Source organism: Paraburkholderia sp. BL21I4N1 (genome assembly GCF_002973525.1).
Taxonomy (GTDB): Bacteria; Pseudomonadota; Gammaproteobacteria; order Burkholderiales; family Burkholderiaceae; genus Paraburkholderia.
Genome location: NZ_PVEN01000001.1, coordinates 402267 through 459937, shown reverse-complemented (window position 1 = coordinate 459937; position 57671 = coordinate 402267). Strand labels below are relative to the sequence as shown.

Annotated in this window: 38 protein-coding genes (2 of these 38 cut by a window edge); 23 read left to right on the top strand and 15 right to left on the bottom strand. The window is 65.2% G+C overall.

Features of this window, described 5'->3' with window-relative positions:
- The 6 genes from B0G83_RS02005 to B0G83_RS01980 form a co-directional block, all read right to left on the bottom strand.
- Positions 1–1594: the start of a non-ribosomal peptide synthetase gene (locus B0G83_RS02005; RefSeq protein ID WP_105505749.1), read on the bottom strand. It extends 6443 nt beyond the left edge of the window; only the first 1594 of its 8037 coding nucleotides appear in the window; it begins with the start codon at positions 1592–1594; the stop codon falls past the left edge of the window.
- A gap of 36 nt (positions 1595–1630) precedes the next feature.
- On the bottom strand, positions 1631–13795 hold the full coding sequence (locus B0G83_RS02000; RefSeq protein ID WP_181156663.1) for a non-ribosomal peptide synthetase: 12165 nt from the start codon (positions 13793–13795) through the stop codon (positions 1631–1633).
- Between the two features lie 310 nt (positions 13796–14105).
- Entirely contained in the window at positions 14106–15536 is a 1431-nt protein-coding gene (locus B0G83_RS01995; RefSeq protein WP_105505747.1) for a peptide synthetase, read from the bottom strand.
- A gap of 79 nt (positions 15537–15615) precedes the next feature.
- Complete coding sequence (locus B0G83_RS01990) at positions 15616–16374, bottom strand: thioesterase II family protein (RefSeq protein ID WP_258167644.1); 759 nt, start codon at positions 16372–16374, stop codon at positions 15616–15618.
- 16 nt (positions 16375–16390) lie between these two features.
- Complete coding sequence (locus tag B0G83_RS01985; protein ID WP_105505745.1) at positions 16391–16624, bottom strand: MbtH family NRPS accessory protein; 234 nt, start codon at positions 16622–16624, stop codon at positions 16391–16393.
- 550 nt (positions 16625–17174) lie between these two features.
- The gene (locus B0G83_RS01980) at positions 17175–19676 is read right to left on the bottom strand and encodes a penicillin acylase family protein (RefSeq protein ID WP_258167643.1); all 2502 of its coding nucleotides are present in this window, start codon (positions 19674–19676) and stop codon (positions 17175–17177) included.
- 1039 nt (positions 19677–20715) lie between these two features.
- Between B0G83_RS01980 and B0G83_RS01975 the strand changes: the two genes are divergently transcribed.
- The 5 genes from B0G83_RS01975 (at position 20716) to B0G83_RS01955 (ending at position 27734) form a co-directional block, all read left to right on the top strand.
- Positions 20716–21717, top strand: a complete 1002-nt coding sequence (locus B0G83_RS01975) for a UDP-glucuronic acid decarboxylase family protein (RefSeq protein ID WP_105505744.1) — start codon at positions 20716–20718, stop codon at positions 21715–21717.
- Positions 21714–22796 (top strand): UDP-glucose 4-epimerase GalE, encoded by a 1083-nt coding sequence (gene galE / locus B0G83_RS01970; RefSeq protein ID WP_105505743.1) that lies wholly within the window; start codon positions 21714–21716, stop codon positions 22794–22796. Before B0G83_RS01975 ends, galE begins: the two co-directional genes overlap by 4 nt.
- Before the next feature lies 1 nt (position 22797).
- The gene (locus tag B0G83_RS01965) at positions 22798–24309 is read left to right on the top strand and encodes a UDP-glucose/GDP-mannose dehydrogenase family protein (RefSeq protein ID WP_105505742.1); all 1512 of its coding nucleotides are present in this window, start codon (positions 22798–22800) and stop codon (positions 24307–24309) included.
- Positions 24306–26978, top strand: a complete 2673-nt coding sequence (locus B0G83_RS01960) for a glycosyltransferase family 2 protein (RefSeq protein WP_105505741.1) — start codon at positions 24306–24308, stop codon at positions 26976–26978. The genes B0G83_RS01965 and B0G83_RS01960 overlap by 4 nt, the downstream gene beginning before the upstream one ends.
- A 207-nt stretch (positions 26979–27185) precedes the next feature.
- A complete protein-coding gene (locus B0G83_RS01955; RefSeq protein WP_105505740.1) occupies positions 27186–27734 on the top strand; it encodes a hypothetical protein in 549 nt (182 codons plus the stop codon).
- Positions 27735–27747: 13 nt separating this feature from the next.
- Here B0G83_RS01955 and B0G83_RS01950 read toward each other — a convergent pair whose 3' ends face one another.
- Complete coding sequence (locus tag B0G83_RS01950; RefSeq protein WP_105505739.1) at positions 27748–29157, bottom strand: carotenoid oxygenase family protein; 1410 nt, start codon at positions 29155–29157, stop codon at positions 27748–27750.
- A gap of 104 nt (positions 29158–29261) precedes the next feature.
- On the opposite strand from B0G83_RS01950, the gene B0G83_RS01945 reads away from it, so the two are divergent.
- Positions 29262–30029 (top strand): TetR/AcrR family transcriptional regulator, encoded by a 768-nt coding sequence (locus B0G83_RS01945; protein WP_105505738.1) that lies wholly within the window; start codon positions 29262–29264, stop codon positions 30027–30029.
- A 58-nt stretch (positions 30030–30087) separates the two neighbouring features.
- A complete protein-coding gene (locus B0G83_RS01940; RefSeq protein WP_105505737.1) occupies positions 30088–31503 on the top strand; it encodes a PLP-dependent aminotransferase family protein in 1416 nt (471 codons plus the stop codon).
- A 9-nt stretch (positions 31504–31512) separates the two neighbouring features.
- On the opposite strand, the gene B0G83_RS01935 is transcribed toward B0G83_RS01940, so the two are convergent.
- Complete coding sequence (locus B0G83_RS01935) at positions 31513–31701, bottom strand: DUF2970 domain-containing protein (RefSeq protein WP_105505736.1); 189 nt, start codon at positions 31699–31701, stop codon at positions 31513–31515.
- A 302-nt stretch (positions 31702–32003) separates the two neighbouring features.
- Between B0G83_RS01935 and B0G83_RS01930 the strand changes: the two genes are divergently transcribed.
- The 4 genes from B0G83_RS01930 (at position 32004) to B0G83_RS01915 (ending at position 36587) form a co-directional block, all read left to right on the top strand.
- Positions 32004–33794, top strand: a complete 1791-nt coding sequence (locus B0G83_RS01930; RefSeq protein ID WP_105506537.1) for a nitrite/sulfite reductase — start codon at positions 32004–32006, stop codon at positions 33792–33794.
- Positions 33791–34186, top strand: a complete 396-nt coding sequence (locus B0G83_RS01925) for a DUF934 domain-containing protein (RefSeq protein ID WP_105505735.1) — start codon at positions 33791–33793, stop codon at positions 34184–34186. Before B0G83_RS01930 ends, B0G83_RS01925 begins: the two co-directional genes overlap by 4 nt.
- Before the next feature lie 21 nt (positions 34187–34207).
- Entirely contained in the window at positions 34208–34588 is a 381-nt protein-coding gene (locus tag B0G83_RS01920) for a helix-turn-helix domain-containing protein (RefSeq protein WP_105505734.1), read from the top strand.
- 163 nt (positions 34589–34751) lie between these two features.
- Positions 34752–36587: an ABC transporter ATP-binding protein gene (locus B0G83_RS01915; protein ID WP_105505733.1), complete on the top strand. Its 1836-nt coding sequence runs from the start codon at positions 34752–34754 to the stop codon at positions 36585–36587.
- A 65-nt stretch (positions 36588–36652) separates the two neighbouring features.
- Here the strand turns inward: B0G83_RS01915 and B0G83_RS01910 are convergent, their stop codons facing one another.
- Positions 36653–37246 carry a flavin reductase family protein gene (locus B0G83_RS01910; RefSeq protein WP_105505732.1) on the bottom strand — a complete coding sequence of 198 codons (594 nt, stop codon included), beginning with the start codon at positions 37244–37246 and terminating at the stop codon, positions 36653–36655.
- Between the two features lie 183 nt (positions 37247–37429).
- On the opposite strand from B0G83_RS01910, the gene B0G83_RS01905 reads away from it, so the two are divergent.
- The 5 genes from B0G83_RS01905 to B0G83_RS01885 all read left to right on the top strand — a co-directional run bounded on the left by B0G83_RS01905 (position 37430) and on the right by B0G83_RS01885 (position 43577).
- On the top strand, positions 37430–38056 hold the full coding sequence (locus B0G83_RS01905; protein WP_105505731.1) for a hypothetical protein: 627 nt from the start codon (positions 37430–37432) through the stop codon (positions 38054–38056).
- A 215-nt stretch (positions 38057–38271) separates the two neighbouring features.
- The gene (locus tag B0G83_RS01900) at positions 38272–39168 is read left to right on the top strand and encodes a LysR family transcriptional regulator (protein ID WP_105505730.1); all 897 of its coding nucleotides are present in this window, start codon (positions 38272–38274) and stop codon (positions 39166–39168) included.
- Between the two features lie 195 nt (positions 39169–39363).
- Positions 39364–41010 (top strand): MFS transporter, encoded by a 1647-nt coding sequence (locus tag B0G83_RS01895; RefSeq protein ID WP_258167642.1) that lies wholly within the window; start codon positions 39364–39366, stop codon positions 41008–41010.
- 42 nt (positions 41011–41052) lie between these two features.
- Positions 41053–42126 (top strand): HlyD family secretion protein, encoded by a 1074-nt coding sequence (locus B0G83_RS01890; protein ID WP_105505729.1) that lies wholly within the window; start codon positions 41053–41055, stop codon positions 42124–42126.
- Complete coding sequence (locus B0G83_RS01885) at positions 42123–43577, top strand: efflux transporter outer membrane subunit (RefSeq protein ID WP_105505728.1); 1455 nt, start codon at positions 42123–42125, stop codon at positions 43575–43577. The genes B0G83_RS01890 and B0G83_RS01885 overlap by 4 nt, the downstream gene beginning before the upstream one ends.
- A 33-nt stretch (positions 43578–43610) precedes the next feature.
- Here the strand turns inward: B0G83_RS01885 and B0G83_RS01880 are convergent, their stop codons facing one another.
- Complete coding sequence (locus B0G83_RS01880; RefSeq protein ID WP_181156662.1) at positions 43611–44819, bottom strand: ROK family transcriptional regulator; 1209 nt, start codon at positions 44817–44819, stop codon at positions 43611–43613.
- A gap of 197 nt (positions 44820–45016) precedes the next feature.
- On the opposite strand from B0G83_RS01880, the gene B0G83_RS01875 reads away from it, so the two are divergent.
- The 3 genes from B0G83_RS01875 to B0G83_RS01865 all read left to right on the top strand — a co-directional run bounded on the left by B0G83_RS01875 (position 45017) and on the right by B0G83_RS01865 (position 48028).
- Positions 45017–46495, top strand: coding sequence for an APC family permease (locus B0G83_RS01875; protein WP_105506535.1), 1479 nt, complete (start codon positions 45017–45019; stop codon positions 46493–46495).
- The gene (locus tag B0G83_RS01870; protein WP_105505726.1) at positions 46485–47498 is read left to right on the top strand and encodes an ROK family protein; all 1014 of its coding nucleotides are present in this window, start codon (positions 46485–46487) and stop codon (positions 47496–47498) included. Before B0G83_RS01875 ends, B0G83_RS01870 begins: the two co-directional genes overlap by 11 nt.
- A 98-nt stretch (positions 47499–47596) precedes the next feature.
- The gene (locus B0G83_RS01865; protein ID WP_105505725.1) at positions 47597–48028 is read left to right on the top strand and encodes a PRC-barrel domain-containing protein; all 432 of its coding nucleotides are present in this window, start codon (positions 47597–47599) and stop codon (positions 48026–48028) included.
- A gap of 73 nt (positions 48029–48101) precedes the next feature.
- Here the strand turns inward: B0G83_RS01865 and B0G83_RS01860 are convergent, their stop codons facing one another.
- Positions 48102–49052 (bottom strand): substrate-binding domain-containing protein, encoded by a 951-nt coding sequence (locus B0G83_RS01860; protein ID WP_105505724.1) that lies wholly within the window; start codon positions 49050–49052, stop codon positions 48102–48104.
- A gap of 160 nt (positions 49053–49212) precedes the next feature.
- Entirely contained in the window at positions 49213–50550 is a 1338-nt protein-coding gene (locus tag B0G83_RS01855) for a leucine-rich repeat-containing protein kinase family protein (protein WP_105505723.1), read from the bottom strand.
- A gap of 284 nt (positions 50551–50834) precedes the next feature.
- Here B0G83_RS01855 and B0G83_RS01850 point away from each other — a divergent pair, with 284 nt between their 5' ends.
- Positions 50835–51461, top strand: coding sequence for a methylated-DNA--[protein]-cysteine S-methyltransferase (locus B0G83_RS01850; protein ID WP_105506534.1), 627 nt, complete (start codon positions 50835–50837; stop codon positions 51459–51461).
- 35 nt (positions 51462–51496) lie between these two features.
- Here the strand turns inward: B0G83_RS01850 and B0G83_RS01845 are convergent, their stop codons facing one another.
- Together B0G83_RS01845 and B0G83_RS01840 are read right to left on the bottom strand one after the other, a co-directional pair.
- On the bottom strand, positions 51497–53092 hold the full coding sequence (locus tag B0G83_RS01845) for a S9 family peptidase (protein ID WP_105505722.1): 1596 nt from the start codon (positions 53090–53092) through the stop codon (positions 51497–51499).
- Between the two features lie 135 nt (positions 53093–53227).
- Entirely contained in the window at positions 53228–54127 is a 900-nt protein-coding gene (locus B0G83_RS01840; RefSeq protein ID WP_105505721.1) for a LysR family transcriptional regulator, read from the bottom strand.
- Between the two features lie 160 nt (positions 54128–54287).
- Between B0G83_RS01840 and B0G83_RS01835 the strand changes: the two genes are divergently transcribed.
- Positions 54288–55151: an alpha/beta fold hydrolase gene (locus B0G83_RS01835; RefSeq protein ID WP_105506533.1), complete on the top strand. Its 864-nt coding sequence runs from the start codon at positions 54288–54290 to the stop codon at positions 55149–55151.
- Between the two features lie 63 nt (positions 55152–55214).
- Positions 55215–55961, top strand: coding sequence for an SDR family NAD(P)-dependent oxidoreductase (locus B0G83_RS01830; RefSeq protein WP_105505720.1), 747 nt, complete (start codon positions 55215–55217; stop codon positions 55959–55961).
- 37 nt (positions 55962–55998) lie between these two features.
- On the opposite strand, the gene B0G83_RS01825 is transcribed toward B0G83_RS01830, so the two are convergent.
- Positions 55999–56706: a dienelactone hydrolase family protein gene (locus B0G83_RS01825; RefSeq protein ID WP_105505719.1), complete on the bottom strand. Its 708-nt coding sequence runs from the start codon at positions 56704–56706 to the stop codon at positions 55999–56001.
- 217 nt (positions 56707–56923) lie between these two features.
- On the opposite strand from B0G83_RS01825, the gene B0G83_RS01820 reads away from it, so the two are divergent.
- Positions 56924–57671 carry the 5' portion of an amino acid ABC transporter substrate-binding protein gene (locus B0G83_RS01820; RefSeq protein ID WP_105505718.1) on the top strand. Its footprint extends 230 nt past the window's final position, so only the first 748 of its 978 coding nucleotides appear in the window; its start codon is at positions 56924–56926; its stop codon lies off the right edge, out of view.

The following is a 57671-nucleotide window of genomic DNA, read 5'->3' as shown; positions in this document are numbered from 1 at the left end:
CCCACAACTCGGCCCATGAAAGCGTCAGTGCATTTCCCGCTGCGTCTTCTTCGACACAGGCAATCGCGTCGCGTTGCGGCGAGCCATTCGCCGCCCGCGCGGCAACGCGCGAAAGCACGCTGGCCGGACTCTCCTGCGCGATCGATTGCACAGGCGCCGCGGGGACGTCGAGCGAGAGTTCGCCCACACGCTGCAGCGGATCGGCGGCGAATGCGTCGAGTACAGCGGCGAGCGTGTCGATCAGCCCGCGCACATCGCGATGCGTGAATCGCGCGCAGCGGTACGAGAGGACAAGCCGCAGCGTTTCACCCGGCACCGCGATCAGGCTGAGCGGATAGTGGTTGCGTCCGCTGCTGTAGACGGCGCCATGGGTTTGCGCATCGATGTCCATTTCCGCATCGGGTACGGCCTGAGTCTCAGCATCCTGATCCAGCCGACTAATCATGAGCCCATCATCACGCGCCGCCGAACTCACATGCTGCGGAAAATTTTCGAACACGACGATGCTGTCGAACAGCGTCGCGTCCGCGTCGAGCCCGGCGCGGGCGCGCAGTTTCGCAAGCGGCACGTGTTCGAGCGGTCGCAGTGCGTGGTTCGCCTGTTGCACCTCGTCGAGCCATGCGCCGACGCTCGCCTGCGGCGCTACGCGCAACGCGAGCGGCAACGTGTTCACGAACATGCCGACCATGCGCGCGACGTCTGGCGCTTCGGCGGGACGGCCCGATACGGTCACCCCGAAGCACACCTCGCGCGTCCTCGCGTGACGCGACAGCAGCCAGGCCCAGGCCGCCTGCACCAGCGTGTTCAGTGTCAGGCGACGCTCGCGCGCAAAGCGCTCCAGCGTCGCGGTGCGCGTTGCGTCGAGCACCACGGTTTGCTCGGCAAACGGCGCGCGAGCGGCGGCATCGGGAGCGGCGTGGGCAGCGGCGGCAGCATGCGCCCGGCTCGCCGGCAACGGCGTCGGCCAGCCATCGTGCGCGAGCAGCGGCGGCAACGCGGTGTCGTCGAACGTGCGCTTTTTCAGCCATTCCACGTACTGATGAAACGGCGGCTCGGCCGTTTCGTCGGCGACGCTCGCGCTGCCCGAGCGATGCCGGTCGTAAGCGGCGATGCAATCCGCCAGCACCGCCGCCAGACTCCAGCCGTCGATCTGGATGTGATGCAGCCGCCACACGAACCAGTATCGCGCGTCGCCGACTCGCAGCAGTTGCAGTTCGAGACTCGCCGCGTGTTCGAAGTCGAAACCGCGCGTACGCGCAGCCTGCCACTGCGCCGCCAGTTTCGCGTGCTGTTCGGCGGCCGGGAGTGCCCGCCAGTCGTCGAGCGCGAGAGTGGCGTCGCTCGTGCGATACACCACCTGCAACGGCGACTTCAGCCCGTTCCAGCGGAAGTCCGTGCGCAGCATCGCATGCTTCGCGACCACCGTGCGCCACGCGCGACCCAGTGCATCGACGTCGAGCGGACCCGCGAATTCCAGCACCTTCTGTGCGTAATACGGGTCCGCGTCGCCGCGCAATGCAAGCGCGAGCATGCCGGCCTGAATGTCGGTGAGCGGCGCGATCTTCTCGATGTTGTCTTTGAGGCGAAACGTCATGGCGCGAGCCCTGCAATGGAACGGCACAAAATAATTTCACGCATCGAAGCTCTCCAGCAGATTGTCCAGATCGTCCTGATCGATCTGACTGCCGAAATCGGACGGCGTGTACTGCGGCGCGGCCCGATCGCACTGCGCGACCAGCAGGTCGAGCCGCGCGGCGAACCCGTCGACCAGCGCCTGCACACGCGGCGCGGCCAGTTGCTCGCCGGCGAAGCGCCAGCTGATCGCGAGCTTGCCGCGCGCGATCTTGGCGTTGATGTCGAGCGCCCACGTGAACGGCGCATCGGCCGCGACCGGCCAGCCCGCGTGTTCGGTCGCGAAGCGCCAGCGGCTCGCGGCATCGAGACTCGGATCGAACTGGCCGAGGTAGTTGAAGCTGATTCGCGGCGCCGGTAGCGCGGCGAGCGTCGCGCGTACCGCCTCGCTGCCGTGCGCGTTGAGCAAGCCCCAATGCAGGCCGTTGTGCGGAACCGCGCGGCGGCGCTCCTTGGCATCGATCAGCGCGCGATGCGCGTCGTCGTGCGCATCGAGCCACAGCGGATAGCGCGTCGTGAACCAGCCGACAGTGCGGCTCAGATCGAGTTCCGCGTCGCCGAGCGCCTCGCGGCCATGTCCTTCGAGCGACACCAGAGCGCCACGCGTGTCGCACCATTCATGCAGCGCTTGTGCGAGCGCGGCCAGCAACACTTCCTCGACGCTCGCGCGATAGGCCTTCGGCGCTGACTGCACCAGCCGGCGAGTCGCCGCTTCGTCGAGTTCGAGCGAGACCGCCTCGGTGTCGGCCATGCGCGGCAGCCGCGACGGCACCACGAACGACGCGCTCGCGGTATCCGGACTCTCCGCGTTGGCAAGCGCCTCGCGCCACCAGCCGGCTTCGTTGGCCACCTCGTCGTGCCGAGCATGCGCGATCGCGCGCTGCACCCATGCGCTCCACGGCAGATTCGCCGGCAACGTCGGCGTGCGCCGGGCGAGCGCCTGTTCATAGGCGGATTGCAATTCGTCGAGCAGCACGCGCCACGACACGCCATCCACGGCGAGGTGATGAATCGCGATCAGCAAACGCCCTTCGCCACGCAGACGGAAATAGCCCGCGCGCAGCAGCGGTCCGTGAGCGATGTCGAGTGTCGATTGCAAATGTTCGCCAGCCTGCGCGAGCGCGTCGTGCCAGGCTTCGTGCTCGCGCCAGTCGAACACCTGCAGCGCGCAGGCCGACGCTTCGCCCACCTGCTGCTGCCATGCGCCTTCGCTGCGGAAGAACCGCAGACGCAATGCGTCGTGCGCCGCGATCAGCGCGTCGAGCGCCGCACGCAAGGCCGTTTCGTCGAGTTCGCCTCGAACCGCGAGCAGTGTCGACTGATTCCAGTGGTTCTCGCCGTGCGGGAACTGGTCGAAGAAAGCACGCTGAATCGGCGTGAGACCAAGCGGCTCATGCGTCACGGCAAGCGCCGCGTGCGGCTCGGCGCTTTGCACGAGCGGAACGAGCGCGGCCACCGTGGGATGCTCGAACACCTGGCGCGTGCTGATCTTCAAGCCGGCCTGCCGGGCTCGCGCGACGATCTGCAAGCTCAGGATCGAATCGCCGCCCGCTTCGAAGAAGTTGTCGGCGACACCGAGGTCCTCGCGACCGAGTACCGCGCGCCAGATGTCGAGCAGGCTGCGTTCCGCCTCGCTCGACGCGTCCACGCGCTCGCCCGACAAAACCGGAGCGGGCAACGCGGCCCGGTCGAGTTTGCCGTTGCCCGTGAGTGGCAACGCGTCGAGCGGCACCAGCACGTGCGGCACCATGTGCGCGGGCAGACGCGTGGCGAGACGCTCGCGCAACGCGGCGGCGTCGAACGTGGCGCCCGGCGCGCCGACCACATAGGCGACCAGTTGCGCGCTGTCGTCGCGTACCAGCGCGACGGCGTCGCTGACGTCCCGATCGGCCAGCAGCGCGTGACGCACTTCACCCAGCTCGATGCGGAAGCCGCGCAACTTCACCTGCGCGTCGTCCCGGCCAAGGTAGTCGAAGGTGCCGTCGGCGAGCACGCGGGCGCGATCGCCGGAGCGATACAGACGCGAGCCCGGCGCGCCGAACGGATCGGGCACGAAGCGCTCGGCCGTCAGCGAGGGGCGTCCCACGTAGCCGCGCGCCACACCGGCGCCGCCGACACACAATTCGCCCGCGGCCGACAATTCGCCGGTTGCGTTGCGCACTGCAAGACCCAGATCGGGCAACGGCGCACCGATCGGCGACTGCGCGTGCGAGCCCGTTTTTGCGCTGGACGTATCCTCGAGATCGCTCGCCGCGAGCAGATACGTGGTCACGTGAACGGTGGTTTCGGTAATGCCGTACATGTTGACCAGTTGCAGGCCGCCCGGCGCACGCATGCGATGCCAACGCGCCAGCGCCGCCGGTTCGAGTTTCTCGCCGCCAAAAATCACGAGGCGCAGCGAAGCGAGCGGCGTCGCGTCGACTTCCGGCGCGAGATCGTGTTGCATCAACGCGCCGAACGCGGAGGGCGTCTGATTCAGCACGCTCACCTGTTCATTGCGCAGCAACGCGTGAAACGCGGGGGTGTCGCGCGTGATCCAGTAAGGCACGACGACGAGCCGCGCACCCGTGCACAGCGCACCGAACAGTTCCCAAACGGAGAAATCGAACGCGCTCGAATGGAACAGCGTCCAGACGTCGTCCGCGTGAACGGGGTGACGTTGCGCCGCCGCGTCCAGCAGACGCGCGACGTTGCCGTGCGTGATGCCGACGCCCTTCGGCTGGCCCGTGGAGCCGGACGTGTAGATGATGTACGCCAGCTGTTCCCGGTGTAGCTGCGAAGAGTGCCCGGCGCGCGACGGCGTATTCGCGGTCCGATCCGCCGGGCCTGAATTCAGCAGCGACACCACGTTGAGATCGCGCAATAGCGCTGCGTGACGCGCGGCGCTGTCGTCGTCGGCCAGTACGGTTTCGATTCCCGCGTCGGCGAGCAGATAGCTCAGGCGTTCATGCGGATAATCGGGATCGAGCGGCACATAGGCGGCGCCCGCTTTCAGCACACCGAGCACACCCGCAACCAGTGCGTTGCCGCGTTGCGCGCAGAGACCCACACGCGTTTCCGCGCGCGCGCCTTGCGCCACCAGACGGGCGGCCACCGCGTCGGACCAGCGGTCGAGTTCGCCATACGTGAGTTGCTCTGTGCCGCAGGTGAGCGCGCGAGCGTCCGGCCGGCTGCGAACCTGTTCCGCGAAACGGGCGAGCACGCTTTCAAACGCGAAGGTCGCGCGCGGTTCGGCCCACGTCGAAGCCGCCGCTGGCGCCGGCAACGCGAAGTTGCGCAATCGCCCTTGCGCCCGCGCGGCGACGATCTGTGAAAGCAGCGCGACGTAGCCTTCGGCGACTGTGTCGAGTGTCGAACGGTCGAGGCGTGTGGCGTCCGCGGTCCAGCCGAGTTCGAGCGCGTCGCCGACCAGCGCCGTCACCGTCAGCGGATAGTGGCTGCGCTCGCTAGCTTCCACCGCCGTGATGCGCAGCGGTGCATCGCCGGCACGCAGTGCGGGACTCACCGGATAGTTTTCGAAGACGAGCACGCTGTCGAATAACGTGTCGCCACTGCGTCCCGACCACTGCTGCACGCGCGCTAGCGGTGTGGCCTCGTGTTCGCGCAGCGCGGCATTCGCGCCTTGCAACGCGCGCGCCCAATCGCCGAATTCCATCGCGGACGGCACATCCGTTTCGAGCGGCAATGTGTTGATGAAAAGGCCCACTGTGCGGCTGATTCCTTCGGGTGCAACACCGCGGCCCGATACGGTCACGCCGAACGCGGCGCGTGCGCGATCGGCGCGGCGCGCGAGCAGCAACGCCCAGGCAGCCTGCAACACGGTGTTGACGGTGACGCGCGCGGCGCGTGCGGTCTGCGCGAGTTGCGCGGTGAACGAGGCGTCGAGCACGCGATGCAGGCGCAGCGCGGGCGCGGCGGCGGCAGCGTTTGCGTCCGCCTCGGTGTCTGCGTCCGAATCCGCATGGCTCAGCGGAGACAGCAACGCGGGCGCACCATCCAGCAGCAAGGCGGGCGGCTTCGTGTCGTCGCTCGCGAGATGCGCGCGCCACCATGCCTCGTCGCCATGACGACCCTGCAGCCACGCGACGTAATCGCGCCATGCGGGTGCGCCGTTCCGCGGCGTCGTGTCCAATGCGGCACGTCCCTCGGCGCGTACGGCGTGATAGTCCGCGAGCACCTCGTCGAGCAATTGCGCGGCGCTCCAGCCGTCGGTCAGCAAATGGTGGGTGGTCCACACCAGATCGTGCGCACCGTCAGGGCGTGCAAACAGTGCGAGGCGCCAGAGCGGCGCGTGCGCGAGATCGAAAGGACGCGCGCGATCGGCGGCGAGCCAGGCGTCGAGGCGTGCGTCGTAGCCAGCTCCTTGTGTGTGCCAATCGTGGCGCTGCCAGTCCAACGCCAGCGTGCGATGCACCACCTGCAACGGCATCCCGCCATGTGCCCATTCGAACGACACGCGCAACACCTCGTGACGCGCGAGCGCCGCTTCCCAGGCCGTGCGCAACGCGTCGCCGTCGAGCGCGCCGGCCAGCGTGAGACGCTTCTGATTCACGTAGACGCCCTGCGCCGCGCCTTCGAGTGCGTGGAACAACAGGCCTTGCTGCACCGGCGTCGCCGGGTAAAGATCGGCCACGTTCTGGAACGGCAACGCGAGGCGTGCCAGCGCGGCACTGTCGAGTCCGGCAAGCGGGAAGTCTTCAGGCGTCGCACCCGGCGCGGCTTGCGCGCAATGCGCGATCAGCTCGCGCAGGGCCGCATTGAAGCGATCGGCGAGCGCCTGAGCGCTGTCGTCGTCGAGCAGACCGCCGGCGTAGCGCCACTGCACCCGCAATTCACCGGCTACGACCATTGCGTTCAGATCCAGCGCGTAGTGCAGCGCGCTGGCCGGATCCGTGCTGTCGTCGACCAGTTCCGGACGCAACGCGATGCCCGCCGCGCCGGGCGTGCCGTCGAACTGCCCGAGATAGTTGAAGCTGACCTGCGGCGCGCTCAGGTTTTGTAACGCGGCGGCCGCGCGTTCCCAGCCGGCCGCGTGAGCGGCGGCGGCGCGCAACAAGGTTTTGGTGGTGCGCAGCGTCGCCAGGCGAGTTTCCGCGGCGTCCGCTTTCTCAGTTGCGTTTCCGGTTGCGTTTCCGGTCGCCTTGTCGGTCGCGTTCAGCCACAGCGGATAGCGCTGCGTGAACCAGCCGACCGTTTGAGACACGTCCACATCGTCGCGACGCAGCGCGCGGCCGTGGCCTTCCAACGACACCAGCACACCGCCCCACGCGTCGCAGGAAAGCGCGAGCGCGGCGAGCAACATGTCCTCCACGCCGGTGCGCAACGCGTGCGACGTGCCTTGCAGCAGGACGCGCGTCGCATCGACATCCAACGTACTGGTCAGCGTACGCGCGTCGCACACGCGCTGGCCTTGCAAAGCCTCGGCGGGCCACAGCGGGCGCGAAGCCTGCAAGGTCTCGCGCCACCACGCTATGTCGCCATCGGCCTCCGTCACGTGCGAAGACGGCGCCGACACGCGGGCGCTGTCCACCCACACGCTCCACGGCATCGACACGCGTGCGGCAAACGGCGCTTCCCCACGCGCCAGACGCTCGCACGCGAGACCGAGTTCGGCGATCAGCACACGCCATGACACGGCGTCCACAATCAGGTGATGCGCGGCCAGCAGCAAACGATTCGTCGTCGACGCGCCGCGCCGCACGAGCAAGGCGCCGAACAACGGCCCCTGCGCGAGATCGAAACCGCGTTGCAGGCGCGCGGCGGCTTCGGCCTGCTTCTGCTCCTGCGCGCTGTCATCGCCTGCCTCGACGACATCGAAACGCACATCGCCCGCGCCTTGCACCTGCTGATGCCAGGCGTGCGCCTCGTCGCGCACGAAGCGCAAGCGCAGCGCATCGTGACGTTCGACCAGCGCGCGCAACGCCGCGTGCAATACGTTGGCGTCGAGCGTAGCGGGCACGTCCAGCCACACCGCCTGGTTCCAGTGCGCCGGCGCCTGCGGATGACGCTCGAAGAAATGCCGCTGCGCCGCCGTCAGCGGCAGCGGCGCGCGACGCTCGTTCCATTCGCGCGCGCTGCCCGTTTGCTCGCGCATCAACGCCGCGAGTCGCGCCACGCTCGGCGCGTCGAACACTTCGCGCGGGGTGACCGCATAGCCGGCATCGCGCAGACGCGCCACCACTTGCAGCGTGAGAATTGAATCGCCGCCTGCTTCGAAGAAATCGTCGGTGACGCCGAGGTCGTCGCGCTGCAGCACCTTGCGCCACACGTCCAGCACGATGCGTTCGCGCGCGTCGCGCGGCGCGATGCTGGCGGCCGGCGCGACCGGCGCGGCCGGCAGCGCGGCGCGGTCGAGCTTGCCGTTCGGCATCAACGGCAACGCGTCGAGGCGCATGAACGCAGAGGGAATCATATGCGCCGGCAGTCTGGCTTCGAGCGCCGCGCGCAACGTAGCAGCCTCGTCCTGCGGGTTGCCGTGTGCCGACCCGCCCGTTTTCATATTCAGTTCGCCGACCCAGTACGCGACAAGGCGCTTATGGCCGGCGTCGTCGCGTGCCATTACGAGCGCATCGCGCACGCCCTCGCAACTGCGCAGCGCCGCTTCGATCTCACCGGGTTCGATACGGAAACCGCGCAGCTTGATCTGTTCGTCCAGACGCCCCAGAAAATGCGCCTCACCCTGCGTGCCGATGCGTCCCAGGTCGCCGCTGCGATACACGCGGCTACCCGGCGCACCGTGCGGATCGGGCACGAAGCGCTCGGCGGTCAATGCCGGACGGCCGAGATAACCGCGCGCGAGCGTGGTGCCGCCAATGCACAACTCGCCCTGGCCGCCTTGCGGCAGCGAACCGCCATCGGCATCGATCACGGAAAGCGTGCGCGACGCGAACGGCACGCCGATCGGCGCGGTGGCGTACGCCGCATCCGCCGCGACGGTCGCGCGATGCAAACAGGCCACCGTGGTTTCGGTCGGGCCGTACAGGTTGTCGACGCGGATCGACGCGAGCGGCGAGCGTTGCCATGCGGCGAGCGCATCGCCCGGCAACGCCTCGCCGCCAACCGTGATTTGCCGCAGCGATTCGAAACGACGCTTCTCCGGCTCGCGCAACCATTGCTGCCAGAACGCGGTCGGAATACGCGCGAAGCTCACATGCTCGTCTTCGAGCGCGGCGTTGAGCGTCGCGAGGTCCCATTGCGCGGCGCCACGCATCAGCACGCGGCCGCCCTGCATCAGCGCGGGCAGCATCTCGTGCAAGGCGACGTCGAAGTTGATCGTCGAGATCTGCAACTGCGTGTCCGTGTCGCGGATACCGTACGCGCGCACGAAGTCGCTCAGGTGACGGCCAAGCGCTGCATGCGACACCGCCACGCCTTTCGGACGGCCGGTCGAACCCGACGTGTAGATCACGTACGCCAGCGCCTCGGGATGCACGGCGGTGACGAGCGGCGCGGCGTCTTCGGCGCGCACGTCTTCCACTTGCAGAATGCGGCGGCCGTCGAGCAAGCTGCCCACGCGTTCGGCACTCGCCCGGTCGACGAGAACGATTTCGATGCCGGCGTCGTCGAGCATCGTGGCGAGGCGCGCGGCCGGATAATCGGCGTCGAGCGGCACGAAGGCAGCGCCGGCCTTGAGGATGCCGAGCAACGCGCACGGCAGGGCCACCGAGCGCGAGACACACAGGCCCACGCGAACGTCGGCGAGCGGCGCGGCATACTCGCGCTGCAAACGGCGCGCGATCTGATTCGACCATCGTTCGAGCGAGCGGTAGTCGATCGCGTTGCCGTCGCACTTCACCGCCACGGCGGTAGGCCGCGTGCGGGCCTGCGCGGCAATCGCCTTCCAGACCGGTTCGAACGTCGAGGTGCCGGTTTGTGCCGAGGCGGCGAGAGCCGTGAGTACCGTTTGCCCCGTACCGCGCGACAAACGCAGGCCGGCGAGCGGCGTCGCGCCGGCGTCGGCGAATTGTTCGAGCACTTCGAGGTAATGCGCGGCCAGACGTTCCACCGTGGATTCGTCGAAGACGTCGCAGGCGTAGTCGAATGCAAGCTCGAGTGCGCCGTTCTGTTCGGCCACGTTGAGCGCCAGATCGAACTGCGCGCCGCGCGTGAGGTTTTCGATGTCACGCAATTGCAGATGGCGCGAATGCGCGAGCGCCGCGCGATCGATGCCTTCGTAATTGAAGAGCGTCTGGAACAGTCCGCCGTGCGAGCCGTCGCGCGGTCCGCCCAGTGCGGCCACCACACGCGCTAGCGGCGCCTGCTGATTGGCGAGCGCTTCGAGCAACACGGCGCGCGTTTGATCGAGCCACCCGGAGCACGTCAGGCGACCGGAGATCGACACCGGCAGCGCCAGCGTGTTGACGAAGTAGCCGAGCGCGCCGCGGCTTGCCGCACTCTCGCGACCGGCCACCGGCACGCCGACGCGAAATTCACGCTGGCCGCTATAGCGATGCAGCAACGCCGTCCAGGCCGCGTACTGCACCATGAAGGGCGTGGCACGCGCCGCCTGGGCGAGTGCGTTGAGGCGTTTCACGAGACCTGCGGGCACGTGCAGCGAGACCCGTTCGCCCACGTCGCTGCGTTGCGCTGCGCGCGGGCGGTCCAGCGGCAACGCGAGTTCCGCCACCGGCGACGCGAGCCGCGCACGCCACCACGCGAGTTGTGTATCGAGCGCCGCGCGATGGGCGGCGTCGTTCTCGCCGCGTGCGTAGGTCGCGTATTGCAGCGGCGCGGCGGCGAGCGCCGCCGACGGCACGCCGTCGACGCGCGCGTCGTAAGCGGCACACCACTCGTTGAGCAGCAACGCGAGCGACTGTGCATCGGCAACGATGTGATGCACGTGCAGATGCACCACGTGCTCTTCGTCGCTCATGCGGCAAAGGGCGACGCGCAACAACGGATCGTGCGCGAGATCGAAAGGTTGCTCGGCCAGATCGCCGAGCAACGCATAGAGGCGCGCGTCGCGCACGCCGCTGTCGAACCTCGAAAAGTCCTCGCGCCGCCATTGCGCGGCGCGCACGTCGTCGACGATCTGAGCCGGCACGCCGTCTGTCTCGACAAAGCGGGTACGCAGGATCGCGTGACGCCGCACGATATCGCCGAGCGCCGCTTCGAAGACCGCTTCGTCCAGTTTGCCGCCGATCCGTACGCTCGCCGAAATCGAATTCGCCGTGCCTTGCGGGTCGAGTTGCCAGAGCAGATAGAGGCTCGTCTGACCGGCACTTAGCGGCGCCGGCTCGCGCTGATCGATCGAGACGACGCTGTCCGCCTGGTCAACGGATTGCGCGACCCGCTGAGCGGCGTCGCGCAGTTGCGCCACACCCAACCGCGTCAACGCCGCCGCCTGGGCCGCGATGGTGGGATGTTCGAACACGAAGGCGATCGGCAACGCGGTGTCGAATCGCGCGTTGATCGCAGCCGCCAGTTGGGCCGCGACGATCGACTGACCGCCGCTCACGAAGAAATCGTCGTCGCGTTGCACGTGACGCAGCGACGGCAATGCATGCCACAACGCGGCTATGCGCTCTTCCAGCGCGTCGCCGTCGAACGGCGCCATCGCGGTGCGTTGCGGATCGTCGGTCGCGAGTTCGGCATTTGCGTCATGTACGTAACGCGCCACGCAGGCCAGCGAGCCATCGGCAAAACCCGTGGCGCAAGCGGCGCGCCGCAGTTTGCCGCTCGACGTGCGCGGCAACGCGCCGGCTTCGAGCAGCAGAACGGCGCCCACCGGCTCGCCGATCGAGGCGGCCACCGCGCGCCGGATCGTATCGATCACGGCCTCCTCTGCGCCATCACGCTGCGCGGCGCGCGCCAGTTCCGCCGCCACGCCGATGGCTTCCGCGCCGTTCGCGTCACGCACGGCGAAGGCCGCGATCCGGCCGCTGCGCAGTCCGTCGACCTGCGACAGCGCGCGTTCGATATCCTGCGGATAGACGTTGCGACCGCGCAGGATAATCAGATCCTTCACGCGCCCGGTGACGAACAGGCGGCCGTCGTTCACGAAACCGAGGTCGCCGGTACGCAGCCAGCGCGTACCGTTCACCGCATCGGGAACGAACGTGGCCGCGCTCGCCGCCGGCTTGTTCCAGTAGCCCTGCGCAATGCTCGCGCCACCCAGATGAATTTCGCCGACGCCGCCATCCTCCAGCACCGCGCCCGTTGCGGGGTCAACGATTTTCAGCGAAAGATCCGGTGTGGACCGGCCACAATCGACCAGCGGCGTCGCCGCGCGGTCTTCGCTTTCGGCCTTGCGTCCAGCGCCTTGCGCGAGTGCATTCACCTCGAACAAAGGCGCGAGCGCGCCCTCGCCCGCCACCCCGCCGCTCGCGAACAGCGTCGCTTCGGCAAGCCCATAGCAGGGATACAACGAGCCTTCGCGCAGACCTGCCGACGCCGCCTTGCGCGCGAACGCGTCGAGCGTGGCGGCCTGGATCGGCTCCGCCCCGCAGAAGGCCACGCGCCAGCACGACAGGTCGAGCCCGTCGAACTGCCTGTCGCGCACACGGTCCGCGCACAATTGATAGGCGAAATTCGGACCGCCGCTGACGGTGGCGCGATAACGCGAGATGGCTCGCAACCAGCGCGCCGGTTGTTCGAGGAAATGCTGAGGATCGAGCAGCACGAGTTCGAAGCCGAAATACAGCGGCAACATCAGGCCGCCGATCAAACCCATGTCGTGGTAGAGCGGCAACCAGCTCAGCATGACGTCGCGCGTCGCGTCGATCGACATGCCCGCGTGAATCGCCTGTTCGTTGGCCGCGATGTTGGCGTGGCTGACCATTACGCCCTTCGGCTCCGAGGTCGAGCCCGACGTGTATTGCAGGAATGCGAGCGCATCGAGCCGGGGACGCTCGAAAGCGAGCGGCGCAGCTTGCTGTGTTTGCTCCGGCGTGAGCGCGATACAAGCGCTGCTTTGTGAATCGCCAACGAGCGCGCTCCACTGAGCCTGCTGCTCCGCGCCGACGATCGCGATACGCGGCGAACAGTCCGCCTGCATCGCGCGCAAACGTTCGAGGTGTTGCGCATGTTGCGGCTGCGGCGCATACGCCGGCACCGCGACGAGGCCCGCATACAGGCAGGCGAAAAAGTTGACGACGTAATCGAGGCCGCTCGGCAGCAATATCATCACGCGCTCGCCGGGCGCGGCGTGCTCGCGCAACGCGGCAGCGGCGCGCTGCACGCGCTCGAGCAACTGCGTGTAGCTGAGCGCCCGTTCGTCGGCGACGCCGTCCGCCAGATAGCGCAGCGCGATTGCATGCGGGCGGTGGTACGCGTGATCGACCAGGCGCGAGACGATGTCGTCGTGAGCCGCGGAACCGTTGGCGCTCGCGTCGTGCGCCGCGCGCGCGAGGCGCGACTTGCGGCTCAGGAACGGGCAAACGTCGCCGGCGCGCGCGTTGTCGTCGCCGAGAAAATACTGTTTCCACTCCAGATTGCCGGGGTCGCCGTAAAAGCCGAGGTCGGGATGCGGGTCGACCGCGTCCCATTTCAGCAAACGCTGGCGCACCTGATTGCGCGCCTCGCGGCCGATCACCTTGTTCGTGATGGTGTCGACGAACACCGCGCGCGGCTGGAACAGCAGCACCATGCCGGGCCCGAGATTGCGGCTGTGGCGCGTGGCAAACGACGGGCACGCGCACACCACGAACATTTCGATGCCGGCGTACGAGAACTCCCAGTTTTCATCGGAGGGATCGGGATACGAATCGGCGGCGGCATTCGGATCGACGTCGTGCAGCGCCTGCAGGATGCGCCAGAAATGACGCTGATACTCGTCGTGCGAAAGCGGCTCGGCGTCCGGCTCGAAGAACACCGCGATATTGTTCTTGCGATAGTCGGGCATGGCCGCGAGTCGCGCGAAGGTCTCCATCGACCCTGCCAGGTCCGTGGTGTCCTTACCGTTCACGAACGCGTAAAACATCTCGCCGCGCTTCTCGGCGACGGTGCCGAAGAAGCACGGATACGCCGGGTGCATCACCTGCTCGCGCAGCGTGTCATACGAGGACGCGAGCCACGCCGGCAGTTCCACCTGCGCACCGATCGCGTCGCCGCGAATCACGCGGCTGGTCCAGTCGGCGGCATTGCAGGCACTCGCGCGCGCTTCCAGCGACAACGGCAAAGCGGCATCGCCCAGCGTGCCGTGAGATTCATTCGGTTCCATCATGCTCCCTTGATTTCGTCGACCGGACGCGCGCCGACGCGCGCCCGCCATGCGCGCCGCTCGCGGCCACGCTGATTTAGCTGGGTTTTCGTGGGGAGAATCGCGACGCTTCGGGATGAGCGTCTTTATTCTGAAGACACGGACCGCCGCGCACGGCGGGTGTGTCTATCGACTGCGATGTTGCATGGGTACGGCTTCACGGCATGTGCCTGGGTCGCGACCAGGTAGCGGCCGGGTCATGCCGGGTTGTTTCATTCCGCCCAATTCGCGCGCGCCGCTATTGCACGGCCGCGGCACGCGCGAACGGCTCGCGTCAGGCCGGCTGCGGCGCGTCGAGTTCGACGACCAGCGCATTGACCCAGTCGTCCGGAATGATCGGCTGGTGATACGTACACTCGCCGGACACCACCGTCGAGCCGTGCAAACGGCCATCGGGAATCAGCACCATGTCGCCTTCGTTCATCTTCAACTGCATGCCGACGTTGCCCCAGAACAGCATCTCGCCCGCCTCGATCGTGACGAGACGGTGATCGTTGTGGACGTGGGTGGTCGAGCACATCTCGTGCGGCTCGACGAACGTCTCGCGGTCGATGTCGGGAAACTCGGCATAGATGCGCGTGCTGATGCGCTGCGCGAATTCGCAGAAGCGTTCGATTGCCGACAGCCAGCGCAGTTGTTCGCCGAGATCCCAACGCGCGCGTTCCGTCAAACGCTCGGCGGCCGCGAAGCCTTGCATGCATTGTTCGCGTGCGCTCGCGCCGTAGCGCGCCTCGAGTTCGCGCAGCGCGTCGGCGAAGCGGCGCGCGAGTTCGCGCTGGCGGTCCGGGCCGGCGTCGGGCGCCGCACCGCGGTGCGTGAGATGCGGACAGGCGCGCGTCAACGCCGCGACGAACGCGAGTTGCTCGGCTTGCGCCGCGAACGCCGCGCCGATCAGACCGAACGCGCGGTCGGGACGGCGTGCGAGTGCGTACAGCAGATTGGTTTTTGCGAGGCTGGTCGGCAGATAGAACTGCCAGTACGAATGCGCGTCGCGCGTGATCTCCGCCGCCGACGCCACACGGGCGAGCAGATCTTCGCTACCGCCATCGAGGTCGAGCGTGGGATGCAATGCGGGCGGCAACGCGTCGAAGAAGCCGCTAGCCTGCGCGCGACGCAACGCGCGGCGCTTCGAGGGCAGCAGCGCCCAACGCTGCACGGCGATAAAGCGCAGCCCGTCCTGCAGATAATCGTTGCGCACGAGGCGCGCGAAGTTGTCTTCCCAGAACGCCAGTTCGTCGCCGATCAGACGCGTCAGGCGCGCCGCCGCGGCGTCGCCTTGCGTGGCGATGTCGGTGTCGCGGCTCAGATAGTCGAAGGCGTACGCTTCGAGGAACGGCGCGATCTGTGCGCCGAGCGCGCGCACTTCGTCGGCGTGATAGGCGTTGAAGTGCTGCCATGCGTCCGCGCTCGTTTGCTGCGGCAGGTTCGCCACGTCGAGCTCGTAGATCGATAGCAACGTGCGATTCGACGCCAGCGACGGCAGGCGGCTCACGTTGTGCGTGCGCACCGGCTTGCGGAACTTGAGAAACTCGAAGTCCTCGGGACGCAGCGGGCGGCGATGATACTGACCGTCGAGCACGAGTTCGTCCACGGTCGCGCTGCGGAACGGCAGCGCGGCGGCAAAGCGCTTGATGAGGTCGAGGTGCTGTTCGCTCTGTCCTGCGAACGGCTCGAAGTCGAACAAGGTTGAAAACGTTAGCGACATTTTCAGGGATCCGTTTTTAAGGAAATGAGAAGCGGCCGCTGGGCGCGTGCCGCTGTTGACGCTTTGACGATCCGACGGCCTACTGTTCTACCGCTACGGCAGTGAGCGTATCCAGCACCGCCGCGGCGTGCGCTTCGAGAAAGAAGTGACCGCCCGAAAATTCATGGCGGCCGAAGTCGCCTTGCGTGCAGGCGGCCCACGCGTCGACATCGGCGGATTGCGCGGTGGCGCGATCGTCGCGGCCGGTAAAGGCATCGATACGGCATTCGAGCGGCAGACGCGGCGAACTCGCACGACGGTGCTCCGTGTAGACACCGCACAGATGAAAATCCGCGCGCAGCACCGGCAGCATGAAGTCGACGAAATCCGCGTCGGCGAGCAATTCCGCGGGCGTGCCGCCCAGTTCCGCGAGCTTCGCCACCATCGTCTCGCGCGGGCAGTCGAGCCAATCCGACTCGACGTTGCGGCGCGACGGCGCCACCGACGCCGAGGCGCCAAACCACAACGGCATGCGGCCATCTCGTTGCCGCAACGCGTGGCAGAGCTCGAAGCCCACCAGCGCGCCCATGCTGTGACCGAAAACGGCGAAGGGTGCAGTGCGATCGAGACGCTGGCCGATCTCGTCGGCGAGTTCGGCGATCAGCGGACGCCACCCGGTATGAGCGGCTTGCGCGCGACGCGTGCCGTGACCGGGCAGTTCCGCGGCGATCAGCGTCACACCGTCCGGCAGCAACGGCTTCCAGCGCCGGTACAACGCGGCGCTGCCGCCCGCATGCGCGAAGCAGATCAGATTGAGCGGCGTGGAAGTGGCGAAGGTCACGGTGCTTACGGTGCTCACACTAGGCTGCATACGTTCAGTTCGGCGCGGAACCTTGTGCGGCCGCGCTTTCTTCCATCGCCTTGCGCAAGCTCAGCGGGCGCATGTCGGTCCACACCTCGTCGATCCACGCGAGGCATTCTTCCTTCTTGCCGGACTTACCGGCTTCGCGCCAACCGGCGGGAATGGCCTTGTAGTCAGGCCAGATCGAGTACTGCTCTTCGTGATTCACCACTACGTGGAAATTCGTGTTCTCGTCGCCCCAACTCATGAATGCGCTCCGCTGCGTTAATTTGATTGGCAATACGAATGAACGAACGAAGTCCACCTGGGACGCCCCAAGGATGGCTCCGACTCGCGACTGTCATTTTTCGCGAATGACAATCATTCCTATTTGGACTCGAAGGTTAGAAGCCGAACGCGGAGGTGTCAACCATCAAATCCGACGAAATGCGTAATGCATGTTGCCGACATGCCGTTTCCGCCGATCAATCAACGACTTGCCACGAGACAGCTTTGACAATATTTATTTTTTACGCGAAACCGTAGCACTACGGACAAGATGGGTTTGCTGGAAGGCGTCACGGAATTCGATTAGGATCACGCGCGCATTCGTCGCGCATTGCTTGGAAATTCAACGCGCATAGTGTGCGCGACGCGATTCGCTCTATTGCCCAGGTAAGTTGTACGGATTAGAGATGTCGTGACTCCGGCACCCGGTCTTTTATACCGCCGCTATAACTGCTTTCGAGAGGCGCAAACAGACGGACGACCGGCATGGTGCGGGGCGTCCGTCAACCTGGCTCAAGTTTGGCTAGGGCTCAGCGTGCCGCGGGTCCGTCGAGCACGGTGACGCGCAGCGCCGGGTCCGCTTCGATTTCGGCGCGCGTGAAAGGCACCTTCAGCCACGCCTTGCTGGCGTAGCGCCGGGTGTAATCGCCGTCATGGCCAGACGTGGCGTCATCGGATTGCGAGGTGGTGAGGAACGTGTAGGCCTGCGGCCCGCTATCGTCGAAGCCGACCACCTGCATGTAGCTGTTGCCGTTCGGATTGCCGTCGAGCGACAAGCCATCCGGCGAATCGATCTTTTCCTGCGAACACGCCGCCGTGAAATAGCCTTGCGCGGTGCAGCCACCGAACAACGGCACCCGCACACCGTTACGCGTGACATAGAGCGCGGCACCGCGCGGACTGTCGGGCGCGAGGCCCGCGCGGCGCAGTTCGTCGGCCGCCTTCAATAGCAGGTCGCGCGCCGTCGATCCTTCAAAACTCAAACCACGTGGCGTGTTGAGCGGATCGTCGGCACTGGCCGGCACGCGATACGACCAGCCACTAGTCGCGTGCTGCAGGTCCGACCAGAACACGTCCCACAGATTCGCGCCACGCGCTTGCGGGTTGCCCGTGTCGTCCCACTCGCGCAGCGCCTTGCACGCCGACGCCAGGGTCTCGCTCGCGGCCGCTGAAGGCGTCGGCGAGTCGCCGCCGGTTTCGCCACACGCCGACGCCAGCACGTCGGACTTGAAGCGCTCCGCCGACAATGCCCGACTGTTCAGCACCATCTCACGCACGCTCGCACTGTCCGCGAGATGGCCCGGATAACCGTCGCGACCGTCAAGACGCGCGCGTATCATCTGCAACCCAAGTTGCGCGCGCAACGACATTTCCTCCTGCGTCTCGAAGATCGCACCGTAGCCCGCCAGCGGTTGAGCCGGATTCGCGAGTGCGTAAGTGTTGTTCATGTTGGCGACATAGTCGCCGCGCGTGAGGCTCGGCATGTTAGCGAGCGGCAATTTGCCGTTCACGCCGGACCAGTTACAGGCCGACCGCGAGCCGTCGAGCACCGGCACACCGCGCGCTTTCTGCGCGAGCGCCGCCGCGACCGGCTGCACCGTGCACTGTGCGGACAACGCGGGCGGCACGTTCGGTATCGCGCCGATATCCGCGTACCAGGCGCGCCGGTCGTTGCGCCCTACGGCGAGCGTGTTGACCCAGGGCATCGATGCGTCGTCGCGCGTGATCGCGATGAAGTTTTCCAGCGAATCCGCGCGGTCCCAGCGCAGGAAGGTGTCGAAGGTCTGCGCGTTGGTCTCGTTGACGTCGCGGATCGCAAACGCCGCGGCGGAATTCGCGGCGAGCGCGGGCGAAACGCCGGAGAGATCGATCAGCGGTCCGAAGCGGGTTCGATAGAGCGTGCGCGTGACCGGCCGAAGTGTGCCGTCGGCCTTGCGCACCTGGATCGTGACGGGCACGCGCTGCATCGCTTCCGCTTTGCCGTCGACGAGATACGTATCCGGGCGACCCGGCGCGAGCGCGAGCCGGAACAGGCCGAAGCGACGCGCGCTGGATACCGTCAAACTCCACGCCACGTTCTGGTTGAAGCCGATCATGATGACAGGCGTGCCGAGAAACGAAGCGCCGCTCACGTCGAGCTTGCCAGGAATCGTCAATTGCGCCTGATAGAAGCGGTCGGGACCGCGCCAGAACCAATGCGGATTGCCGAACAGCAATCCGTGCGGTGTTCCGGTGGCGTCGCCGCCGAACGCCATGGCGTTACTGCCGATACCCTCCTCGCCGCCGGCCTGCAAATAGGGCAGCGAAGTCAACTGCCGCGGTTCGCCGTTCAACGACACGGATGACTTCGACGGTTCGGCGGAAGCCGCGGGCGGTTGCGCGTTCGCGATCGCGTGGACAAAGCGTGCATAACCGCCCGCATACATCGCGGCCAGCATGCGCCGATAGATATCGCGCGCGTCGATCGGCTTCACCCACGGCTGACCGCGACACGTGGCGTGCGCGCCTGCATGCGCGCCGTCGTCCAGTTCACGCAGATAGCGGTCGTAGCCCGCCGCGAAACCGCGCGCGAGCGACTGCGCTTCGCTCGATTGCTGCTTCTCGAACGTGGCGAGCGCGGTGTCGTCGACGAGAAAGCGGAAGTAGAAATCGGTGTCGATATTGGCCGGCCGGCCGAGGGTCGAATACGCAGTGGCTTGCGCCGCCGGTCCGAAATAACGCGAGCGTTCGCCGCGCCAGGTGACGAAGCCGTCGGCGAGTGTGCAGAGGTCGTCGGTGGCCTGCGCATAGCCGTAACCGTAGCCGAGACTAGCCCAGTCGTTTGCTTCGATATGCGGAACATCGTAGGCGGTGCGGCTGATGCGGGCGTGCAACGCGGCGTCATCGGTTTGCACATCGGTCGCGCCTTGGTCGAGTTTCCCCGCCGCGCAACCTGACAGCACCATCGCACAGGCCGCGAGCAACGCGGCGGTTTTCATGCGCTCGCGGCAGCGCGCCGTGAGCTTTCGTTGCTTCGTGTTCCACAGAACCATCCAGTGCCTCCCTAGGCTGGCACGCCGATGCATCACGGCAGGCAACGAGCCACCACAAGCATCGAGCTATATCACGGCGGCTGAGTTTAAGGCAGATGACATCGACACCGCAAGAATGCGAATCATTTGCATTAAGCGGGAACTTTGCCCGTCTGCGCGGCTCGTTTTCATCTGCCGCACCCGCACTCCGCCGATAAAACACCCGGCACCTTCGCGACACAACAACGACTGGCAAACAGCGACAGGCAACTGGCGACCGGCGACTAAGCGCACCTGCTCCGGCGTTGCGCATTCGTCGTTGGATCCATTGCACGCCCCCAGGACTTTCACCGGTACGCAGGCTCGCTCGACCCGCGCCGCTCTCCTGCCGATTCCGACACGAGCCAATGCCGCTCAGGCCATCTTTGCCTTTCGCAAAACAGGATGTGCGCGTTCGCAAGCGAGGGGCCTGCTTACTATTTGGTTAAATAACGAGAATTTTTTCTCACTGTCAAGATGATTCAGCGTGACTCTCTTTTCTATTCGATCGTCGATATCGGCAGCTGCCAATCGCTGAAAGCATTCCACAAACCGGCGTCCGCATTAAACTATATTAATAATACAACGAGACCATGAAATCACACCAAAAACACGAAAACATAACGATTTAAATATTGTTGCACCCGCAACTTCTTATTTTTCTTTCCAAACATTTCCGGTACGTTTGACGCAACGCATCAAGGGCTACATCCCATGCCTGCACTGCCCTATCCCAAACTATTTCGTCACGGAAAATACTTATTGACTCGATGAGAAATGGCCGAGCGTCGGCCTGAATTTTTGAATTACCTCATACCGATTGTCACCCTGCTGGCAGTCGGCGGGAAAAGCTATGCCGAAAGATTAATTAATACCGGTTTAATCGACTTAAATGATCACAATATTTATCTGAAAACAACCCTGTTCATCGCGCCACGACTTACTCGCTATTTGATATGACCTGATTCCCGCATCTACTCCGATCATTCAGGCGGAGTAGTCACCGACTCGAGGAGTTGTCATGAACGTCAGATCGCTGGATGCCGCAAAGAAACGTCCCATTGCCATGGTCACCGGAGGCGCGGGTTTTCTCGGCAGCCACGTGTGCGACCGGCTCATCGCCGAGGGTGCGCATGTGGTCTGCGTGGACAATCTGATGAGCGGACGGCGCGCGAACATCGCGCATCTACGCGCGTTGCCGCAGTTCTCGTTCATCGAGGCCGACGTATCGATGCCCTTGCCGCAAATCGACGTCGACGAAATCTGGAATCTCGCCTGCCCCGCTTCGCCGCCCTGCTATCAACGCGATCCGGTGCATACGCTGCTGACCAACGTGCTCGGCATGAAGAACTGCCTCGACCTGGCGCTCAACGCCGGTGCCCGCGTGTTCCAGGCGTCGACCAGCGAGGTGTACGGCGACCCGGAAGTTCATCCGCAGGTCGAGAGCTATCGCGGCCAGGTGAATTCGACCGGTCCGCGAGCCTGCTACGACGAGGGCAAGCGCGCCGCCGAAACGCTCTGCTACGACTACCAGCGAAGCCACGGCGTCGACGTGCGCGTCGCGCGGATCTTCAACACGTATGGTCCGCGCATGGATCCGTCCGACGGTCGCGTGGTGTCGAATTTCATCGTGCAGGCGCTGCACGGCGCGCCGCTCGAACTCTACGGCGGCGGCACCCAGACGCGTTCGTTCTGCTACGTCGACGATCTGATCGAAGGCTTCTTCCGCCTGATGCGTTCCCCCCAGGCGGCGAGCGGTCCGGTCAACCTCGGCAATCCCGGCGAGTTCACCATGCGTGAGCTGGCCGAATGCGTGATCGACATGACCGGCTCGTCGTCGTCGATCGTGGCGCGGCCGTTGCCGATCGACGATCCGAAGCAACGTCGCCCGGACATCGGCATGGCCGCCGAACTGTTTGACTGGCAGCCGGCCATTCCGTTGAAGGAAGGGCTCGCCTGCACGATCGCGTACTTCACCAACGAACTCTGGCTCGCGCCGTTCGCCGAGGAGAAGGCCGCATGAAAGTCCTCGTCACCGGCGGCGCCGGTTTTATCGGCAGCCATACCTGCAAGGCGCTGGCGCAAGCCGGCCACACGCCGATCGTCTTCGACAACCTGTCCACCGGTCACGCAGACGCCGTGCGTTGGGGACCGCTGCATACCGGCGACATTCTCGACCCCGTGTCGCTCGATGCCGCGTTCATCACCTATCGGCCTGAACTCGTGCTGCATTTCGCGGCGCTCGCCTATGTGGGTGACTCGGTCGTCGATCCGGCGCGCTATTACCGCGTCAATGTGGCCGGCACGCTGTCGCTGCTCGATGCGATGCGCCGGCATGGTGTGAGCCGCATCGTGCTGTCGTCGAGTTGCGCGACCTACGGCATTCCCGCCACGCTGCCGATTTCCGAAGCGAGCCCGCAACAGCCAGTCAATCCGTATGGCTTCACGAAGCTCGCGATGGAACGGCTGGCCGCGGACTACGAGCGCGCGTACGGCGTGCGCTGGATCGCACTGCGCTACTTCAACGCGGCGGGCGCCGATCCGGACGGCGAATTGGGCGAACGGCACGCGCCCGAAACCCATGCGATTCCGCTGGCGATCGGCGCCGCGCTCGGCAGCGCGCCACCGTTCCAGGTAATGGGCACCGACTATCCGACCCGGGACGGTTCCGCCGTGCGCGACTACGTGCATGTCACCGATCTCGCCGATGCGCATCTGCGCGCCGTCGATCACCTCGGCCGTGGCGGCCCGAGCGGCGCGTTCAATCTTGCCACCGGCCGCGGCACCTCGGTACTCGAATTGATCGATGCGGTCGCCGCCGTCACGGGTCGCACCGTGCCGGTGATTCACGCGGCGCGCCGTGCCGGCGATCCGCCCGCGTTGTATGCGAACGCCGCGCTGGCCGACAAGGTGCTGGGCTGGCGGCCGCGTTTCGTCGAGATTGCGCCGATGGTCGCGACCGCCGCGCAGTGGTTCCTGACGCACACGGAGCGGGCGGAGCAAACCGAACCCGCACAGCAAACCGCGCGCGACAGCCTCGACCCGGCGGGCGCCGGGCCGGCTCGTCTCGCGCAATCGTTGGACCAACGATCGGAGGTGTGAAATGACTGTACGCATTGCCATTGTGGGGACCGGTTACGTCGGTCTCGTCACCGGCGCATGCCTGGCCGAGCTCGGTCACGACGTCATCTGCATCGATACCGACGCACGCAAGATCGACGGCCTGAACAACGGCGTGATTCCGATCTACGAGCCTGGACTCGACGCGCTGGTGAGCCGCAACGTCGAACAGGGTCGTCTGCATTTCAGTCTCGATCTGGCCGCCAGCGTGAGCGAACGCGAAGCGGTATTCATCGCGGTCGGCACGCCGTCGCACCCAGGCACCGACCGCGCCGATCTGCGCTTCGTGATGGGCGTCGCGCAGGAAATCGCGGCGAGCGTCGACCGCTTCACCGTGATCGTCACCAAATCGACCGTGCCGGTGGGCACCAACCGGCAAGTCAAGCAAGTTGCCGAACGCCATCTGCGGCTCGGCCAGACGGTTGCGGTCGCATCGAATCCGGAGTTCCTGCGCGAGGGCTCGGCCATTGAAGACTTCCTGCATCCCGACCGTATCGTGTTCGGCACCGAGAACGAGGCCGCGGCCGCCGTCATGCGCCGCATCTATGCGCCGCTCGCCCAACTGGGCTATGAGGTGCTGGCCACCGAAATCGAAACCGCCGAGGTCATCAAGTACGCCGCGAACGCGTTCCTCGCGGTGAAGATCAGCTACATCAACGAGATCGCCGACTTGTGCGAAGTGGTTGGCGCGGACGTCGAGCGGGTCGCGGCCGGCATCGGTCTCGACCGGCGGATCGGGGCCGCTTTTCTGAAAGCCGGGCCGGGATGGGGCGGTTCGTGTTTTCCGAAAGACACGCGCGCGCTGAAGGCCACGGCGTCGGACTATGTCGTGCCGATGCGCATCGTCGATGCGGCGATCGAAGCCAATACGCAGCGCAAGGACGCGGTGGTCGCGAAGATCGAACAGGCCTGCGGCGGCTCGGTGACGGGCAAGCGGCTCGCGGTGTTCGGCCTGACCTTCAAAGGCGAAACCGACGACGTGCGCGAAAGCCCGAGTATCGACGTGATCCGCGCGCTGGCTGAGCGAGGCGCGAAAATCCGCGCGTACGATCCGTCGCAGCCGGCCGAAGCCGCGCGTCTGCTGCCAATGATTGGCATCGCCAGCACGCCCATCGGCGCGATTCGCAGCGCCGACGCCGTGGTGATCCTGACAGACTGGCGGCACTTCGTCGAATGCGATCTCGGCGAGTTGGCCGCGCACATGTCGGACCCGGTCATGATCGACCTGCGCAATCTCTACGAGGAGTCCTGGGTACGGCGCAACGGCTTCCGGCATTACGTGCGGATCGGGCGCAAATCGGCCAGCGTCGCGCAGCGCCAACTGTCGGTGCGGATGGTGCATCGGCAGATCGGCTGGACGCCGTCGCAAAGTGATCTGCTGATGCTGGCCACCACGCCCGCGATGGCGATGCATGCCGGCGCGCCGGACGATAACGCGGCGAGCGTCGCGAGCGCCGCTGCTGCTGTGTCGATGACGGCCGGCGAGGCGACATGAGCGATTCACCCTTCGTGCCGGGGTCGCCGGCACAGTTAGGCTGGCGCGGCGCCGACCCGCATGCGGGTGCCGAAGCGCCCAACGGAACTGGGCCGGCGGCCCGATTCCATGCGGGCGAACCGTTTCTGGTGCCGCTGCTGACGCGCCGGCAGCGCGTCCAGTTCGCAGCGCTATGCCTCTGCTGGGCCTTCGCGTTGCTCGCATTCTGGATCTGGTGGTTGCGGCCGCAACATGACATCGACCGAACCCGCTACGCGATCAATTGCGCGGTGCTGTTCTGGACCACGGTGATCCCCGGCTACTTCATGCTGATTTTCGCGCGAGCGCGCGTGTCGAATCTGGCCTGGCCGGTACCGGCCGGTTTGCGCGTGGCGATGGTCGTCACCAAGGCGCCGTCCGAGCCGTTCGCGGTCGTCGAGACCACGCTACTCGCGATGCTCGGCCAGCCCTATCCACACGACACCTGGCTCGCCGACGAAGATCCCGATGTAGCGACCATCGACTGGTGCATGCGCCATGGCGTGCTGCTGTCGACGCGTAAAGGCGTGGACGCTTATCACAACGCGTCATGGCCCAGACGCACGCGATGCAAGGAAGGCAACCTCGCCTACTTTTACGATCACTACGGCTACGAACGCTACGACCTGGTGGCGCAACTCGACGCCGATCACGTACCTGAACCGGGCTACCTCGAAGCGATTCTGCGGCCCTTCGCCGATCCACGCGTCGGCTACGTGTCCGCGCCGAGCATCTGCGACAGCAACGCCGCCGGCAGCTGGTCGGCGCGCGGCCGGCTGCATGCCGAAGGCGCGCTGCACGGCTCGCTGCAGGCCGGGCACAATGGCGGCCTCGCGCCCTTATGTATTGGCTCGCACTACGCGGTGCGCACGGTCGCGTTGCGTTCCATCGGCGGTCTCGGGCCCGAACTTGCCGAAGATCACTCGACCACCCTGATGATGAATGCGCATGGCTGGCGCGGCGTGCATGCGTTGGGTGCGATTGCGCACGGCGAAGGTCCGCGCACGTTCGCCGACATGGCGACCCAGGAATATCAGTGGTCGAAGAGTCTGGCGGTGATTCTGCTGCGTTATACGCGCCGCTATTTCAAGGTGTTGCCGTTGCGGTTGAAGGCGCAGTTCCTGTTCGCGCAGTTCTGGTATCCGCTGTTTTCGCTGACCATGGCGGCGACCGTCGCGATGCCCGTGATCGCGCTGGTCACGCGGCGCGTGTGGAGCGACGTCGCGTATCTGTCCTACTTCGGCTACGCGAGCGCCGTCACGGTCAGCATTCTGCTGGTGATGGCATGGGTGCGGCGCACCGGCAGTTTCCGGCCGTTCGACGCGAAGGTGACGTCGTGGGAAGGCATGGCGTTCCTGTTCGCGCGCTGGCCGTGGTCGCTGCTGGGGATCGGCTCGGCGCTCGCCGACTGTCTGCGCGGACGCGAATTCGCTTTTCGTGTCACGCCCAAAGGCGTCCCCGTCGACGAGCGGCCGCCGTTGCGCGTGGTGCTGCCTTATCTGGCGATCTCGTTGATCTGCAGCCTGCCGCTCGTCATGATCGACGACGCCGGCAACGCGCGCGGTTTCTACGTGATATCGAGTGTCAACGCGCTGGTCTATCTGGCGGTCGCCGTGCTGATCGTGGTGGCGCATGCTCATGAACAAGGGCAACGATTGTCCCTGCTCCGCCTGACAGCCGGCGACGGCCCCGGCGTGCGCCGCGTGGCCTTCGTGGCCGCCGTGCTGGTGCTGGGCATGGGCATGACGGAGCGCTTGCCGGAAGGCGCGAACGCGTTGCTCGGGCATGACGCTTCGGCGCGGCCGCAAGCTGTGCCGGAAGTCGTCGTTGCGCAGCCACAATTGCTCGGCGTCTACGATCCGGAGCACGCGTTCCCCGCCAAAAATAGCGCGATCGACATCGAACATATTTTCATCTCGTGGGACGACCCGGGTGCGCCGACGCAGATCCAGAACGCCTACGAGTATGCGAACCGTCTCGACCGTCAATTGCTGGTGTCGATCGAACCGTGGCCGGCACGCTCCCGCAACAGTCACACGCTGCTGCGCGACATCCGCGTGGGGGGTTACGACGCCGAGATCGACTCGGTGTGCGGCACGCTGCGCTCGCTGAACGCGCCGGTGTTCGTGCGTTGGGGCCAGGAGATGGAGACGTCGACCGGACGCTATCCGTGGGCGGTGGACGACCCGCAGGGTTACGTCGAGGCGTACCGGCATTTCGTGGCCCGCTGTCGCGACAATACGCGACTGATGCGCTTCGTCTGGTCGCCACGCGGCGACACGACGCTCAACGCCTATTTCCCCGGCAAGGAATTTACCGACTACGTAGGCTTGTCGCTGTTCGATTGCTCGTCCTGCGGGTTGGCGGGGGGCGCCAATCAACCGCTGGCACGGATGCTCGAGGAAAAGTATCTGCGCGTGACGCAATACGGCTTGCCGGTGATCGTGGCGGAAATGGGCGTGGATGGCGCGCCCGAGCGTCAGCGCAGCGAACTGATCGATCTGCAACATGCCATGACGACCATGCCGATGCTCAAGGCGGTGTTGTACTTCAATGCCGTCGATGCCCCCGGTGCGTGGCCGATGACTCTGCATCGCCCCGACTGGCGCGTGGCGCCGGGCGCATTGGAGTCGATTGGCGCGGCGGGTTGACCGCAAGCAGACCGACGGGGCGTCGCGCGAGCGACGCTCCGTCAACTTCGACGATCCGCGCTTGACTCGCGGATTTTTTACGATCACAATCTTTCCACTGTAAAGATTTGGTGATTTTTAGCTCGTAGCGAAATCACCGCCTTACCCCCTCGTTCGACGCCAACCCACGCGCCACCGCGCGATCCTCGCGTCATTCCGGAGATCACCATGACTTTTCTTCTGACGTTTGCTCCGTTCCTCGCCTTTGCGGTAATCGAGCGCCTCGCCGGTGCGCAGGCGGGACTCGCCGCCGGTGCGATCGTCGCCGCCGCGCTGCTGGTCCGCGATTTCCTGAGCCCGATGCGCCGTATCAAACTACTCGAAGTGGGCACGTTCCTGCTGTTTGGCGCATTGACGCTCTACGCGCTGACCCGCGACGTGCAATGGTCCATCGCCGCCGTGCGCTTGCGCGTCGACGGAGGACTCATGCTGATCGTTCTCGCGTCGATCGCGTTGCGCCGGCCATTTACGTTGCAATACGCACGCGAAACCGTAGCGCGCGAACTGTGGAACAGCCCTGAGTTCATCCGCGTCAACTATGTGATCAGCGCGGCGTGGGCCGCGGCGTTCGGCGCGCTCGTGCTGGCCGATATCGCCATGGCTTATGCAACGGCGTTGCCGCACTCGGTAGGAATCGTCGCTACGGTTGCGGCCCTGGTTGGCGCGTTCAAGTTCACCGCGTGGTATCCCACTCAACACGCGGCAAAACGGGCGTGATGGTTAGCGGCACTTAGTCGTTTGGCGAATCGTTTGCCGAATCGCGTGCCAGCCAGTTTCCATGAAACCCGTTCGGCACGCGGTGCGGAATCTCCACCGTGGCCAGCGGTCCCGCCGCCACGTTCAACGCGTCGAGCACCAGCAGATCGCTGCGCGCTTGCGCGCCACGGAATACCACCGCGAGGATCCAGCCGTCGCCTTCCGGGGCATCGGGCGTTCGCGGTACAAAAACCGGTTCGGAGGTCGCGTCGCCCTCCGGCAGTTCGAACACATCGCGCGACCGCGGATCGGCGTGATCGATATGAGCGATTCGCGTGAAGAGGCGGCTCGCGTCGTCCGAATGCGCGGCCAGCCATCCATGACGATAGGGCGCACCGGCAAAGCGCTCGTCGATCCGCGGGAATTCGCCGCTGATATCGGCAATCAACTGGCTGGTGAACACGCGCGCGCGGCGGCTCAAATCCAGCGTCCATCGACACAGGCGCGCATGGCCCGCGTCCTCCACTGGTCGGCCGTCAGGCCAGGGGAAATTCGGCGGGGCGTCGAATTGCATCACGTCCATGTGGAGACAATCGTCTTGCTCCCATGCGTTCATCACGTGAAAGACGAAGCACGCCGGCCTGTTCCACCACTCGATCTCACCGCTGCCGTCGCGCCGCATGACACCGACAAAAGAGCCGAACTGCGGCTCCCACGCGTAGGCCGGACCGCCCGCACGCAACCTCGGCAAGCTCGCCGTTAGCGGCGTGATGGGGAACAGCAGATGCCGCGCTGTCATCCCGAAGTCATGCACCATGCTCGCGTAAGGCGCGTCGAAGCGCCGCAGACGCGTGACGTGGCCCGTCGCGTCGAGGCTGCCCGCCGTGATACCCGTGCCCAGTCCATTCGGACCGCCATAGCCGAAGAACAGCAACTCGCCGGTCTCAGGATCCAACTTGGGATGCGCGGTAAACGCGCGCTGCAACGCGCCGCCGAAATCGATCTGACCGAGCGTTTCCAGCGAGCGCGCATGCAGTTCGACGGGCAAGTGCGCCTCCTCCAGCGCAAGCAGACGCTTGCCGTGCATTAGCACGTTGGTGTTGGCGCTGCCGTCGTCGTACGGCAACGCGTCGTGCGCGGTGTCACCGAATACGTTGCCCCGCGCGACACCGCGCTCGCGTTCGGCCAGCCAGCGCTGCGTGCGAACCCAGCGGTTGCGATAGGTCACGCCCGCCTCCGCGAACTCGAAGCGGTGCACCATGCCGTGCCCCGCAAACCAGTGCTGCACCGGATCGGGATCAAGCGGATTGGGACCGTTGCGCACCAGCACGCCCACGAGTCCGGACGGCAGCGCACCCTGCACGCGCAAGGGTCCGCAGTCCGCCTCGAAGTCGATCGGCGGCAAGTTGGCTTGAAATGCCTCTGCGTTCGTGTGCTCGCTCATACGGTCACCTCACATTTTTCCAGTGGAAAGATTTTGACTTTCCCGACCCTTTTGGTCAACATGTCTTTTCGAAATCAGAAAACCAGAGATATCAGTCCGCCGCTATGAAAGATGGGTCGTCAACAGGCCGCAAGGCCGCAGCATCGTCGAAAACAAAAAAACCCATTGCCGCGACAACGCAGGACAAGCCCTATCACCACGGGGCGCTCCCGCAAGCGCTGCTGGCCGCTGCCGAAGCCGTCTTGCGACGGGACGGCATACGCGGTCTCACGCTGCGAGCGATCGCTCGCGAAGCGGGGGTGTCGCACACGGCGCCGCAGCACCATTTCGGCGACACCGCCGGCGTGTTGAGCGAACTGGCCGCAAGCGGGCATCGGCGCCTGGCCGCGAGCATGGCGGCCAAGGCGGAAGGCGAGGCGCCGGGGCGGGAGCGTAACAAGGCCGTCGCGCGCGGCTATGTGAGCTTCGCGGTGGACAATCCCGATCTGCTTCATCTGATGTCGCGCAACGAAATGCTCGATCACACGCGCGCGTCGCTGATCGAAGCAAGACAGCTTTCCGCGCGCGCGCTGACCGGCGTGCTCGATAATCCGCCGAAAAAAACACCGGGCGAGACCGCCGCGTTCGGCCGCCCCGACGCCGCGCAAGCTATCGCGATGACAGCCGCCTGGGCTTACGTACACGGTCTCGCGATGCTGCTGATCGACGGCCGTCTGAGGGCGTTGGCCGCATCGGCCGATGGCATTCGGAATGCGGAAGAACTGGTCGATGCGGTTATCGATCAGTTTCAAATCATTCAATATGCCGGCGCGCGGAAAGATGCGCCCGCAACCAGCAGTCGCAAGAAATCCCAAAAGGAAACACCGCAGTGAACGGCGAACGCCAGCGCACCCACGGCCATGCGCATGCACGGCCCGAACCGACTGTCCAATGAAACGTTTTGAATTGCTGGCCAATACGATGGCCGACGAAATCCGCTCGGGCAGCCGGCCGGTTGGCTCGCGCATGCCATCCGTGCGACAGCTCACCACGCAGCACGGCGTCAGCCAGTCGACCGTGTTTCGGGCGTATTACCAGCTGGAAGAGTGGGGATTGATTCGCGCCCGTGAGCGCTCGGGCTACTACGTCGCGCCGGGCGCGGCGCTCAAGCAGGAAACGGCGTCAAGACCGCCGCTGGCGGTCGAGTCGGCCAAGGTCGAAATCAGCGACCTCGTTTTTTCCGTGCTCGAAGCCGCGAAGCACACCGACGTGGTGCCGCTCGGTTCGGCCTTCCCGTCTCCGCAACTATTTCCGCTGCAACGGCTCGCCAAGTCGCTCGGCCATTCGAGCCGGCTGATCAGTCCATGGAGTACCGTGGTCGATCTGCCGCCCGGCAATGAGGCATTGCGCCGTCAGATTTCGCTGCGCTATCTGGGCATGGGCATTGCCCAACCCATGGACGAACTCGTCGTTACCAACGGCGCGCTGGAAGCGCTCAACCTGTGCCTGATGGCGGTCACGCGTCCCGGCGACGTTGTCGCGATCGAATCGCCGGGGTTCTATGCGGCCCTGCAGGCCATCGAACGGCTCGATCTGCGAGCGGTGGAAATTCCCGTCGATCCGGTGTCCGGCGTCGATCTGCAGGCATTGCGGCAGGCTTTCGAACGGCATCCAATCAAGGCATGCTGGTTCATGACCAGCTTTCAGAATCCGACCGGCGCCGCCATGCCACGGGAGCGGAAGCAAGCGCTGGTCGATCTGCTTGCCGAGCACGACGTGCCGCTGATCGAGGACGACGTGTACGGCGAGCTGTATCACGCGGCAACCCACCCTCTGCCGGCCAAGGCCTTCGACACGAAGGGCCTCGTCATGCATTGCAGTTCTTTTTCGAAGACGCTCGCGCCAGGCTACCGCATTGGTTGGGTAGCCGCCGGGCGTTTTGCGCAGAAAGTGCAGCGGCTGAAATTGATGACGACGTTATCGGCCAGCATTCCCGCTCAGGCGGCGATTGCGGACTATCTTCAGCATGGCGGGTACGACAAGCATCTGCGGAAACTGCGAGGTGCGTTCCGCGATCAATTGGCCGCCATGGATGCCGCGCTGCGCCGCTACCTGCCCGACGACACGCATTGGACCTTGCCGTCCGGCGGCTATTTCTTGTGGCTACGGTTGCCGCCGCGAGTCGATGCGATGCAACTGCACCGTCTCGCGATCGAGAACGGTATCGGCATTGCGCCGGGGCCTATTTTCTCCGCGCGACACGAATTCAGGCACCACGTACGGCTAAATTTTGGACATCCGTGGAATGACGATATGGAAAGCGCGGTCAAAACGCTGGGCTCGCTGATCGGGCAGGCGAGTTCATAAACCGCGCGCTCAATGCGCGACGTTGATCGCCAGCTTGACCAGACCGAACAGCGTCACGCCGAAACCGGCAGCAAGCGCAACGGCGACCACCGGCAACAGCGGCAGCTTGACGCCCGCCATGTCGGCCTGATGCGAGGCGCTGCGGCGAATGCCGAAAAAACTCCACAGGACGATTCGCGTCATCTTCAACAGATTCATGGCATCACCTTCTCAACGCAGGATTGTTCGCGGTATTGCGGTATCTCATGCATCAGTCTGAGCCGCCCCGCTCGTGAAAAACAGCAGCAGTTGACGACAATTGCAGCGCAGCAGTCCGGTCTGCCGCGACCCACCCATCCTTCAGGCATGGCGCTATCCGCAATCTGCTAGCGTGTTTTACGCGGCATCTGCTTCTGTTCAGCGCGCACCGTTGCCTCTATCGTTCGTTCGATCATTGCTCCATCCAACGAAAACGACGCTCAGCGAGCCTGCGCCCTGTGTGGCGGCAGATGCCCCGGACCATGTACCAATACACCCCGTTTGACCAATCCTTCGTGCGCAGCCGCGCCGCGCAGTTTCGTAATCAACTCGAACGCTGGCAGGCCGGCAAGCTGAGCGAAGACGATTTTCGTCCGCTGCGGCTGCAAAACGGCTGGTATGTGCAACGGCATGCACCGATGCTGCGCGTTGCCGTGCCGTATGGAGAGTTGTCGAGCGCGCAGCTACGCATGCTTGCCCGGATCGCGCGCGACTACGACGCGCCCGAGGCCGAGGTCTATCGCCTCGCCAGCGAAGCACAGCGCAAGCTTGGCACCACGCGCTTGCCGACGAACCACGCGCACTTCACGACGCGCACCAACGTCCAGTTCAACTGGATTCCGCTCGCCAAAGCCGCCGACGTGATGGACCTGCTGGCGAGCGTCGACATGCACGGCATCCAGACCAGCGGTAATTGCATCCGCAACATTTCCTGCGACGAACGCGCGGGCGTCGCGCCCGACGAGATTGCCGATCCGCGTCCGTTCGCCGAAATCATGCGGCAGTGGACCACGCTTCATCCCGAGTTCGCGTTCCTGCCGCGCAAGTTCAAGATCGCGATTACCGGCGCGAGCGACGATCGCGCGGCGACGGATTGGCACGACGTCGGCTTGCGTCTGCTGCGCAACGAGGCGGGTGAATTGGGATTTCGCGTCACGGTGGGCGGCGGAATGGGTCGCACGCCGATGATCGGCACGGTGCTCAAGGCGTTTCTGCCGTGGCGGCAGATCATGAATTACATCGAGGCGGTGGTACGCGTCTACAACCAGTACGGCCGTCGTGACAACAAGTACAAGGCGCGCATCAAGATTCTGGTGAAGGCGGAAGGTCAGCGCTATATCGACGATGTCGACGAGGAATTCCGTCAGATCGTCGAGCACGACGGTGGGCCGCACACCATTCCGCAGGCCGAACTGGATCGCGTCAGTGCGTGTTTCGTGCCGCCGCACGAATCCGGCGCACAGACAGCCGTCGACCTTGAAGCAGCCGCGACACGGCAGGCCGCGGCCATCGCGACACCGCGGTTCGGGCGCTGGCTCGAGCGCAATGTCGCGTCCCATAAGAACCCGTCGCTGCGCATCGTGACGCTGTCGTTCAAACGTCTGCTGCAGGCGCCGGGCGATGCCTCGGCGGATCAGCTCGACCGGCTCGCCGATCTGGTGGATCGCTTCTCCGCAGGCGAAGCACGTGTCACCCACACGCAGAACGTCGTGCTGCCGTGGGTCCATGCCAACGACTTGCTGCCGCTCTGGCAAGCCGCCCACGACATGGGTCTCGCCAGCGCCAACGTCAATCTGCTCACGGACATGATCGCCTGCCCGGGCGGTGATTTCTGCGCGCTCGCCAATGCCCGCTCCATTCCGGTCGCGCAAGCCATTACCGAGCGCTATCAGGATCTCGACGAACTCAACGACATTGGCGACATCGATCTGCACATTAGCGGCTGCATCAATTCATGCGGTCACCACCATAGCGGACATATCGGCATTCTCGGCGTCGATAAAGACGGCAAGGAGTGGTATCAGGTCACGCTGGGCGGCTCGGACGGCACGCACGCCAGTGGACGAGCGCAAGCGGGCAAGGTGATCGGCCCATCGTTCTCCGCGCTCGAAGTGCCCGAGGTGATCGACGCGCTGCTCGGCGCGTATCTCGACCTGCGGGCAACGCGTGACGACAGGCACGAGTCCTTCATCGACACGGTACGCCGCGCGGGGATCGAGCCGTTCAGAATAGCGGCGGATCGCGTACGCACGCACGCGGAGAACGCGGCATGAACGACACCACGCGAATCAGATTGCTGACTGTGTCGGAACACACGTCGGAACCGGCACGGCCAGTCGTTGCGTTAGCCAACGACGAAGACCCTCACGACCGGAAGAACGAAATCGCGGCAGCGGCGCGCGTCGAATTGCACTTCCCCAATTTCACCGACGGACGCGCTTATAGCCAGGCGTATCTGCTGCGCCGCCGGCTCGGCTTCAAAGGCGATCTGCGCGCCACCGGCGACGTGCTCGTCGACCAGTTGATCCAGATGGAACGCACCGGTTTTTCCAGTGCGGTTCTGAAAGAAGGCATCGATCCGAACGAGGCGCGACATCAGCTGGATCGCTTCCCGGCGTTCTATCAGAGCGACGTGATTCAGGACGCGCCGTTCCGCCGGTCCTGAGCAGCCCGCGCCAAACAGACCATGCTGCGAAATCGTGATGCACACCCCAACGCGTTTTCACCGTCGTGCCCTTCGCGCTCGATCCTTGCCCGGATTGGTCAGAAGTGGACGATGCTGGCGATCGTGGCGTTGCGCGAGGAGCCATTGCGCTTTGGCGACATCCGCCGTCGAATTCACGGCGTTTCCGACAAGATGCTGACCCAGACACTACGGGCAATGGAACGCGACGGCCTCGTGCAGCGCCATGCATACGATCAACGGCAGCAGCGCGTGGAATACGGCTTGAGTCCGCTCGCGCAAAGCGTGCTACCGATCGTCACCGAGTTAAAGCAATGGGCGGAGCGCTCAAGCGAAATCATCGAATCGAGTAATCAGGCGTTCGACCGCGAAAGCGGGCCCTGAAACACGGCATTCACGCGCGCCGATACTTTCCAATCACTGACAACGCGAACCATCCGCCATCAAGGCACGCCGCTTGCGATGCAAGCAAGCCGGACATCTCGACTGACGCCTGCTCCGCAGGTTTTCGTGGACGCCCGACTCCAACGAACCCGGAGAACGCGACATGGACTTAGTCGATGATGGCGACACCAGCCGCGCCGGCCGCGTGCGCAGACGCCGACGTTCGCGCGTGTTATCCCGCTATGCGGGTCGCCCCATTCGTCTGATCTGGCGTTACGTGGCACGCCACAAGTTCGCGCACGGCGTTGTTCTGTTCAGCGTGGTCGCGGCGGTGGGCTGCGCTTTGGCGTCGCAATACGGTATCCGTAATCTGATCGACGCATTACCGGGCGGTCGCGCTCATCCTCAAAACGTGGTGCGCGCGTTCGCCGTGCTGGTCGCGCTGATCCTTGCGGACAATCTGTTCTGGCGCGTCGCCGGTTGGATCTCCGCGCGCACGTTCGTCGCGGTAACCGGCGATATCCGCCGGGAAATGTTCGACTATCTGGCCGGCCACGCGCCGTCGTTCTTCTCCGACAAGCAGCCCGGCGTATTGTCGAGTCGCATCTCCGCCACGGCCAACGCGGTATACGTACTCGAAAACACGGTCGCATGGACCGCGTTGCCGCCGAGTCTGACGGTCATCGGCGCCATCGCGATGGTCGCGGCCGTCAGCATTCCGATGAGCCTCACGCTGGTCGGCATTTCGGCGGTGCTCGCGTTCTGTCTGTTTCTGCTGGCGCGTAAGGGCACCGCCCGGCACGAAGCGTTCGCGAAACAGGCGGCTTCAGTCGATGGCGAACTCGTCGACGTGATCGGCAATATGGGGCTGGTTCGCGCGTTCTGCGCGGTATTCCCGGAACGCCGGCGCTTCGACGGCCAGCTCGCCGCCGAGAGCGACGCGCGCAAGCGCAGTCTGCTGTATCTGGAGAAGCTGAGGCTGTTGCACGCGGTCGCGACGTCGATCCTCTCCGCCTGCGTGCTCGGATGGACGGTGTGGCTGTGGAGCATCGACCAGGCCACCACCGGCGATGTCGTGCTGATCGGCTCGCTGGGCTTTTCGATCCTGCACGGCTCGCGCGATATCGCGGTCGCGTTCGTCGATCTGACCCAGCACGTCGCGCGTCTCGGCGAGGCGTCGGAAACGCTGCTGATTCCGCATGCCATGCCCGAGCCCACCAAAGCCGCGCCGCTCGACGTGCGCCGCGCCACGGTGGATTTCGAAAACGTGACCTTCGCGTATCCGGGGCGGCGGCCCGTGCTCAATTCGCTGAATCTGCACATCGAAGCAGGCGAACGCGTGGGCCTGGTCGGTCCTTCCGGCGCGGGAAAATCCACCGTGCTCGCGTTGTTGCAGCACTTCTACGAGCCGGGCTCGGGCACGGTGAGAATTTCGGGGCAGGACATTGCGCACGTCACGGTGCAAAGTTTGCAGGCCGCGCTGTCGATCGTTCCGCAGGACGTGACCTTGCTGCATCGCTCGTTGCTGGAGAACATCCGCTACGGCCGACCCGAGGCGAGTGAGGCGGACGTGCGCCGCGCGTGTCAGGACGCGCACTGCCTGGATTTCATCGCGGCACTGCCGGAGGGACTGGAAACGGTTGCCGGCGATCGCGGCGCCAAACTCTCCGGCGGACAACGCCAGCGCATTGCCATTGCGCGGGCCATCCTGAAGAATGCGCCGATTCTTCTGCTCGACGAAGCGACCTCGGCGCTCGACAGGGCCTCTGAAATCGCGATTCAAGCCGCGCTCGAACGGCTGATGAAAAACCGCACGGTGATCGCCATCGCTCACCGGCTCTCGACGTTGCAGAGTTTCGATCGGATCGTGGTGCTCAATCGGGGCCGCGTCGTGCAGCAAGGTTCGCCAGCGCAACTGGCGATGGTACCGGGCATCTACCGCGACACGCTCGCGCGGCAGATCAAACGCACGCCGGCGCCGCGTCCGGATCTGATGTAGGGTACGGCGTGATTGACGGTGATTGCGGGCGCTCGCCATGTAACGAGCGCTCGCCACGGCACTCGCTACGCGTTGTCCGCCGGATCGACGACGGCCGACATCGCCTCGCCGATCGCGTAGAACTGACCGCCCGCGATGTAATGCAGGCTACGCAACGCAGGGTCCGCACGCTCGAAATTCCAGTGACCGTTGTCGAAAACGCGCGTGTCGGCCCACGCGCCAACCACTTCCCCGATGAACAGGTCGTAGGTTTGCTGGATATGCGGCTCGGGGATCACCTTGCAGGCGAGCCACGCCGAGCACCCCGCGACGAACGGCAGATCGTATCCGTCGATATCGAACAAACTCACCGCCGACCGCCGCAGCTTGTCGGGGTCGCTTGCGAGGCTCACGGTGCCGACGTCGTGCGTCAGTTGAAGCTGCGCCACCGTCGGCACCTGAATCACGAACGTGCCGGTCTGCTCGATCAGCGCACGCGTGCGGGTCGCTTTGTCGAGCACCACGGTCAGCTTGGGCGGCGAGAAATCGAGCGCGCACGACCACGCTGCGGCCATGACGTCGTCCACGCCGTCGTGACGGCCAGAGACCAGTACGGTAGGACCGTGGTTGAGGAGCCGGTAAGCCTTCTTCATGTCGACCGGTGCGATATGACTGTCCATGCGGATTCCTTCTGAGGCGACGTCGTTCACGTCTCGCGTTGCAAACCAGACGAAGCTTATCTCAGACGTCCGCGCCGGGTGCCGGGAACGCCCACGGCGCGATTATTGAGTTTCGCGGTCCGGTCATGGGCAGTCGATTATCATTAAGTCAAGTGCATTACGTGAGTAATCCGGTGGTTGGATATGACGAATACAGGCAAAGCATTGATCATTGGGCTGGTACTCATCGACCTCGGTGTGGTCGGTTATCTGCTGGTTCCTAGAGGTGAACGAACGACTGCGGCCAACGGCGCGACAGGCGGCGCGGTGGAAACCCGTTCCGTCAGTGTGGCCGTGGTCGGACCCCGTGCCAGCGACACCCACGTCGTGGCAGGCAGCGTGCTGCCTACGGCGCCTTCGTCCGCTCAAGGCAGCGGTGAAATTGCGGCGGTAGCGCCGCTGCCGCCGCCGCGCAAGCCGAACGCTCATGCGGTTAAACCGGCCACGGTTAACGGATTGGGCGAGACGAAAACGACTGCACCGCAGACAGCGGAAAGCGCGCAGGGCGATATCAACCGGCAAGGCTCGAATCCGGTCGCGGCCGCGATGACGGACGCACTCGTCAAGGAATCGGCCAAACCGGATCCGTCGTTGCCGATGCCCACCGCGCCGATGCAATCAGCGCCGACGTCGGAACCGCCCGCCGCGCGCGACGGGCAAACTCCGCGCGGGTCGAACCCCGTCGCCGCCGCCATGACGCAGGAACTGGTCAAGCAATCGGCGCGCGTCGATTCGGCGTCGCAGCCACCGGCGCGATCCGGCACGCAGTGACGGCGCGGGGTCGTCGAACGCGTTGCTACAAACTAGCGAAACACTGGATGCCTCACGAAGCCTTTTTCATTCCCTCCCGCGCGGCTTGATCGCCGTGAGCTTCGTGCAAGTGGGCCGCAACCGGTCGATCGGCTAACGCCCTCCTTCGCCCCTTCTGCTGCAAACAATCCGGCCCTGCGTCAAACTGCACGCCTCATTCACCATCATTGCGTGCCATGCAGTCACCTGACCTCAACCTGCTGATCGCGCTGGACGCGTTGCTCGAAGAAGGCTCCGTGGTCGGCGCCGCGCAGCGCATGCACCTGAGCGCCCCCGCCATGAGCCGCACGCTCGCGCGGATTCGCGACGCCGTCGGCGATCCGATTCTCGTCAAGATCGGCCGGCGCATGGTGCCGACGCCCCGCGCGCTCGCGCTGCGCGACCAGGTGCGCGCATCGGTGGACAACGCAGTGCGGCTATTACGGCCCGAACGCGATCTCGATCTGGCCACGCTCGAACGCACGTTCAACCTGCAAGCCAACGACACCTTCGCCAGTTCGTTCGGCGGCGCCGCGCTGGAGCGCGTCCGGCGTGAAGCGCCGCATTCGGTGCTGCGCTTCGAGCCGGGCAACGACATCGAAGCGCACGTCGTGCTGGAGGGCAAGACCGACCTGCTAATCACCTCGATGCGCCCATTGGGACCGGACATTCATATGCAGCGACTGTTCACGACGACGATCGTCGGTCTCGCGCGCGACGATCATCCGATCTTCAGCGGCGACATCACGCCGCAGCGTTTCGCGTCTTACGACCAGGTGAGCGTGTCGCGCCGCGGGCGTGCCACCGGCCCGATCGATGTGGCGCTCGCGGCGCTCGGCTTGACGCGCACCATGTCGCTAGTGGTGCCGTCGTTTCATACCGGCGTGTTCGCGGCCGGCTCGTCCGACCTGATCGTCGCGTTGCCGGACCATGTCGCCGACACGGCGAAAGCGCTGGGCGTCCGGGTGCGGTCGTTTCCGATTCCCATGCCGCTGGAGACCATCGTCGTGATTCAGGCGTGGCATCCGCGCTTCCAGAGAGATCCGGCGCATCAGTGGCTGCGGCGCGTCGTACGGGATGCGTGCGGCGGGTAGCCGGATTTTTAAATCCGTTCGCCGCGCCTGAGGCGTGCGTTCAACGCACGGATCGGTTGCGAAAATCGCAATATCCGAATTGGTCGATGGTTCGTAGACTGGCTCCTGTCCCATTCCTGGAGCCAGCATCATGTGTTCTTCCGATGCGGTCGGCGTAACCGGCTACGCGCATCGTTTGCGTGACAGGCGAGTCGCGTGAACACCGTCGTCAATCCCGTGCCCGTGTTCGCGGCACCGTCGCAGACATCATCGCAAGCAGCAGCTCCGCCCAAAGCCCCTGCGTTCACCACACGAGTGGTCGTCGGCCTCGTGGGGGTGTTGATCGCCGTCGTGATCGCGCAACTCAACGACCACGTCACCGACACCGCCATGGCCGACATTCGAGGCGCGCTAGGCATCAGCCGCGATCACGCGTCGTGGCTCGGCACCGCGTACCAGGTCACGCAAGTCTCAGCGATGATGTTCGCGCCATGGTGTTCGGCAACCTTCTCGTTGCGGCGCTTCACGATCGGCGCGGTAGCCGCGTTCGCGCTGCTCGGCGTGGTCTTTCCGTTCGCTTCGACGTTCGGCGCGCAGGTGGCGCTGCGCGCGCTTCAAGGACTCGCGGGCGGCTGCCTCCCGCCCATGCTGATGACCGTCGCGCTGCGCTTCCTGCCGCCCGGCATCAAGCTGTACGGCCTCGCCGCGTACGCGCTGACAGCCACCTTCGCGCCGAACCTCGGCACGCCCCTCGCGGCCCTCTGGACCGACTATGTCGGCTGGCGGTTCCTGTTCTGGCAGATCGTGCCGCTCGCATTGGTATCGATCGGCATGATCGCGTGGGGTTTGCCGCAAGATCCGTTGCGCCTCGAACGCTTCGAGCAATTCAACTGGCGCGGCGTGCTGCTCGGCTTCCCCGCCATGGCGATGCTGGTGATCGCGCTGGAGCAAGGCACTCGCGTCGGCTGGACCGACGCGCCGTGGCTCTGCGCGCTGCTCGTCGGCGGCGCTGCGATGCTGGCGCTGTTTTTTGTCAACGAATGGTTTCAGCCGTTGCCGTTCTTCAAGATCCAGTTGCTGGCGCGACGCAATCTGTCGCATGCGCTGCTCACGCTCGGCGGCGTGCTGCTGATTCTGGTCGCCGTGCCGAGCGTGCCCGCTGGCTATCTGATCGAAGTGCGCGGTTACCGCCCGTTGCAGCTCGCGCCGCTCGCGCTATGCGTCGCGTTGCCGCAACTCGTGGCGCTGCCCGCGGTCGCCGCGCTGTGCAATCTGCGGCGCGTCGATTGCCGCTGGGTGTTGGCGTGCGGACTCGGCCTGATCGCCCTTTCGTGTTTCGCGGGCAGCTTCATGACGTCCGACTGGATTCGCGACAACTTCTACACGCTGCAAATCATGCAGATCGTCGCGCAGCCCATGGCGGTGATTCCGCTGCTGATGCTCTCGACCAACGGCATGACGCCGCAGGAAGGTCCGTTCGCGTCCGCCTGGTTCAACACCGTGAAGGGTTTCGCCGCCGTGGTCGGCACGGGCGTCACAGAAGGCCTCACGAGCGCGCGAGAACGCTTCCATTCGAACGTCCTGATCGATCAGTTGGGTAACCGGCCGCAAGTGTTCGCGACGACACAGCGGGACTTCACGACGCGCCTGCACGTCGATCCGCATGCAGCGCTGGCGCTGCTCGATCAACACATCCGCGAACAGGCGCTGGTGCTCGCGTCGGCGGATGTCTTCCGTTTGATGACCGGCGTCGCGCTGGTGCTCATCGCGTTGATCGCGGTGATCCCGACGCGGGTGTATCCGCCGCGCGCCGCCGTCATGCCGGCTACGCCCGCGCCCGCACCACCGCCCCTCAAACCGTAAAGCGATCCACCGATCCGATCGAATGAGTAAAAAGGTTGACCTATGTCTGAGTCGAAATCGAACAAGATTTACGCCGTCGGCACGGCAGCGATCGTGCTGATCGGCCTGTCCGCAGCACTCGTCTACGGCGCGTTGAAACCCTCCGGACCGAACACCGACGACGCTTTCGTCAGCGCCGATTACACGGTCGTCGCACCGCGCGTTGCCGGCCAGATCAGCGCGCTCCGCGTCGACGACAATCAGGTCGTGCGCAAAGGGCAATTGCTCGCCCAGATCGACGACCGCGATTACGCGGCGGCCGTGGCCTCGGCACAGGCCAACGTCGCGGCTGCGCAGGCGGCAATCGACAACGTGTCGGCGAGCCTGCTGCAGCAACAGTCGCTGATCGATCAGGCCGCCGCGGCGTTATCCGCCGCCCACGCGAACGCCGTGTTCGCGCGCGCCGACGACGCCCGCTACGCCGACCTCGCACAACACGGCGCAGGCAGTACGCAGAACGCGCAGCAGGCACGCTCGCGCACCGACACCGCGCTCGCCGACGTCGCGCGCAACGACGCCGCGTTGAAAGCGGCCAGACAGCAGGTCGCCGTGCTGACGACCCAGCGCGAGCGCGCCGAAGCCACGCTCCAGCAGACGCAAGCCGCGCTCGACAGGGCGCGCCTCGATCTGTCGTGGACCCGCATCGTCGCGCCTATCGACGGCGTGGTCGGGCAGCGCGCGGCGCGGGTCGGCGCGTACGTCACGCCGGGTACGCCGTTGCTGGCGGTCGTGCCGTTGCAGCAGGCCTACATCGTGGCGAATTACCAGGAGACCCAGTTAACCGACGTGCGTCCCGGCCAACCCGCCGAGATTCGTGTCGACACCTATCCGGGTGTGGTGTTGCGCGGCACGGTCGACAGTTTTGCGCCCGCGACCGGCGTCACGTTCGCCGCCATTGCGCCCGACAACGCCACCGGCAACTTCACCAAAGTGGTCCAGCGGATTCCAGTCAAGATCGTGCTGCGCGCGGGCCAGGCGTCGCTCGATAAATTGCGCGTCGGCATGTCGGTCGATGCAACGATTCGCACCGGCGACGCGCATGCTTCGTCGGCCGGCGAAAAGGTCGCTGCGCGATGAACACATCGATCTCACGAATCGCCTTGGGGGTTTGCGCGTTGAGCCTCACTGCCTGCACGGTCGGGCCTGATTTTCATCGCCCGGCGGCTGCGTTGCCGGCGCGCTGGGAAGTGGGGCAAACAACCCCGTCTCTCTCTGCCGCGCCGTCGCAGATCGTCGACGGCGCGCTCGATCCGCTGTGGTGGAACGTGTTTCACGATGCCGAACTGTCGTCGCTGATCACGCGTGTCGCGCATGCCAGTCTCGACGTCAAGACCGCCAGCACACGGCTGATGCAAGCTCGCGCCGCACGTCGTGTGAGCGGCTCGGATGCACTGCCCTCGGTCGAGGGCACGGCGTCTTACCAACACGCGCGCTCGAGCCAGAACGGACTACTCGACGTTGCCGGGCTCGGCGGCAAGCACGATTTCAACGTGTGGCAGCCGGGACTCGACGCGTCGTGGGAACTCGATCTGTGGGGCCGCGTGCGGCGCGAAAACGAATCCGTCGATGCCGACGTCGAAGCCAGCGCGGATCTGCGCCGCGACGTATTGCTCGCAACGCTCGCCGAAACCGCGAGCGACTATCTGCAATTGCGCGGCGTGCAGGCACAGCAGCAGATCGTTCAGCAAAATCTGGAGATCGCGCGGCACAGCCTGGCGTTGACGAAAATCCGTTTCACCGACGGTGTCGCGACGCATCTGGACATGGCCGAAGCCGCCGCGCAAGTCAGCATGATCGAAGCGCAATTACCGTTGCTCGACAACCAGCACGCGCGCCTCGTCAACGCGTTGAGCTTTCTGATGGCCGCGCCGCCGCACACGCTGAAGAACGAGTTGCGCGACGCCGCACCGATTCCGGCGCTGCCGTCGCGCGTGCCGGCCGGGTTGCCGTCGGAACTGGTGGAGCGCCGGCCGGACATTCGCGTTGCCGAAGCGCGATTGCACGCCGCGACCGCGCGTATCGGCGTGGCGGTCGGCGATTTTTATCCACGCGTCACGCTGTCGGCAAATCTGAGTTTGCAGGCCATGCATGTCGGCGATCTCGACCAATGGAGTTCGCACATGTTCGGCGTCGGTCCGGCGTTGACCGTGCCGCTATTCGAAGGCGGCAGGCTGAAAGGACACCTGGCGCTGCGCGAAGCGCAACAACAGGAAGCGGCCATCGCATTTCAGCGCACGGTGCTGAACGCCTGGCACGAAGTCGACAACGCAATGAGCGATTACGACGCACGTCAATCGCATCACGACAAGCTGGCGGAAGCGGTCGAACAGAACCGGATCGCGCTCGACAACGCGCAACGGCAATACGTTGCCGGTGCGGCGGATTTTCTGAATGTGCTGACCATGCAGCAGAATCTGCTCGGCACGCAGCAGGCGCTCGCTGCAAGTTCGACCGAGGTGGCGGTATCGCTCGTGACGTTGTTTAAAGCGCTGGGTGGGGGTTGGCAGACCACATACCCCGTTTCGTGAAGTCGCAACGCGGTCGCACCGCCATCGCCCTCGCTAAGCCGTCGTCGCGTACCCCAAGCGCTCGAAAGCCTTCACCCGCGCCCGCTCGACACCGAGCACGATCGCGCCGAGCAGCACTGCGTCGGTGCCGGTCGCCGACACGGCGAATTCGGGCACCGGAATCGGCAGCCATTGCGCGAGATGATCGCGGATCGCGGGCAACAGCAACGCGCCGCTGCGGCCGACGCCGCCGCCCAGCACCACCAGTTTCGGATCGAGAATCGGAATGATCGACGCGAGGCCCCACGACAGCTGACGCGCCTCTTCCGCCACGCAGTCGAGCGCGCGTTGATCGCCGGCGTTCGCCGCGACGAACACCTCCTCGGCATTCGACACGGTCAGCCCGTGCTGCTGCGCCTGCGCAACGATCCCCTTCGCCGCCGACGATGTTTCGAACATCGGCCGGTACACGCCATCCGATTTCGAGCCGACCACGGGCGCGGCCGGCAACACCGCGATCTCGCCCGCAAAACCATGCGCGCCGCGATGCAAACGGCCGTCGGCAATGATCCCGAGACCCACGCCCGTACCGACCGACATGAACACGAAATTGTCGATGCCGCGCCCAAGTCCGTGCTGCTGTTCGCCTAGCGTGGCCAGATTAATGTCGTTCTCGACGAACAGGTCCGCGTCGAGTGCGTCCCTGAGCGAAGGAATGAGCCCCGGCCGCTCCAGATCCGGCAGGTTCGGCGCGAGACGCAGCCGGTCGTGATCGACGTCCAGCACGCCCGGCGAACCGAACACCGTCGCGAGCACGGCGTCGCGCGAAACCTGCTGCTCGTCCAGCATCGCGTCGACGATCTCGACGATGCGTGCGACAAAGCGCTCCACTTTCGCTGGCGTGCGCTTGTCGAGCCGCGCCACCACCGTGCCGGTCAGATCGGCCACCGCGCCGCGAATCCATTCCGCGCCGACGTCGATCGCGACCACGAAGCCCGCTCGGGCGCGCGGCGCGTAAAGACGCGGAGAACGCCCCGCGCTGCCGCCGCGCACCCCCGTCTGTTCGACCAGACCCAAGCGTTCGAGATTGCTCAGCGCGGCCGTGACCGTCACCTTCGACAGGCCCGTACTCTCCGCGAGCTGCGGGCTGGAGGCGGGTGCCATCGACAGCAGATGCTGGTAAATCGCCCATTCGTTGCCCTGGCGGACAAACGCGGGGCCTCGGGTGACGGTCGGCTGGCTGTGCTTTCTATGCGCGTGCATGGGCGGTCTGGTTTCGGGATGGCCGATCCTATCAACGACTGTACGGCGGGGCAAGCCGCCACCCTTGCCGAGCGGAACGAACATTTTTGGCTCGCTTGAATTAGTAAAGAAAGTTTCCTATCATTCGGCAACACAAAAATGAGATGAATGCCCAAGCATCCGATCAACGACGCGGCGAGCGCCGCATGGAGATATCGATGAGCGATTCCACCTGGCGGGAACCGTCCCCGCAAGCCATGGCTGCCTCGGCCGCCGAGCCGACGGCCGAGGCGCCGCACTTCCGCCGTTCGGTCGGCCTGTTCCCGGCGATCGCCGTGAACATGATCCAGATTTGCGGCGTCGGGCCGTTCCTGACCATTCCGGCGATCGTCGCCGTGCTGAACGGGCCGCTCGCGATCATCGGCTGGATTCTCGGCGCGGTGCTGGCCATGGCGGACGGCCTCGTCTGGGCCGAACTCGGCGCGGCGATGCCGGGCGCCGGCGGCACCTATCTCTACGTACGCGAAGCGTTTCAGTACCGCACCGGCAAGCTGATGCCGTTCCTGTTCGTCTGGACCGCGATGCTGTCCATTCCGCTCATCATGAGCACGGGCATCATCGGTTTCGTGCAGTACCTTGGCTTCTTTCTGCCCGCGCTGACGGCATGGCAGACGCACGCCATCGGCGTCGGCGTGACCGCGCTCGTGGTGCTCGCGCTGTACCGCCGGATCGAATCGATTCGCGCGTTGAGCACGGTGCTGTGGGTCATCATGATGCTGGCGGTCGGGCTGACCATCGCCGCCGCGTACTCGGATTTTCATCTGAGCCTCGCGACCACGCTGCCGGCCGGCGCGGGCGATCTCGGCAAGTTTTTCACCGGCCTCGGCGCCGGCCTCATCATCGCCATTTACGACTACGCGGGTTACAACACCACCGCGTACATGGGCGACGAACTGAAAAACCCCGGCCGCGTGATGCCGCGTTCAATCATCGTGTCCATCATCGCGATGATGGTGCTGTACCTCACGATGCAGATCGGCGTGATCGGCACCGTGCCCTGGCAGGAGGTCGCGAAGTCGACGTCGGTGGCGTCGCTGGTCGTGGAGCGCAACTGGGGGCATACGGCGGCGGCGATCGTCACGGTGCTGATCCTGTTCGCGGCGTTCGCGTCGGTCTTCGCCGGCTTGCTCGGCGGCTCGCGCGTTCCCTTCTACGCGGCGCGCGACGGCGTGTTTCTCGCCGCCTTCGGCAAGCTGCATCCCAAACACAATTTCCCGCACGTGGCACTGATCGTGATGGGCGTGGTCACGGCGGCCGGCACGTTTTTCGACCTGACCTCCGTGATCAACATGCTGGTCGCCGTTGCGGTGCTGTTGCAGTCGGTCGCGCAGATCGCGGCCTTGACCGTGCTGCGCCGCCGTCAGCCGACGCTCGAACGGCCGTACCGCCAGTGGTTGTATCCGCTGCCGAGCCTGGTCGCGCTGGTCGGCTGGCTCTACGTGTTCTATGCGACCGACCGTCAGTCGCAGTTGATGTCGACCGGCTGGCTGGTGCTCGGCCTGATCGCGTTCCTGATCTGGGCACGCGTGGCGCGTCAATGGCCGTTTGGTCCCAAACCGATCCGCGAAGTGTTTCTCGAACGTCAGATGAGCAGCACCGCAACCGCTTCTGCTACCACGCAAACGCATGCACGTTAACGACCTGGATGAGACCCGGCGCGCTAGTAGCCACGCCAGCGCCGGGCAGCATGGATTTCTGCTGGCGATCGATTTCGGCGGCACCAAGATCGCCATGTCGACCACCACGGAAACCGGACAGCGCCTTCACGAAGCGGAGATTCCGACCCTGGCGCAACAAGGCGCGCAGACCGTCATGCGACGCATGTTCGACGCGGCGCGAGCGCTCATCGCGACGACCGCGGCCGACATCGGCGGCGAATTGCTCGCGGCGGCGGCGGTCACGCCGGGTATCGTGAAACCGGACGGCATTCGCCTCGCGCCGAACAACCCGGGCTGGGAACGGCTCGCCTTGCACGACGAACTACGCAGGGGATTCGCGATTCAATGCGTCGGCGTCGAAACCGACGTCAAAGCCGCCGCGCTCGCGGAAGCCCGTTGCGGCGCGCTGGCCGGCGTCGAGTGTGGGTTGTATGTGAACCTGGGTACGGGTCTCGCGGCCGCGGCGGTGATTGGCGGCAAGGTGCTGCGCGGCGCGCATGGCGCGGCCGGCGAGATCGGCTATCAGTTGCGCGGCGTGCCGGGCGAGACGGTGTTCGTCGATGACGGCGCGCCGCTGGAAGACTTCGTGTCGGGCCGTGCGATCGGCGAGCGTGTGAGCGCGCTGCTGGGACGCAATGTCACCACGCGTGAAGCGTTTGCAATGCGCGAGTCCGTACCGCAAGTGAGCGCACTGCTCGACGACACGCTCCATTGCCTTGGCGTGCATATCGTCAATCTGAGCTTGATGCTGGACCCGTCGCGAATCGTGATCGGCGGTGGCATGGCGCGGATTCCGGGCATGGTGGACGACCTCCGGTCGTTGCTGAAACGCGCCGTGCCCTATCCGCCCGACGTGGTGATTGCCGCTTTCGGCCCCGGCGCGGCGCTGCAAGGCGCGATCGTGGCCGCCGGCGATGCCTGGCGCGCGCGACGTGTGCCACCCGGTCATGCGCCGTTGCGTGCGGTCGAGCCCGCGTTGTAGCGCGATCGGGCACATGACGTGCTATCGCTTCTCCTTGGCAGGAGGCTGACTGCCGGACCCGTCCGGCATCCATTCCGACACCTAACCAGGAGTAGAAAATGAAAGCCAAGACACTGATCTGCGCCGCCGCGCTCGCCGCGCTCTGCGCCTCGCAGGGCGCAATCGCCCAGGTGGCCGGCCTGCAACCGCTCGGCGGCACGGTCGAGCAAACCAACGCCTTGCTCAAGGGCTGGAGCGTGCGCCGGGCGCTGGTCGACGAACCGGTCTACAACGACCTCAACGACAAGATCGGCAGCATCTACGACGTGATCATTTCGCCGGATCGCAAGGCCACCTACGCGGTCGTCTCGGTCGGCGGATTCCTCGGCATGGGCAAGCATTATGTGGCGATTTCGGTCGACCACTTCGAGATTCGCGACGGCAATCTGTTCCTGCCGGGCGCAACCAAGGACGCGCTGAAGTCCGTGCCCGAGTTCGAGTACAACAAGCTCGAAAAAGCGACCAAGCCGCACAAGGTCAGCGCGAATTAACAGGTGGCGGGTGCAGCGGTCGTGCAAGGCAGCGTGTTGCAATACGAGGCCTTGCCGACGCGTTGCGCGGCCCTCAACGCGCAGGCGCCGTGACCAGTTGCAGCGGCGTCTCGATCACCCTCGACAGGTCGCCTTCTTTCCTCTGCTCGGCCACCGCCTTCAATGCCACGTCGAGCCCGAACACGGCCTGGCGGTCCGCGAACTGATCGACGGTGGCGAGCACGCGGCCGTCGGCAATCAACGGCTTGATCGCGTCGATATCGTTATAGCCGGTGATCGACACGCCGCCGGTTCTGCCCGCGTCGCGTACGGCATCGACCGCGCCCATTGCCATGTTGTCGTTGCCGCACAGCAGTCCGCGTAATTGCGGATGCTCGCCGAGCATCGCCGCAGCCGCGTCGCGGCCTTTGCCGTAATCCCAACGACCCGATTGCACGGCGACCACGTTGATACCCGCCGCGCTCATCGCCTCCCTGGCACCCGCCGTGCGCTGCTGGGCATTGCGATCCGCCGAAATACCTTCGATGATCCCCACTTCGTCGCCCGCCTTGAGCCGCACGGCCAGCACCTTCCCCACCTCAAACGCGCCCTTGCGATTGTTCGGGCCGACGAACGGCACGGAAATACCGGCCGCGTCCTGAGACGCGTCGTCGAGCGGATTGTCGATCGTAATCACGATGATGCCGGCCTTGATCCCGCGCGCAATCACCGGCGTCAGCGCCTTGGAGTCGGTCGGCGCGATCACGATCGCGTCCATCTTCGCGCGGATCATGTCCTCGACCATGCGAATCTGCACGGCCGTGTCGCCCTCCGACGCCGTACCGCGCACCGTCAAGCCGAATTGCGTTGCGTAATGGTTCTGGTAGTTCTGCGCGGCGTTCTGCATGGCGGCCGTGAACGGATCGGCAAGCGACTTCAGCACGAGACCGACCTTCAGCTTGCCGCCTTGCAATGCCTGAACCGTGGGCGAGGTTGCGAGACCCGCGATGGCCAGCGTGCCGGCGAACAGCACGCGGCGGCGCATGCCCGAAGGCGGGTTCTCCTGGAACGTCGCCCAAGGAGACTTCCTTCCGAGCGTCTTCTGCGTCATGGACGTGTTCCTCCTCCGCTGGGCTGACGAATCGCGATTCCGCAACTCGATGTGCACCGTCTGCCGCGCTCGCCAGCGCGCATGGCGACAAGCATCAAACCGGCTTCAACGCGAGCAAGGCTGCTGCGATATCGTCGAACAGCGGACGGCTACCGGTCGTTTCGCTCAGGCAATTGTCCTTCAACTCCGCGAGCTTCGCCGCCACGCCGCCCTGCGTGTCGCGCCAGTCGCAGCGCTCGAGCAACTCTTCGAGCAGGCATCCGTAAGCGCGGACTTCGAGGCGCTGCAGCGCCGCGGCGGTATCCGCCTCTTCCGTGCGATAGATCGATGCCGCGCCGAAATCACCCAGCAGCGCGTGGCCGTGTCCGTCGTACAGAATATTGTGCGCGTACAGATCGCCATGCATGATGCCGCGCCGATGCAAATGACTCGCCGCCGATGCGATGCCTTGCGCGATCGCCCACGCGGACGCCGGATCGAAGCGCGTGCCGGCGGCGTAGATGTCGCGCGTACACGACTCGAGGCTCGGCGGACCGCCCAGGTTACCAAAGCGCGGATCGATCAATTCCATCACGAGTCCATGCGTGCCCGCCGGATGGTCCGCCACTTTGCCCGCCACCGGGATCAGGTTCCGATGAACGCCGGCCTGGATGCAGGCGGCCATTTCGCAGTCGGGCAAACCGTCGCTGGTTACCGCCCCCTTGAACAGCTTGACGGCGACGGGCCGCACGATGCCTTCGTGCGGCTCCAGGAGTTCCGCGCGATAGATCACGCCGGACGCACCTTCGCCCAGCGTCTGTTCGAGTTTCAAGGCATCCCATGGAATCGCCGCGATCGGCGTGTCGATCAGCGCCGAGGCTTCCAGCGCTTCGTCGAACGGATTGCCGGCGTACGCCAGCCAGGCAAGCCGAGGCATGCGCGGCAGCCAGGCCGGCAGCTTATCGAGTTGGTTCGCGGCGAGACGCAGCAATTCGAGCCGCGTGCAGGCGGCCAGCGTGTCGGGCAACGCACGCAGCTGGTTACCGGCCAGCATCAACTTCTGCAAGTGCGTGCAGCGGCCGATTTCCACCGGCAGCGCGTCGACCCGATTGTCGGTGAGGACCAGCCAGCGCAGCAGCGGCGGCAGCGCATTGCCGGACACTTCACGAATACGGTTGGCCTTGAAGCCGATCATGCTCAGTTGCTCACATTGCCCCAGCACGTGCGGCAATTCGGTGAACAGGTTGTCGGACGCGAAGAGAATGCGCAGCTTGCTCAGGCGCGGCAAATCGTCAGGCAGCGCGCTGAGCGCATTGCCGGACAGGTCGAGGACTTCCAGCGAGTCGGCCAGATCGAAGATTTCGCGCGGAAATTCGCTGAGCCCGCACGCCAGTTTGAGCTGGCGCGCGCCGGCGAGCTGGCCGGCCCGCAGTTGTTCAAGTGTCGTGATCAAAGTCGTGGTCTGGCTATCCGTTGCCGGTACGCGTTGTACCGGGGGCCTCAATTCTACTGAGTCGCGGCGAACGGGTCCGCGTTCGCGGTAATTCAATCCACCGTGACCAAAACGCCCCCATACGACGCGTACATCTGTCATGCTTTCACACGAATTGAACAGCAAGATCTGGAGCGCGGGCAGCGGCTACGAAGTTCACCCTGTTGAATATCGGCGCGCATTACGCGACATCGCGGCCTCGCCTCACCGGCATGCCGCCCCTCCAACCCGCCAGGAGCAGCACCGTGACCTACGCATACAAGTTGATGGATTCACCCGTCGGACAGTTGAAGCTCGTCGCCAACGGCGAACGGCTGGCCGCGATTCTGTGGGAAAACGACAAGCCGAACCGGGTTCGTCTCGGCGCGTTGATCGAGGCGAACGATCGCCCGATCCTGATCGAAAGCGAACGGCAATTGAACGAGTATTTCGCCGGCAAGCGCCAGGCGTTCGACCTCGCGCTCGACTTTCAGGGCACCGAGTTCCAGAAGAAAGTCTGGCACGCGCTGTTGACGATTCCGTTCGGCCAGACGCGCAGCTACACGGAAATCGCGGTGCAGGTCGGCAATATCAACGCCGTGCGCGCCGTCGGCGCGGCGAACGGCAAGAACCCGATCTCCATCGTGGCGCCGTGCCATCGCGTGATCGGCGCTTCGGGCGAGTTGACCGGATTCGCGGGCGGCTTGGCCAACAAGATGCTGCTGTTGTCGCTGGAGGCGGGGCAGACTTCGTTGGAAGCGGCGGCGGATGGGGCAATGACAACATCGACGCCGGTTCCGGCACTCGCACCCGCGCACAAGGTCGAGGCGAAAGCCAGGCCCGCACGTCACGCGCCGGGCGTCGGCACGCAAGCGTCGCTGTTCGGCAATTGAGTGGAGGCGCGCGGGTCGTTGCCGCGCGCGCCTCGTCAGAAGTTCGCGAAGAACGCTCGCGCGGCCACCATGCAGAACGACGCGACCAGTTCGCCGTGATACGCCTGCAACACGGCGGCAGCGCCACCATCGGTCGCGCCGCTCGCCACCGCCTGTTTTGCGAGCGACGCCTTCGCTCCCGCAAAACCCTGCTTGATCGGCGCATAGGGATCATTCGGCCCACTCACAGGCGAGTCCACATCCAGCACCGAAGTCAGTCCCGCCGGCACCTTCGCGCTCAACCAGTACGCCTGCTCGGTGCGCGCGTTGAAGAAGAACACCGTCGGATCCGCCTCGCCGCCGCACAGTTGCACCGGCGCTCGCGGCACCCAGTTGCGTAAATCGTTGCGCTTGAATGCCTGACGCAGCGGATGCAGCGGATTCGCGGCCGGCGTCCAGGTTGGCGTCGGCTGCGGAAACGCACCGTCGGGATGAGCAGCGGCGTCTTCGAGCAACCCCAGGCGATAGTCGTTGCGCACGAGGTTGGCGTCGCCAAATCCCGCCGCGGACACCGGCTTCAGCGCAACCGGCACGAGCGGCGGCGCGGCGGGCGGCGTCATCGCAGCGAATGGCGGCGCGGGCGGCACGCTGCTGAAGAGCTGCGTCGGCGGCAATTTCTTCGCGGCGAAAATCGCATCGAGCGGTTGCAGACTCGGCAGCAAGGTCTCGATACCCGGCGCGTACGCCGCTTCATAAAAATCGCCGGGCTGGCGATAGATGTTTCCATAAGCGTGCTGATAACCCGTCACGACCAGCGTCGTGAAGAGCGTCGAGCCCACGTTGACTTCGCCTTCGATCAGCGCGTCGGCGGTCGCGGCCAATGCGTATGGGCCCGATCCCGGCGCCGACGCGGTGACCTTCACGCCGGCCGCCTGCAACGCGCGATGCGTCGCCAGCGCCACGAAGCCGCCCTGCGAATAACCGGTGACGAACAACTTGCCGTTCTCGCGGGTTCTGGGTCCGTGCTTCGTGTCGTTCAGCACGAGGCGCGCGGCCCGCAGCGAGTCGATCACATCGGCGGATTGCTGGTCGGCGTTCAGATACGGGTGATACGGCAGATCGGAGCCGGCATAGCCCGCGTAATTGCTCGCCACTACGATGTAGCCGTGAGCCGCATACATTGCGGCCACCGCGAGGCCTTCGCCGGCACCGTCTGTATTGGCGGGGTCCGTTTGCGTGATGTCGGCGAGGTTGTACTGACGGTAGGGCGTGGTGCCGTGCGCGTAGATCATCAGCGGACGCGGCCCGCTGCATGCGGACGCGTGTCCGGCCGGAAGCATCAGCGCGCCGCTGGCCTGGGTCGGCTCGCCCGCGCCGCCGATCGTGCTATAGCGGAACGTCACGATCTCGACACCGCAAGTGGGCGCACCGGCGATCTGCGTGAGCTGTTGGCCAGAGGCATTCGACGCCAGCATTTTTGCAAACGCCGCGGCGCTCAGCCGTAGCGACACGTGATGATCGAGCAGTTGGCCTTGAGCCTTGCACCCCGTGCCGCAAGTACTGGAGCCGGAGCCGGCCTGCACACCGACGCTGACGCTCGCCGTGAAACCGATCAGCAGCCCGAGGGCGGCGTTTCGCATCGCTACACGCATGGGAGGCTCCGTTTTGTTGGTATGACAACGAATGGGCGGCCTTGCAAGGTGAATCGAGTATAGGTGAACCGATCCGCAAGCCGCTAGCGCGATCTCACGGCAAAACGGCGTGGCGGCGTACCGGTCACGAACGCCTCAACGCGACGCCGTCATCACCGACATCACCAGTTCTTCCGCTCGCGACAAAAACAGCTTCAGCACCGGCGACGTATTCGCCCGGCTATAACCGATCACCAGATCGACGCCCGGCGCATCGCCTTCGAGCGGCCGGCTCACAACCGACCACGGCAGCAGATTGTTCGCATACTCCGGCATCAGCGCGAGCCCGCGCGTGGACGCCACCAGCGACATGGCCATCGCCAGATTGTCGACGCCATGCTCCGGCGTGAGCGTCACGCCGCTCTGCTGCAGATACTGTTCGATCACGTCGTGCAGCACCTTCGCCTTGTTCGACGCCATGATGAACGTCTCGCCGACGAGATCCTCCGCGCGGATCGTCGCGCGCTCGGTCAAGCGGTGATCGCTCGGCATCAGCACGATGAGCTTTTCGCGGTACACCACCTTGTAGTCGAGATCTAAGCCCGGCTCGGCGCGCAGAAACGCAAGGTCGAGCTTGCCGCGCGCGAGCGCGTCGGCGAGATCCGGCGAGTAATGGCTCGATACCGTGACATCGATATTCGGCAGTTCGTCGCGCAGCACCTGCATGGCGCGCGGCAGCCAGGTCATTTCCTGGCCGGTCAGAAACCCCAGCGCAAACACCTGTTTGGCCGGCCGCGACGCACGGCGCGCGGCCTCGGTCGCCGCGTCGACCTGCGTCAGCGCGAGCCGCGCATGGTCGAGAAAGGCCTTGCCCGCCGCGGTCAGTTCGACCCCGCGTGCGCTGCGGCTGAACAACGCCGCGCCGACCTCGTCCTCAAGGTCGCGAATCTGCCGGCTCAGCGAAGGTTGCGACGTATGCAAACGCCGTTCCGCCGCCACCGTCAGGCTGCCCGTCTCGGCGACGGCCACGAAATACCGCAGATGTCGAAGCTCCATAAGCCCTCTTGGCAAGACATGCCTCACAGGCATGCCAGCCAGCCTACAAAGTCTTTTTCCTTTGCGCAAGTCCCCACTACATTAACCATCAGGCAGCGACGCAATCGACACGACACACCGGCACACCATGCCTTTCATCTATATCGCAGAGGAACCTGAAATGACCACGCACACCCACCAGACCGCCCCGACCCAGTACGTCGACGCGAACGGCATCCGCTTCGCGTATCGCCGCTTCGGCAAGACCGGCGGCGTGCCGCTCGTGTTCAACATCCATTTCACCGGCACGATGGACCACTGGGACCCAGCCGTGACCGATGGCCTCGCGCAAGGCCGCGAAGTGATCCTGTTCAATAACGCCGGCATCTCCAGCAGCTCGGGCGAGGTGCCGGACTCGATCGAGGCGATGGCCGCCAACGCCGCCGCGTTTATCAGGGCGCTCGGCCTGACGCAGGTCGACGTGCTCGGTTTTTCGATGGGCGGTCTGATCGCGCAGACGCTGGCGATTGCCGAGCCGAAGCTGGTGCGCCGTCTGATTCTGGTCGGCACGGGTCCGCGCAGCGGTGAAGCGATGCAATCGCTGACGCCGGAAGCGCAGGACATTTTCGGCGCGACCTATGCCGAGCCGGACCATCTGTGGCTGCGCGTGCACTTCTCGCCTTCGGAAGCGAGCCAGGCCGCGGGTCGCCGGTTCCTGCAGCGTTTCCGTCTGCGCACCGAAGGACGCGACCCGGAAGCCAACGAGAAAGTCGCGCCCGCACAACTCGCCGCGCTGGCCAAGTGGGGCGCGCCGCGTCCGACGCCGTTCGCTTATCTGAACGACCTGAAGCAACCGACGCTGGTGGTCAACGGCGATAACGACGTGATCATCTACTCGATCAATTCGTGGATTCTTCAGCAGAACCTGTCGAACGCTCAGCTGATCCTTTACCCGGATGCCAACCACGGCTCGCTGTACCAGTACCCGCAGCGCTTCGTCACGCACGTGGCGCAGTTCCTGTCGGAAGACGGCGCGGCCGACTAAGCGCGATCCATCAACGCAATCCACCCGATCCATCGATTCGATTCATCTAACCGGAGTCTCGCCATGACCAACCTCACAGGAAAAACCGCGCTCGTCACGGGCGCTTCACGCGGCATCGGCCGCGCCAGCGCGCTCGCGCTCGCCCAGGCCGGCGCGCAGGTGCTGGTTCACTACAGCAGCGGAGAGAAGGAAGCGGACGCCGTGGTCGCCGAGATTCGCGCGGCCGGCGGCAATGCGCAGAAAGTCGCGGCGAATCTGCGCGATGCCGATGGCCCGCACGAACTGGCCAAACAGGTACGCGCGGTGATCGGCCATCGGCTGGATATTCTGGTAGCGAACGCCGGCATTTCGAAAGCGGCCAGCATTGAAGACACGACCGTCGCGGATTTCGACAATCTGTTCGCCGTGAACGTGCGCGCGCCGTTCTTTCTTGTGCAACAGCTCTTGCCCGTGATGTGCAAGGGCAGCAGCGTGGTGCTGCTGTCGTCGCTCGCGGCACGCGCCGCAGTGGGCACGCTGCCCGCTTATGCCGCGACCAAGGGCGCCGTGGATACGCTCGTCAGGCATTTTGCTTCCGCGCTGGGCGAACGCGGCATTCGTGTGAATGCGGTCGCACCGGGCGTCGTGGAAACCGACATGTCCAGTTTCACGAAGACCGATTCGGGACGTGAAGTCACGCTGAACATGCAGGCCTTGAAACGGGTCGCGCAACCGGACGACATTGGCGGCGCCGTGGCCTTTCTGGCCTCCGACGCCGCGCGTTGGATCACCGGTGAGACGCTGCACGTGGACGGCGGCTCGAAGCTCTAAGCCCGCCACGCCGCCCGCTGACCGGCAAACCCGCCGGTCACTTCCACATCGTGCGGCCCAGGAAGGTCAGCGTGCGGTCCCAAGCCTGCTGCGACCAGACCGGATCGAACTGGGTGTGCGGAATCCGTCCGTAGCCGACCGCCGTTTCGTTGGCAAACGCGTGATGCGCGAGATAGCGATGAAATTCGACGTCGACGTTCGCTTCGGTCAGCTTCTTTTCCAGCGCGTCGACCGTTTCCGCGGCGAAAAAATGGTCTTGCGTCGCCCAGTGGCCAATCAGCGGCACCTTGATTTTCGAGGCGTCGATATATTCCAGCGGCGGAAAGCCGTACCACACCACGCCGGCCGCCACTTCAGGGATATTGGAGAGCGCAAGCAAGGTCAGTGCGCCGCCCATGCAATAACCGGCCACCGCGACCTTGTCCGCCTGCTGCTTCAAATATTGCACCGCACCGCGCACGTCTTGCGTGGCGGCGTCGCCGAAATCAAGTGCGCTCATCAGATGATGGGCCTCTTCCTCCTCGACGGTCGACTTGCCGCGGTACAGATCGGGCACCAGCGCCAGATAACCGGCCAAGGCGAGCCGGTCGGCAACGCCACGAATCTGGTCGTTCAACCCCCACCACTCCTGAATCACGACGACGGCGGGCGCGCCTTCCAGTTTCGCCGGCTTCGCGAGATAGCCTTGCAACGGCTTGCCGTCAGGCCGGTTAAAAGTGACCATCGATCCATGTGGCTGTTTCATCGGGTGCTCCCCAGGGTGGACGAAACCGCTAGCATAGCGCCAGTGCCACCCGGTCTGCCGGCCGCCCGCCATCCCGCGCCAAGTACGCGAGTCGGCCAATCCGGGGCGCCGACACGGCCAGCCAGGATCTTTGCACCAGGGCAACGATCGAATTTTGCGAAACCCGCCAGTCGCTCTCATACTGCCGGCTATTTATCGCTTCTGGTTCAGGTCAGTCATGGTCGTACCCAAGTTCGTCGACGCCATCCACCGCTACGGAATGGACGCCTGCGTCAAGCTGCTGGTTGCGCTGCCCGTCATGGCCGCCGTGCTGTTTCGTCCGGCATTCTGCGGTGCGGCTCCCGACGCTTCATCGCCCACCGCTGGGCCCGCGAGCGTCATGCACGTGCGGATTCTCCGCGTACCGGGCGACACGGTGCGCGAAGGCCGCTGGGCTTTTCTGATCACCGCGCTGGACCATACCGTGCCGGCTTACGGCCCCTACGTGATCGACAGCTATTCGGCCGCCATGTCGGCGCGGCGCGAGATCGACGAAGTGATCGCAGGACGCCTGATCAACGTGCTGGCCAGCGAACCCGGCCATCATGAACTCGACGCCGCGACCATTCCGATTCCCATTCCGATCGACCGCGGCCTGCTCGGCTATCGCGTCGCGCTCATCAATGAAGGGCAGCAGGCGAAGTTCGACGCGATTCACGACCTCGCGGGCCTGCGCACGCTGACGATCGGTCAGGGCCAGGATTGGGGCGACGTGCCGGTATACCGGCTGGCCGGCGTGCCGCTCGTCACGGCGAGCCGCTACGACCTGCTGTTTCCAATGCTGGCCGATCACCGCTTCGACATGTTTCCGCGCGGCGTGCTGGAAATCACGCGTGAGTTGAAGGCGTTTCAAACGAGTTTCCCCCAGATGCGGATCGAATCCCATCTACTGATCCGCTACCCGTACGCGCAGTTTTTCTACGTCA

Bases quoted from the DNA above. Each gene is read 5' to 3' on its own strand.
- B0G83_RS02000 (WP_181156663.1), bottom strand. From the start codon at position 13,795: ATGATGGAACCGAATGAATCTCACGGCACGCTGGGCGATGCCGCTTTG.
- B0G83_RS01930 (WP_105506537.1), top strand. From the start codon at position 32,004: ATGTACCAATACACCCCGTTTGACCAATCCTTCGTGCGCAGCCGCGCC.
- B0G83_RS01945 (WP_105505738.1), top strand. From the start codon at position 29,262: ATGAAAGATGGGTCGTCAACAGGCCGCAAGGCCGCAGCATCGTCGAAA.
- B0G83_RS01875 (WP_105506535.1), top strand. From the start codon at position 45,017: ATGAGCGATTCCACCTGGCGGGAACCGTCCCCGCAAGCCATGGCTGCC.
- B0G83_RS01950 (WP_105505739.1), bottom strand. From the start codon at position 29,157: ATGAGCGAGCACACGAACGCAGAGGCATTTCAAGCCAACTTGCCGCCG.
- B0G83_RS01830 (WP_105505720.1), top strand. From the start codon at position 55,215: ATGACCAACCTCACAGGAAAAACCGCGCTCGTCACGGGCGCTTCACGC.
- B0G83_RS01870 (WP_105505726.1), top strand. From the start codon at position 46,485: ATGCACGTTAACGACCTGGATGAGACCCGGCGCGCTAGTAGCCACGCC.
- B0G83_RS01960 (WP_105505741.1), top strand. From the start codon at position 24,306: ATGAGCGATTCACCCTTCGTGCCGGGGTCGCCGGCACAGTTAGGCTGG.
- B0G83_RS01865 (WP_105505725.1), top strand. From the start codon at position 47,597: ATGAAAGCCAAGACACTGATCTGCGCCGCCGCGCTCGCCGCGCTCTGC.
- B0G83_RS01890 (WP_105505729.1), top strand. From the start codon at position 41,053: ATGTCTGAGTCGAAATCGAACAAGATTTACGCCGTCGGCACGGCAGCG.
- B0G83_RS01900 (WP_105505730.1), top strand. From the start codon at position 38,272: ATGCAGTCACCTGACCTCAACCTGCTGATCGCGCTGGACGCGTTGCTC.
- B0G83_RS01965 (WP_105505742.1), top strand. From the start codon at position 22,798: ATGACTGTACGCATTGCCATTGTGGGGACCGGTTACGTCGGTCTCGTC.
- B0G83_RS01905 (WP_105505731.1), top strand. From the start codon at position 37,430: ATGACGAATACAGGCAAAGCATTGATCATTGGGCTGGTACTCATCGAC.
- B0G83_RS01910 (WP_105505732.1), bottom strand. From the start codon at position 37,246: ATGGACAGTCATATCGCACCGGTCGACATGAAGAAGGCTTACCGGCTC.
- B0G83_RS01835 (WP_105506533.1), top strand. From the start codon at position 54,288: ATGACCACGCACACCCACCAGACCGCCCCGACCCAGTACGTCGACGCG.
- B0G83_RS01995 (WP_105505747.1), bottom strand. From the start codon at position 15,536: ATGTCGCTAACGTTTTCAACCTTGTTCGACTTCGAGCCGTTCGCAGGA.
- B0G83_RS01915 (WP_105505733.1), top strand. From the start codon at position 34,752: ATGGACTTAGTCGATGATGGCGACACCAGCCGCGCCGGCCGCGTGCGC.
- B0G83_RS01980 (WP_258167643.1), bottom strand. From the start codon at position 19,676: ATGGTTCTGTGGAACACGAAGCAACGAAAGCTCACGGCGCGCTGCCGC.
- B0G83_RS01880 (WP_181156662.1), bottom strand. From the start codon at position 44,819: ATGCACGCGCATAGAAAGCACAGCCAGCCGACCGTCACCCGAGGCCCC.
- B0G83_RS01940 (WP_105505737.1), top strand. From the start codon at position 30,088: ATGAAACGTTTTGAATTGCTGGCCAATACGATGGCCGACGAAATCCGC.
- B0G83_RS01920 (WP_105505734.1), top strand. From the start codon at position 34,208: ATGCTGCGAAATCGTGATGCACACCCCAACGCGTTTTCACCGTCGTGC.
- B0G83_RS01860 (WP_105505724.1), bottom strand. From the start codon at position 49,052: ATGCGCCGCCGCGTGCTGTTCGCCGGCACGCTGGCCATCGCGGGTCTC.
- B0G83_RS01885 (WP_105505728.1), top strand. From the start codon at position 42,123: ATGAACACATCGATCTCACGAATCGCCTTGGGGGTTTGCGCGTTGAGC.
- B0G83_RS01840 (WP_105505721.1), bottom strand. From the start codon at position 54,127: ATGGAGCTTCGACATCTGCGGTATTTCGTGGCCGTCGCCGAGACGGGC.
- B0G83_RS01955 (WP_105505740.1), top strand. From the start codon at position 27,186: ATGACTTTTCTTCTGACGTTTGCTCCGTTCCTCGCCTTTGCGGTAATC.
- B0G83_RS01845 (WP_105505722.1), bottom strand. From the start codon at position 53,092: ATGCGTGTAGCGATGCGAAACGCCGCCCTCGGGCTGCTGATCGGTTTC.
- galE (WP_105505743.1), top strand. From the start codon at position 21,714: ATGAAAGTCCTCGTCACCGGCGGCGCCGGTTTTATCGGCAGCCATACC.
- B0G83_RS01935 (WP_105505736.1), bottom strand. From the start codon at position 31,701: ATGAATCTGTTGAAGATGACGCGAATCGTCCTGTGGAGTTTTTTCGGC.
- B0G83_RS01985 (WP_105505745.1), bottom strand. From the start codon at position 16,624: ATGAGTTGGGGCGACGAGAACACGAATTTCCACGTAGTGGTGAATCAC.
- B0G83_RS01925 (WP_105505735.1), top strand. From the start codon at position 33,791: ATGAACGACACCACGCGAATCAGATTGCTGACTGTGTCGGAACACACG.
- B0G83_RS01975 (WP_105505744.1), top strand. From the start codon at position 20,716: ATGAACGTCAGATCGCTGGATGCCGCAAAGAAACGTCCCATTGCCATG.
- B0G83_RS01825 (WP_105505719.1), bottom strand. From the start codon at position 56,706: ATGAAACAGCCACATGGATCGATGGTCACTTTTAACCGGCCTGACGGC.